General features: G+C 61.1%; 46 protein-coding genes (2 of these 46 cut by a window edge). 16 read left to right on the top strand and 30 right to left on the bottom strand.

Annotated features, from left to right (window positions below; genetic code table 11):
* The 5 genes from ACR0EZ_RS10325 to ACR0EZ_RS10305 form a co-directional block, all read left to right on the top strand.
* Window positions 1-1,226, top strand: partial view of a class I adenylate-forming enzyme family protein gene (locus ACR0EZ_RS10325; protein ID WP_480612693.1) — the 3' portion only. 280 nt of this gene lie to the left of the window's left edge; the window shows 1,226 of its 1,506 coding nt (coding positions 281-1,506); its start codon lies off the left edge, out of view; the stop codon is at window positions 1,224-1,226.
* 117 nt (window positions 1,227-1,343) lie between these two features.
* Window positions 1,344-3,404 (top strand): 3-hydroxyacyl-CoA dehydrogenase NAD-binding domain-containing protein, encoded by a 2,061-nt coding sequence (locus ACR0EZ_RS10320; RefSeq protein WP_480612691.1) that lies wholly within the window; start codon window positions 1,344-1,346, stop codon window positions 3,402-3,404.
* 2 nt (window positions 3,405-3,406) lie between these two features.
* A complete protein-coding gene (locus ACR0EZ_RS10315) occupies window positions 3,407-4,594 on the top strand; it encodes an acyl-CoA dehydrogenase family protein (RefSeq protein ID WP_480612689.1) in 1,188 nt (395 codons plus the stop codon).
* Window positions 4,595-4,597: 3 nt separating this feature from the next.
* Window positions 4,598-5,668, top strand: coding sequence for an acyl-CoA dehydrogenase family protein (locus ACR0EZ_RS10310; protein WP_480612687.1), 1,071 nt, complete (start codon window positions 4,598-4,600; stop codon window positions 5,666-5,668).
* Window positions 5,669-5,754: 86 nt separating this feature from the next.
* A complete protein-coding gene (locus tag ACR0EZ_RS10305) occupies window positions 5,755-7,365 on the top strand; it encodes a GMC family oxidoreductase (RefSeq protein ID WP_480612685.1) in 1,611 nt (536 codons plus the stop codon).
* A 364-nt stretch (window positions 7,366-7,729) separates the two neighbouring features.
* Here the strand turns inward: ACR0EZ_RS10305 and ACR0EZ_RS10300 are convergent, their stop codons facing one another.
* Both ACR0EZ_RS10300 and ACR0EZ_RS10295 read right to left on the bottom strand, forming a co-directional pair.
* Window positions 7,730-7,861 (bottom strand): hypothetical protein, encoded by a 132-nt coding sequence (locus ACR0EZ_RS10300; protein WP_480612684.1) that lies wholly within the window; start codon window positions 7,859-7,861, stop codon window positions 7,730-7,732.
* A 515-nt stretch (window positions 7,862-8,376) separates the two neighbouring features.
* Window positions 8,377-8,583: a hypothetical protein gene (locus tag ACR0EZ_RS10295; RefSeq protein ID WP_480612682.1), complete on the bottom strand. Its 207-nt coding sequence runs from the start codon at window positions 8,581-8,583 to the stop codon at window positions 8,377-8,379.
* A gap of 197 nt (window positions 8,584-8,780) precedes the next feature.
* On the opposite strand from ACR0EZ_RS10295, the gene ACR0EZ_RS10290 reads away from it, so the two are divergent.
* Both ACR0EZ_RS10290 and lptF read left to right on the top strand, forming a co-directional pair.
* Entirely contained in the window at window positions 8,781-9,224 is a 444-nt protein-coding gene (locus ACR0EZ_RS10290; RefSeq protein ID WP_480612680.1) for a hypothetical protein, read from the top strand.
* Window positions 9,225-9,336: 112 nt separating this feature from the next.
* Complete coding sequence (gene lptF / locus ACR0EZ_RS10285; RefSeq protein ID WP_480612678.1) at window positions 9,337-10,470, top strand: LPS export ABC transporter permease LptF; 1,134 nt, start codon at window positions 9,337-9,339, stop codon at window positions 10,468-10,470.
* 1 nt (window position 10,471) lies between these two features.
* Here the strand turns inward: lptF and ACR0EZ_RS10280 are convergent, their stop codons facing one another.
* Entirely contained in the window at window positions 10,472-11,305 is an 834-nt protein-coding gene (locus tag ACR0EZ_RS10280) for a LysR family transcriptional regulator (RefSeq protein WP_480612676.1), read from the bottom strand.
* A 101-nt stretch (window positions 11,306-11,406) separates the two neighbouring features.
* Between ACR0EZ_RS10280 and ACR0EZ_RS10275 the strand changes: the two genes are divergently transcribed.
* On the top strand, window positions 11,407-11,997 hold the full coding sequence (locus tag ACR0EZ_RS10275) for an HD domain-containing protein (protein WP_480612674.1): 591 nt from the start codon (window positions 11,407-11,409) through the stop codon (window positions 11,995-11,997).
* Here the strand turns inward: ACR0EZ_RS10275 and speB are convergent.
* The 10 genes from speB to ACR0EZ_RS10225 all read right to left on the bottom strand — a co-directional run bounded on the left by speB (window position 11,994) and on the right by ACR0EZ_RS10225 (window position 23,044).
* Entirely contained in the window at window positions 11,994-12,836 is an 843-nt protein-coding gene (speB, locus tag ACR0EZ_RS10270) for an agmatinase (RefSeq protein ID WP_480612672.1), read from the bottom strand. The two genes, ACR0EZ_RS10275 and speB, sit on opposite strands and share 4 nt — an antisense overlap.
* Window positions 12,833-14,002, bottom strand: a complete 1,170-nt coding sequence (gene nspC / locus ACR0EZ_RS10265) for a carboxynorspermidine decarboxylase (RefSeq protein WP_480612670.1) — start codon at window positions 14,000-14,002, stop codon at window positions 12,833-12,835. Before nspC ends, speB begins: the two co-directional genes overlap by 4 nt.
* Window positions 14,003-14,083: 81 nt before the next feature.
* The gene (locus tag ACR0EZ_RS10260) at window positions 14,084-15,295 is read right to left on the bottom strand and encodes a saccharopine dehydrogenase family protein (RefSeq protein WP_480612668.1); all 1,212 of its coding nucleotides are present in this window, start codon (window positions 15,293-15,295) and stop codon (window positions 14,084-14,086) included.
* Between the two features lie 14 nt (window positions 15,296-15,309).
* Complete coding sequence (gene speA / locus ACR0EZ_RS10255; RefSeq protein ID WP_480612666.1) at window positions 15,310-17,199, bottom strand: biosynthetic arginine decarboxylase; 1,890 nt, start codon at window positions 17,197-17,199, stop codon at window positions 15,310-15,312.
* 101 nt (window positions 17,200-17,300) lie between these two features.
* On the bottom strand, window positions 17,301-18,386 hold the full coding sequence (locus ACR0EZ_RS10250) for a DUF1513 domain-containing protein (RefSeq protein ID WP_480612664.1): 1,086 nt from the start codon (window positions 18,384-18,386) through the stop codon (window positions 17,301-17,303).
* 3 nt (window positions 18,387-18,389) lie between these two features.
* Entirely contained in the window at window positions 18,390-19,400 is a 1,011-nt protein-coding gene (locus tag ACR0EZ_RS10245) for an imelysin family protein (RefSeq protein ID WP_480612662.1), read from the bottom strand.
* A gap of 3 nt (window positions 19,401-19,403) precedes the next feature.
* Window positions 19,404-20,939 (bottom strand): di-heme oxidoreductase family protein, encoded by a 1,536-nt coding sequence (locus ACR0EZ_RS10240; RefSeq protein WP_480612660.1) that lies wholly within the window; start codon window positions 20,937-20,939, stop codon window positions 19,404-19,406.
* Complete coding sequence (gene bfr / locus ACR0EZ_RS10235; RefSeq protein WP_480612658.1) at window positions 20,911-21,396, bottom strand: bacterioferritin; 486 nt, start codon at window positions 21,394-21,396, stop codon at window positions 20,911-20,913. The genes ACR0EZ_RS10240 and bfr overlap by 29 nt, the downstream gene beginning before the upstream one ends.
* Entirely contained in the window at window positions 21,344-21,637 is a 294-nt protein-coding gene (locus ACR0EZ_RS10230) for a (2Fe-2S)-binding protein (RefSeq protein WP_480612656.1), read from the bottom strand. The genes bfr and ACR0EZ_RS10230 overlap by 53 nt, the downstream gene beginning before the upstream one ends.
* Before the next feature lie 135 nt (window positions 21,638-21,772).
* The gene (locus ACR0EZ_RS10225; protein WP_480612654.1) at window positions 21,773-23,044 is read right to left on the bottom strand and encodes an imelysin family protein; all 1,272 of its coding nucleotides are present in this window, start codon (window positions 23,042-23,044) and stop codon (window positions 21,773-21,775) included.
* A gap of 239 nt (window positions 23,045-23,283) precedes the next feature.
* Between ACR0EZ_RS10225 and ACR0EZ_RS10220 the strand changes: the two genes are divergently transcribed.
* The 3 genes from ACR0EZ_RS10220 (at window position 23,284) to ACR0EZ_RS10210 (ending at window position 26,279) form a co-directional block, all read left to right on the top strand.
* Entirely contained in the window at window positions 23,284-23,841 is a 558-nt protein-coding gene (locus ACR0EZ_RS10220) for a ZrgA family zinc uptake protein (protein ID WP_480612652.1), read from the top strand.
* Window positions 23,842-24,015: 174 nt separating this feature from the next.
* On the top strand, window positions 24,016-25,764 hold the full coding sequence (locus tag ACR0EZ_RS10215; protein ID WP_480612650.1) for a tetratricopeptide repeat protein: 1,749 nt from the start codon (window positions 24,016-24,018) through the stop codon (window positions 25,762-25,764).
* Complete coding sequence (locus tag ACR0EZ_RS10210; protein WP_480612648.1) at window positions 25,761-26,279, top strand: GNAT family N-acetyltransferase; 519 nt, start codon at window positions 25,761-25,763, stop codon at window positions 26,277-26,279. The genes ACR0EZ_RS10215 and ACR0EZ_RS10210 overlap by 4 nt, the downstream gene beginning before the upstream one ends.
* Here ACR0EZ_RS10210 and ACR0EZ_RS10205 read toward each other — a convergent pair.
* From ACR0EZ_RS10205 to ACR0EZ_RS10155, 11 genes are all read right to left on the bottom strand, one after another.
* Window positions 26,273-26,806, bottom strand: a complete 534-nt coding sequence (locus ACR0EZ_RS10205) for a hypothetical protein (protein ID WP_480612646.1) — start codon at window positions 26,804-26,806, stop codon at window positions 26,273-26,275. The two genes, ACR0EZ_RS10210 and ACR0EZ_RS10205, sit on opposite strands and share 7 nt — an antisense overlap.
* A gap of 51 nt (window positions 26,807-26,857) precedes the next feature.
* Window positions 26,858-27,517 (bottom strand): hypothetical protein, encoded by a 660-nt coding sequence (locus ACR0EZ_RS10200; protein ID WP_480612644.1) that lies wholly within the window; start codon window positions 27,515-27,517, stop codon window positions 26,858-26,860.
* Between the two features lie 109 nt (window positions 27,518-27,626).
* Window positions 27,627-28,964, bottom strand: a complete 1,338-nt coding sequence (locus tag ACR0EZ_RS10195; protein ID WP_480612642.1) for a gluzincin family metallopeptidase — start codon at window positions 28,962-28,964, stop codon at window positions 27,627-27,629.
* A 28-nt stretch (window positions 28,965-28,992) separates the two neighbouring features.
* A complete protein-coding gene (locus tag ACR0EZ_RS10190; protein WP_480612640.1) occupies window positions 28,993-30,327 on the bottom strand; it encodes a TfuA-like protein in 1,335 nt (444 codons plus the stop codon).
* Window positions 30,324-31,577, bottom strand: a complete 1,254-nt coding sequence (locus tag ACR0EZ_RS10185; RefSeq protein ID WP_480612638.1) for a YcaO-like family protein — start codon at window positions 31,575-31,577, stop codon at window positions 30,324-30,326. Before ACR0EZ_RS10185 ends, ACR0EZ_RS10190 begins: the two co-directional genes overlap by 4 nt.
* A gap of 89 nt (window positions 31,578-31,666) precedes the next feature.
* A complete protein-coding gene (locus ACR0EZ_RS10180; RefSeq protein ID WP_480612637.1) occupies window positions 31,667-32,362 on the bottom strand; it encodes a hypothetical protein in 696 nt (231 codons plus the stop codon).
* Between the two features lie 171 nt (window positions 32,363-32,533).
* A complete protein-coding gene (locus ACR0EZ_RS10175; protein WP_480612636.1) occupies window positions 32,534-33,904 on the bottom strand; it encodes an HlyD family type I secretion periplasmic adaptor subunit in 1,371 nt (456 codons plus the stop codon).
* Window positions 33,901-35,646, bottom strand: coding sequence for a type I secretion system permease/ATPase (locus tag ACR0EZ_RS10170; protein WP_480612635.1), 1,746 nt, complete (start codon window positions 35,644-35,646; stop codon window positions 33,901-33,903). The genes ACR0EZ_RS10175 and ACR0EZ_RS10170 overlap by 4 nt, the downstream gene beginning before the upstream one ends.
* Before the next feature lie 63 nt (window positions 35,647-35,709).
* Window positions 35,710-39,333 carry a beta strand repeat-containing protein gene (locus ACR0EZ_RS10165; protein WP_480612634.1) on the bottom strand — a complete coding sequence of 1,208 codons (3,624 nt, stop codon included), beginning with the start codon at window positions 39,331-39,333 and terminating at the stop codon, window positions 35,710-35,712.
* A 350-nt stretch (window positions 39,334-39,683) separates the two neighbouring features.
* The gene (locus ACR0EZ_RS10160; protein ID WP_480612633.1) at window positions 39,684-40,658 is read right to left on the bottom strand and encodes a LysR family transcriptional regulator; all 975 of its coding nucleotides are present in this window, start codon (window positions 40,656-40,658) and stop codon (window positions 39,684-39,686) included.
* Window positions 40,659-40,862: 204 nt separating this feature from the next.
* Window positions 40,863-41,846: a peptidoglycan-binding domain-containing protein gene (locus ACR0EZ_RS10155; RefSeq protein ID WP_480612632.1), complete on the bottom strand. Its 984-nt coding sequence runs from the start codon at window positions 41,844-41,846 to the stop codon at window positions 40,863-40,865.
* A 99-nt stretch (window positions 41,847-41,945) separates the two neighbouring features.
* Between ACR0EZ_RS10155 and ACR0EZ_RS10150 the strand changes: the two genes are divergently transcribed.
* Window positions 41,946-47,174 carry a peptidoglycan-binding protein gene (locus ACR0EZ_RS10150; RefSeq protein ID WP_480612631.1) on the top strand — a complete coding sequence of 1,743 codons (5,229 nt, stop codon included), beginning with the start codon at window positions 41,946-41,948 and terminating at the stop codon, window positions 47,172-47,174.
* Between the two features lie 126 nt (window positions 47,175-47,300).
* Here ACR0EZ_RS10150 and ACR0EZ_RS10145 read toward each other — a convergent pair whose 3' ends face one another.
* Genes ACR0EZ_RS10145 through ACR0EZ_RS10120 form a run of 6 tightly spaced genes read right to left on the bottom strand, consistent with a single transcriptional unit; the run spans window position 47,301 to window position 52,961 of the window.
* Window positions 47,301-48,803, bottom strand: coding sequence for an aldehyde dehydrogenase (NADP(+)) (locus ACR0EZ_RS10145; RefSeq protein ID WP_480612630.1), 1,503 nt, complete (start codon window positions 48,801-48,803; stop codon window positions 47,301-47,303).
* A gap of 12 nt (window positions 48,804-48,815) precedes the next feature.
* A complete protein-coding gene (locus ACR0EZ_RS10140) occupies window positions 48,816-49,928 on the bottom strand; it encodes a fumarylacetoacetate hydrolase family protein (RefSeq protein ID WP_480612629.1) in 1,113 nt (370 codons plus the stop codon).
* A 1-nt stretch (window position 49,929) separates the two neighbouring features.
* On the bottom strand, window positions 49,930-50,760 hold the full coding sequence (locus ACR0EZ_RS10135; RefSeq protein ID WP_480612628.1) for an amidohydrolase family protein: 831 nt from the start codon (window positions 50,758-50,760) through the stop codon (window positions 49,930-49,932).
* Window positions 50,757-51,185 carry an RbsD/FucU family protein gene (locus ACR0EZ_RS10130; protein WP_480612627.1) on the bottom strand — a complete coding sequence of 143 codons (429 nt, stop codon included), beginning with the start codon at window positions 51,183-51,185 and terminating at the stop codon, window positions 50,757-50,759. The genes ACR0EZ_RS10135 and ACR0EZ_RS10130 overlap by 4 nt, the downstream gene beginning before the upstream one ends.
* The gene (locus ACR0EZ_RS10125) at window positions 51,175-52,227 is read right to left on the bottom strand and encodes an aldo/keto reductase (protein WP_480612626.1); all 1,053 of its coding nucleotides are present in this window, start codon (window positions 52,225-52,227) and stop codon (window positions 51,175-51,177) included. Before ACR0EZ_RS10125 ends, ACR0EZ_RS10130 begins: the two co-directional genes overlap by 11 nt.
* The gene (locus tag ACR0EZ_RS10120; protein WP_480612625.1) at window positions 52,224-52,961 is read right to left on the bottom strand and encodes a GntR family transcriptional regulator; all 738 of its coding nucleotides are present in this window, start codon (window positions 52,959-52,961) and stop codon (window positions 52,224-52,226) included. Before ACR0EZ_RS10120 ends, ACR0EZ_RS10125 begins: the two co-directional genes overlap by 4 nt.
* An 84-nt stretch (window positions 52,962-53,045) precedes the next feature.
* Here ACR0EZ_RS10120 and ACR0EZ_RS10115 point away from each other — a divergent pair, with 84 nt between their 5' ends.
* The 4 genes in view from ACR0EZ_RS10115 to ACR0EZ_RS10100 are tightly spaced (at most 42 nt apart) and all read left to right on the top strand, a layout consistent with a single transcriptional unit that may run on beyond the window.
* Window positions 53,046-54,599 (top strand): UxaA family hydrolase, encoded by a 1,554-nt coding sequence (locus tag ACR0EZ_RS10115; protein WP_480612624.1) that lies wholly within the window; start codon window positions 53,046-53,048, stop codon window positions 54,597-54,599.
* 41 nt (window positions 54,600-54,640) lie between these two features.
* Window positions 54,641-56,167 (top strand): sugar ABC transporter ATP-binding protein, encoded by a 1,527-nt coding sequence (locus tag ACR0EZ_RS10110; RefSeq protein WP_480612623.1) that lies wholly within the window; start codon window positions 54,641-54,643, stop codon window positions 56,165-56,167.
* The gene (locus tag ACR0EZ_RS10105; protein ID WP_480612622.1) at window positions 56,164-57,171 is read left to right on the top strand and encodes an ABC transporter permease; all 1,008 of its coding nucleotides are present in this window, start codon (window positions 56,164-56,166) and stop codon (window positions 57,169-57,171) included. The genes ACR0EZ_RS10110 and ACR0EZ_RS10105 overlap by 4 nt, the downstream gene beginning before the upstream one ends.
* 42 nt (window positions 57,172-57,213) lie before the next feature.
* Window positions 57,214-57,671, top strand: partial view of a substrate-binding domain-containing protein gene (locus tag ACR0EZ_RS10100; RefSeq protein ID WP_480612621.1) — the 5' portion only. Its footprint extends 487 nt past the window's final position; 458 of the gene's 945 nt are visible here — the first part of the coding sequence; its start codon is at window positions 57,214-57,216; the stop codon falls past the right edge of the window.

The raw sequence follows: 57,671 nt of genomic DNA, 5'->3' as shown, positions 1-57,671 counted from the left end.
CCCATTGCAGCGCGCGCTGTGTGATCTGTACTTCGGATGTCTCGGATTCGGCAAGGGCCCATGCCGCGCGGTTGGCTGCGACCGAGATCGGGCGATTACCCTGCGGCGCACTGGTGGCCTCGCCCGTCCGCGAGGCTGAGGTTGAGCCGGTCGAACACGGGGCCGGGCAGGTGGCGGCGGTGCTTTACACCTCGGGTACAAGCGGAACACCCAAAGGGGTGATGCTGACGCATGACAACCTGTTATGTGCGGCCAATGCCTCGATGAAGCGGCGACAGGCGACGGCGGCGGATCAGGCCCTGGCTGTATTGCCCGGCACGCATGTCTTCGGGTTCTCCTCGATCATCCTCACGACCTTTCTGGCCGGGTGCAGCCTGCGCTTTCAGCCCCGGTTCGACCCGGCCCTTGTGATCGACGCGCTGCAGAACGGCGCCACGATGCTGTCCGGCGTGCCGCAGATGTTTGCGCTGATCCTGACGCATTGCAAAGACAACGGCATCGACCGGATTGAGACCCGTCTGCGCTATATGTCCTCGGGCGGGTCGCCGCTTGATCCAAGCTGGAAACGCCGGGTCGAGCAGATCTTTGGCCTGCCCATTCACAATGGCTATGGCCTGACCGAAGGATCGCCGGGGATTGCCACCACCGAGGTTGAAAACCCTCCGCAGGACGATTGTGTCGGTCCCCCACTGCCCGGGATCGAGGTTCGGCTGGACCGCCCCGGCGCGGATGGTGTCGGCGAATTGCTGGCGCGCGGTCGGAACATCATGAAGGGCTATTACCGGAACCCCGAAGCCACCGCCGAAGTTTTCACGGCGGATGGCTTCCTGCGCACCGGCGATCTGGCGCGGATCGAAGCGGACGGGCGCATCTATATCGTGGGGCGCTGCAAAGAGGTCATCATCCATTCCGGTTTCAACGTCTACCCGCCCGAAGTCGAGGCCGCGCTGAACGCCCACCCATCGGTCACGCAGGCCGCCGTGGTTGGCCGCGCCCGCGACGGGAATGAAGACGTACTGGCCTTTGTGACCCTGCGCGCCCCGGCGACGGCGACGGAGTTGAACGCGCATCTGGGTCACGCACTGGTGGGTTACAAAATCCCCCATCACATCGTGATTGCCGAGCAATTGCCCGAGGCGGCAACCGGGAAAATCCTGAAACACCAGCTGGTCGAAGCTTTCGCGGAGGAACTGGCGCAACTGGATCAAAAGGTTCAGAGTGCTTGATGCGTACATCTATGACGGGCTGCGCAGCCCCTTTGGCCGTCACGCCGGGGCTTTGGGGGCGGTGGAAACGCTCAGGCTGAGCCTTGGGCATATGTGATTGATAAACAGGAGAACTTTATGACCGCGGTTGAAATTCGCAAAGAAGGCGCGGTGGCGCTGGTCAAAATCGACAACCCGCCGGTCAACGCGGCAGGCTATGACGTGCGGATCGGGCTGGTGAACGCGGTGCGTGACTTGGCCGGGGATGATGCGGTCAAGGTCATCGCGCTTTATGCGGCGGGGCGGACCTTTGTGGCCGGGGCCGATATTCGCGAATTCGGCCAGCCGCCGAAACAACCGATCCTGCCCGAAGTGTGCGAGGTCCTTGAAGCCAGCGCCAAGCCCATCGTCTGCGTTCTGCACGGCACAACCTTGGGCGGCGGTCTGGAAATCGCCTTAAGCTGTCAGGCGCGGGTCGGGATCAAGGGGCTGAAACTGGGCCTGCCCGAAGTCAATCTGGGCCTGCTGCCCGGCGCGGGCGGCACCCAGCGTCTGCCGCGTCTGGTCGATGGGACCACCGCGTTGACCATGATCACCTCGGGCAAACCGATCCCGGCTGAGGCGGCGCTGCAGGCCGGTCTGCTGGATGACCTGCAGGATGGCGACCCCGAGGCGGTTGCTCTGGCCGCCGGTCAGCAGGTGCTGGACGGCACGCTGAAACCCCGCGTGACGGCTGAACTGAGCAACCGCATCACCGCTGACGAACTGGCCGCGTTTCGCGCCAAGGCCAGGGGTGAGGTCACCGACCGCGCGCTGAAAGCGGCAGAGGCAAGCAACCTGCCGCTGGCCGAGGGGCTAAAGGCGGAACGCGCCCTGTTCATGGAAGCCATGGGCAGCAACGCCCATAAGGGCCTGAAACACGCCTTTTTCGCCGAACGCGCCGTGGCGCATATCCCCGAGGCAGGGGCCGAGGCGCGCGATCTGACCTCGGGCGGGGTGATTGGCGGCGGCACCATGGGCTCGGGCATCGCCACCGCGATGCTGCTGGCCGGGATGCCCGTCACCCTGATCGAGATGGAAGAGGACCGCGTTGCCTTTGCCCGCGACACGATCACCAAAAACCTCGACGGTGCGGTGAAGCGCGGCAAGCTGTCCGAGGCGCAGCGCGATGCGGCGCTGGGCACGCTCACCTGCACCACCGATATGGCAGCGCTGGGGGAAGCGGATGTGGTGATCGAGGCGGTGTTCGAATCCATGGACGTCAAGCGGCAGGTCTTCGGCGCGCTGGATCAGGTCTGCAAACCGGGGGCTATTCTGGCGACCAACACCTCGTATCTGGACGTGAACGAGATCGCCGCGACCACCTCGCGCCCGCAGGATGTGATCGGGTTGCATTTCTTCTCGCCCGCCCATGTGATGCGCCTGCTCGAGGTCGTGGTGGGCAAGCAGACCGCCCCCGAAATCGTCGCTACCAGCTTCAGACTGGCAAAAAAACTGCGCAAGATCGCCGTGCGGTCCGAGGTCTGCGACGGGTTCATCGGCAACCGCATTCTGGCGCATTACCGCAAATCTTCGGCCTATATGCAGCTGGACGGCGCGCCGTTCGAACAGATCGACCAAGCGCTCGAGGCGTTTGGTTTTGCCATGGGCCCCTTCGCGGTTTCCGATCTGGCCGGGCAGGATATCGGCTGGGCCACGCGCAAGCGTCAGGCCGCGCTCCGCCCGGCCGAGGAACGCTATGTCGAGATCGCCGACCGTATCTGCGAACAGGGCTGGTTCGGGCGCAAGACCGGGAAAGGCTTCTATATATACGACGGCAAGTCCCGCAGCGTGAACCCTGCGGTGGCCGACTATGCGCAGGCGGAACGCGAGGCCAAAGGCATCACCGCCCGCAGCTTCACCGATCAGCAGATCGTCGACCGCTACATGGCCGCGATGGTGTCCGAGGCGGCGCGGGTGGTCGAAGAAAAGATCGCCCTGCGCCCGATCGATGTGGATGCGGTGTTCCTGTTCGGCTACGGCTTCCCCCGTCACTGGGGCGGCCCGCTGCAATATGCCGATATCACCGGGCTGGATGTTCTGGTCCGCCGGATCGAACAATACGCGCGGGAAGATCCCCATTACTGGCAGGTTCCCGCCCTGCTGCGCGAACTGGCCGAGGCGGGCAAGTCCTTTGACGATCTGAACAAGGGAGGCTGAGGATGGACCTGCGTTTCACTCGGGAAGAAGAGGCATTCCGCGCCGAAGTGCGCGCCTTTCTGGCCGAGAATCTGCCGGAAGACCTCGCCCGCAAAGGCCGCAATTCCGAGCCGCTGACAAAAGCCGAGATGGAGGGCTGGCACGCAAAGCTGAACGCGCGGGGCTGGCTGGCCGTGACATGGCCGGTTGAATATGGCGGCACCGGATGGGGCGCGGTCGAGCGGCACATCTTCGAAGAAGAATGTGCGCTGGCCAACGCGCCGCGCATCGTGCCCTTTGGTCTGAACATGCTGGGTCCGGTGCTGATCAAGTTCGGGTCCGACGCCCAAAAGGCCGATATTCTGCCGCGCATTCTGGATGGCTCGGACTGGTGGTGCCAAGGCTATTCGGAACCCGGCGCGGGGTCGGATCTGGCCAGCCTGAAAACCCGCGCGGTGCGGGACGGCGACGACTACGTGATCAACGGCCAGAAAACCTGGACCACATTGGGGCAATACGCCAACCGGATTTTCTGTCTGGTGCGCACCTCGACCGAGGGCAAGCCGCAGGAAGGCATCAGTTTCGTTCTGGTCGACATGGACGCGCCGGGCGTCGAGTTGCGTCCGATCAGGCTGCTGGAGGGCGGGCATGAGGTGAATGAGGTGTTTTTTACCGATGTCCGCGTCCCCGTGACCAATCTGGTGGGCGTGGAAAACAAGGGCTGGACCATCGCCAAATACCTGCTGACCCATGAACGCACCAATATCGCGGGCGTGGGCTTTTCGGCGCGCGATCTGGAAAAACTCAAAACCCTGTCGCAGCGGCTACTCCGGGGCGGCAAACCATTGGCGCAGGACCCGCTGTTTGCTGCGGAACTCGCCGAGGTTGAGATTGACCTTGAGGCGCTGCGTGTGATGAACCTGCGCATGTTGTCGGCGGCCCGCGAAGGCGCTGCCTCCGGGGTGCAAAGCTCGATGCTGAAAATCAAGGGCACGGTGATCCGGCAGCGGATTTTGGCGTTGACCCGTTCGGCTCTCGGGGCGGCGGCGACCCCGTTTCCCGCCGAAGACCTGCCCGAAAATGCGCTGACCGTACCGGAAGAGGCTGCGCGGTCCGCCGCCACCTATTTCAACCATCGCAAGCTGTCGATCTTTGGCGGATCGAATGAGATTCAGCGCAACATCATCGCCAAAGACCTGTTCGGGGGCTGACCGATGGATTTCACCCTGACCGAAGACCGCCAGATGCTGTCGGACACCCTGCGGCGCTATCTGGCGGAGCAATATGGTTTCGAGACCCGCAATGGCGTGATCGGCACCTCCCCCTATCATTCGCCTGCCAAATGGGCTGAATTGTCTGACCTCGGCCTGATCGGGGCCTTCCTGTCCGAACGGCAGGGCGGGTTCGGAGGCGCAGGTTTCGACATCACCACCGTGTTTCAGGAACTGGGCCGGGGGCTTTGCCCTGAACCGATGCTTGCGGCGCTGATGAGTGTCCGCGCCGCTGCCGATTGCGGTGCGGATGAACTGGTTGAACAGATGATTGCGGGTACAAAACGCCTGCCGCTGGCCGTGTTCGAGCCGGAGGCAGAAAGCCTGCCGCTGATCCGCGCCAGCGCCGACCGGTCCGGGGATGGCTGGGTTCTGAACGGCCGCAAATCGGTGGTCTACGGCCTGCCCGGTGCCGATGGCGCGCTGGTCGCCGCGCGTTCCGGCGCTGGCATAGGCCTGTTTCTGGTCGAAAGGCCCGAGACCATCGACTATGCCATGATCGACGGCGGAGGTGCGGGCGACTTGATCCTCGACGCCACCCCGGCGACCTGCCTGAACGAGAATGCCGGTGACATCATCGAAGCGGCGCTGGATGCGGGCCGTCTGGCGCTTTGTGCCGAGGCGGTGGGCGTGATGGAGGTATTGGTCGACATGACGGTCGATTACCTCAAACAACGCAGGCAGTTTGGCCGCCCCATCGCAAGCTTTCAGGCGCTGCAGCACCGAATGGTGGATATGGCGATCGAGCTTGAACAATGCCGGTCGATCACCATTCTGGCGGCCAGCAAACTGGACACGGATGAGGCCGGAACGTATATCGCCATGGCCAAGAACCTGATCGGGCGCGCGGGGACGCTGATCGCCGAGGAGAGCATCCAGCTTCATGGCGGAATCGGTATGACGTGGGAGTATCCCGCATCGCACTATGCCAAACGTCTGGTGATGATCGACCACCAGCTGGGCGACCGCTATGCGCAGTTGCAACGTGTGATGGCCGCCGGTCCGCACAGCTGAGACACGCAGCGGCACAGGATTGCCGCAACGGCACGATTGAAGCAGAGACAAAGCCCCGGCACGGTATCCGCTGTGGAAGGGACCAAATGATTTTCGACTATGTGATCGTTGGGGGCGGCTCGGCTGGCTGTGTGCTGGCGCGCCGTCTGACCGAAGCCCCCAATGTCAGTGTCTGCCTGCTGGAAGCGGGCGGCGGCGGCAACGGGCTGCTTGTTCGCATGATGCTGGGCGGGGCTCTTATGATCCAGAACAGGCCGGTTCAGATCAACAACTGGTGCATGGTGTCTGTGCCGCAGCCGGGCCTGAACGGGCGCACGATCTATCAGCCGCGCGGCAAGGCGCTGGGCGGGTCCAGCGCGATCAATGCCGCGCTCTATGTGCGCGGTCAGCGGCAGGATTACGACGATTGGGCCAATCTGGGCAATGAGGGCTGGGATTGGGGCAGCCTGCTGCCCTATTTCAAAAAGTCCGAAAACAACCAGCGCGGTGGCGATGCCGACCATGGCGCTGATGGCCCGCTGCAGGTGTCGGACCAGCAGGACCCGCGCGAAATATCCCATGCCTTTGTCGAGGCCGCCACCCGCCTGCAACACCGCCGCACCGACGATTTCAATCGCGGCGATCAGGAGGGCGTGGGCCTCTATCAGGTGACGCAGTTCCACGACCGGAACAAGAATGGCGAGCGCTGCTCGGCTGCTGCAGCCTATCTGTTCCCGGTGATGGCGCGTCCGAACTTGACGGTGATCACCCGCGCCTTGGTGAAACGCATACTGACCGAGGGCAAGCGGGCGACCGGCGTGCTGTACCAGCACAAGGGCAGGGATGTTCAGGTCAAGGCCCGGCGCGAGGTGCTGCTGAGCGCGGGCGCGCTGAAATCACCGCAAATCCTGCAGCTTTCGGGCATCGGCAGCGGCGAGGATCTGGCGCGACTGGGCATCGACGTGGTGCAGGACCTGCCGGGCGTGGGCCGGAACCTGCAGGACCATCTGGACTTCTCGCTGTCCTTCCGCAGTACATACCGGGACAATCTGGGCCTTAGCGCCTGGGGCGGGTTGAACCTGATGCGCCACTTCTGGCGCTGGGGCCGGGATGGCAAGTCGATGGCGGCCTCGCCCGTGGCCGAAGCCGGTGCTTTCCTGAAAACCTCCTCGGATCTGGACCGCCCGGATATTCAACTGCATTTCATGATGACCATCGTCGAGGACCATTTGCGCAAGCTCTATTGGGGGCACGGCTATAGTTGCCACATATGCAAGCTGCGCCCCGACAGCCGGGGGCGCGTGTTCCTGCACAGCGCCGATCCCTTTGCGATGCCGGGGATCGATCCCGGTTTCCTGAGCGATCCGCGCGATCTTGAGACCTTGATCAAGGGCGTGAAGATCACCCGCGAGATTATGAAGGCCCCGCCGCTGGTCGATTACGAACTGTCCGAGATGCACGGCACCGTTGCCGTCAAAACGGACGCTGACTGGGAAAAGCACATACGTGCCCGGGCAGATACGATCTATCACCCGGTGGGATCGTGTAAAATGGGCGTGGATGAGATGGCCGTGGTCGATCCGCAACTGCGTGTGCGCGGGATCGAGGGGTTGCGCGTGGTCGATGCCTCGATCATGCCGAACCTGATTTCGGGCAACACCAACGCGCCGACAATGGCGATTGCCGAAAAGGCCGCCGATCTCATCCGGTCGGCGTGATGGCATTGATCCGTTAGAAAAAATAAGGGGCTGGCCGAGGGGGGGTATGGGCGCCAGCCCCTTTCTAGTTGAACCGGTTCGCAGGATGAACCGTCTGGTTTTTATGGGAAAATCAAATCAGACACCCGGTTTCAAGTTCGGCATGCAAGCCGCGCCTACCGTAAGGCGCTGGGGCTCAGCTTGCCTGCCCAGGCGCATGCATAATCCTCGAAATGTTCTGACCTTTTTTGACACAAGGCCGCCAGGGCGCAGGCGGCCCACATGGCAGCGACATATTCGGCCTCGTTCCGCTGCAAGCGGTTTGCATTCAGAACGGCCGTGTTCGCAGTCGATGGCTCGTGCACAGGTTTCCGTGTCCTTTCCGTCAGGCGACAATAAAGGTTGCAAGGAACCCGATCAGGATTGCGGTCGATGCCACTGAGAAATTCAGAAAATAGTCCAGCATTTTATCGTCCTCTCCCGTTCGTGCAGCGATGATCGCGAGACCATCACCCATACGACTGTCTGCTAGTTTGCAACAATCCAGTTGAATGCAGGGGAAACGTTTCGTTAACCTTCTGTTAATAATTCTCTATTTGCGAAGCTATTGCGTCGTGGCCGGATACATTGCCCCAAAAGCGCCTTGGTTCATCTGATTCCGGTTTGACCCGGCCTGCGTTCAACAGGCCGCCGATCCGCACAGGATATCATCGGCCCCAGAGGCCGCACCCCCCTCAGAAATAGCGAGTGTACACCGGCCCGGAATCGCGGTGGATTGGCGCAACACAGCTGCCAGCAACGTTACCGCCTGTCGCATCGCCTCTGAATGTGATGGGTGGGGTGAGGGGCTGGGTGAGGGGGTCTCGGCCAGCCCCTCATCTTAGGGGGTTACGGATTGTGTAAAGTGGTCCGTTGCCCGATGGATAGCAGCGGATTCGCCTCTGCGATATTGGGGGTTTCCCGTACATCTTTCGGATTGCGCACGCATTGGCAGCCGGCCAGCCCCTGTGGGGCCGGCCCCGGTGCAAAATCTCAGCCCTGAAAGTAGTGCCGGTACAGAACTTCCTGCATGTCGGATCGGCTGTGGCCAAGCTTTGCCAGCACTTTGTCCGACATCATGTCTACCTCGCGCTGCTTTCTTTTGTATTCCGCCGTTTTCTCGCGCCGCGCCCTTCTTTTCGCCGTTGAGAAGAAGCGCGATAAGTAACCGTTTTCGGTATTTGTATCTGCATAGGCCATCCCGGTATCCTCCTGTTTTCGTGACTGGCTGGGTTCAAGGCAGATATCGAGATTGGTGCTGAACCCCGCATGGCCTGCGGGTTAACCTTTTTTCAGCAAGCCGCGCTGGTCCGGGCCCGCATTTCGCTTTCCCGACTTAACCGCGTATCCTGTGGTCATTGGTTTCAATGAATTTTGACAGGGGCGGAGGGCGAACAATGCGGATTTTATTCAAACAGGGGCTGGTGATCTTCTGGCTCTTCTGGTGGGTCTTTGCCTTTCTGACGGACTTCATCGGCGGGCTGGAATTGCTGGGCCTGACATCGACCCCCTGGTTTGACGGCCAAAATTACCCGTTCTTGGTCAAGACGTTGGAACAGTTCGGCTCGACCACAGCGGTCAATGTCATCCTGTTTGTCGGAATTATTCTGTGGGCCTTGTTGTCCACGCTTCTGTTCGTCTTTGCCGCCATTACGCCTTATAGGCAGAAAGACAAATGGCTTCGCCGGGTCGATATCGCCTTTATCGTTTCGCTCGGCCTGTGGCTTGCGTTCTTTCTGGCGGATCAGACGGTGATGAATTTTGACCTTGAGGAGAACCATATGGTGCAGGGCGGGTTTCAACTGTTGTGTTATCTGACCATTCATTTGCTGCCGGACTGAGCCGGGATCCCGCAATCGTCAATGGAAAACGCCTGCCGCCGACCAATCGCGGTTTCCACGGCCAGACGAATGGATTACTGTCGGCGCGAACGGATCACAGGGACGGAGCCTCATGTCGCGCTTTGATGGATATTTCCTGCGGCAATTGCTGATTCTGTTCGGCTTTTTCACCCTGGTCCTTGTCGGGGTGTTCTGGATCACCCGCTCGGTCAGCCTGTTTGATCGCGTGATCAGCGGCGGGCAGTCCGCGATGGTATTTCTGGAATTTACCGCCCTGACCCTGCCGACGCTGGTGCGCACCGTCATGCCGATGGCGGTGTTTGCAGCTGCCGTTTACGCCACCAACCGCCTGAGCCGCGAAAGCGAGTTGACCGTGATGCTGGCCACCGGGTCCAGCCCGTGGCGTCTGGCGCGGGCCATCGTGCTGTTCGGTGTGGTGACCGGTCTGATGATGGCCATCATCAGTGTGTTTCTGCGCCCGGCCTCGGTAGAACAGCTTGAGGTACGGCAGGCCGAGGTCGCAGGCGATGTGACGGCGCAGCTTTTGAACGAGGGCGAATTCCTGCATCCGGTCGAGGGCGTGACCGTCTATATCGGGCGGATCGAGCTGGATGGTACCTTGCACGAGGTCTTTGTTTCGGACCGGCGCGATACGGAAAATGCCGTCAGTTATTCCAGCGCGACGGCCTATCTGGTCAACAACGACACCGGCATCCATCTGGTGATGGTGGACGGAATTGCCCTGCGGCTGGACAAACAGGGCAGAACCCTGTCGTCGACCCTGTTTCAGGACGCCTCGTACGACATTTCGGAACTGACCAATACCACCAGCATGGGCCGCCGCAGTCTTGAGGCGATACCGACGCTGGAATTGCTTCAGGACCGCGCCGCCGTCGCCGCGGCGGACGGGCATAGCGAGGGGCAGCTGGTCGAAGAACTGCATCAAAGGTTTTCCTGGATCGCCATCTGCATCGCCGTCGCTTTGGCAGGGTACTCGACCCTGATGCTGGGCAGCTTTTCGCGGTTCGGGCTGTGGCCGCAGATATTGGCGGCGTTCACAATTCTTGTGCTGCTGGAAGGTGTGCGGGGGTTTGTGTCGCCTGTCGTGATTGGCGATCCCAGGCTGTGGGGGCTTTTGTATCTTCCGGCGGTCATGGGCGTTCTGATATCCTGCTTGTTTCTGGTGGTCGCCGGGCGCCCGCTGTTGCCAGCAAGGCGGCGGGCCGAGGCCGTATCGTCGGCCTGACTCACCCGCGCAACTGGGTCAGGCAGGTCAGGATGTTGGCAAACTCCTCGCTGTCCTTTCGCACCACCAGATACAGCGGCAGCATCAGATCCCGCGCGCCGTCCAGACGCATCAGACTGCCCTCAGCCAGATGGCTGGCGATGACGTAATCCGGAAAATACCCGCATCCGCCACGTTTCAGCACATAGCGCAACGCCATCATGCAATTGCCCAGAAAGATCGTCTGTCCTGCCGCCCGCCGCGCCGTCGAGCGCACGTGATCCTGATAGACGTCGCCAAGCTCCAGATTGACAAACAGCGGGGCGTCTTCTGCGGTGCCGCCATCGGGCGTTCCGACAAGCGACAGGCGTTCCGGGGCAAGCTCATGACAGATCACCCGGCGGTCGGACGGTTTTTCGTGGGTCAGGGCGGCGTCCAGAACATGGGTCGCCACGGCCTCGGTCATGTTCAGGTCGTGGTCATAGTTCAGCGTCAGCAGCAGCTTGCCGAATTGCTGCTCGAAGCGCACCGCAAGATCGACCAGCAGCGGGTCCCAGATGCTAAGCTGCGCGCCCAGCCGCAGGGCGAGGCGGTCTTGCGTCTGCGCAGGCAGGTCGGTCGAGGCAAAGGACCACAGCGACAGCATCTGTTCCGCATAGGGTTTGAACTGCCGCCCGAACTCGGTCAGCGCCGTTCCGCCGGCCCCGCGGGTGAACAATTGCTTGCCGGTCTCGTCCTCGATCAGCCGAATGCGGGCGCTGACGGCGGTTTGGGTGACGTTGAGCTTCCGCGCGGCGGCGTGGAACCCGCCCGTATCAGCAACGCAGAGAAAGGTTTCAAGGGCTTTGATTTGCATGTCGAAAGTATTTTTTGATCGACCTGATAAAATCAATTCATTTTTTTGATTTAGCTATTTGCGGTATCCTGATTGCGGGAACCAGACCAAAGGACGCAGCCATGCTGGACAAAAGCCACAAGCCGACCTGGACCAGTTTTGAAGAGGCCACCAAAGCTGACTGGGACGCGGTGATGGAGTATGAAGAGGCGTACAATGCCGCCCTGCCAGACCGGATTCTGGACGCGATCCGCTCGCTGGATGAGGACTGGACGCCCTATCCGGTGAACCGCTACCAGCACAGCCTGCAGGCCGCGACCCGCGCCTATGAGGATGGTGCGGATGAGGAACTGGTCGTCGCAGCGCTGATCCACGACACCGGCGATATCCTGTCGCCCTACAATCACGGCGAGTTGTCAGCGGCGATGATGAAGCCCTATGTCAGCGAGAAAACCCATTGGATTCTCAAGCACCACTGCGTGTTCCAGGGCTACTACTACAACCACCACCTTGGCGGCGACCGCAACGCCCGCGACAAGTACCGCGACAGCCCCTATTGGGAGGACTGCCGCTATTTCTGCCATGAATACGATCAAAAGGCGTTCGACCCGGACTATCCGACCAAGCCGTTGGAGTTCTTCGAGCCCATGCTGCGCCGCGTCCTGAACAAGGGCGAGGGGCATATGGAGTTGAACGAAACAGCCGAGGGTTAACAGGCCGCCATTAGGCGATAGACGATCTGGGCGGCGGTGAAATCCCACGCTGCATTGCCGTCCGGGGCCAGTTCCACCACGTCAAAGCCCACGCACTTGCGGTGTTTCAGCGCGTGTTCCACCAGCCTCAAAGCCTGATAATAGCCAAGCCCGCCGGGGACCGGTGTGCCGGTGGCGGGCATCTGTGACGGGTCTAGCCCGTCCACATCGAAGCTGACATAGACCAGTTCCGGAAAATCCTCGGGCAGGTCGACGGCGTGAATATTGCCTGTGACCAGTTCCTCGGCATCCACGTGGAAGACGTGGTTTTTCAGGCGGCTCTTGGCCTCTTCGGTGGAAAAGGCACGGACGCCGAATTGGGCCAGACGGATGCCCTCTTCGGCCAGCAGATGCATGACCGAGGCGTGGGAGTGTTTTTCGCCCTGATAGGCGTTGCGCAGGTCGGCGTGGGCGTCGATCTGCACGATGCCGACGGGCTGGTTCAGTGCGCGGGCCACGCCCATCACCGCGCCGTAGCTGAGCGAGTGTTCGCCGCCCAGCGTCACCGGCACCTTGCCCGCCTTCACGGCTGCCTCGGTGCGTTGGGCGAGACGTTCCATGATCTCGGGCAGCGCGGCGTCGCAGTCCAAAGGAGGTTCCGTGTGGATGCCTTCAACGCAGGGTTCGGCATGGCCGATGATCCGTTCCAACTCGTTGCTGGCTTCGATAATGGCCTCGGGGCCTTTGGCGGTGCCAGAGCCGTAAGACACGGTGCGCTCCAGCGGCACCGGGATCACGCGGAACCGGGCGTTTTCGGTGCGTTCAAACGCGGTCAGTTCGCTGTTGAGGAAAATGCTCATGAGAGGCGGTCCTTGAAGTCGTCGTAGCCGAACTGTCTGATGATCTTCAGTTCGTCCGTTTCGCTGTTCCACAGGGCGATGGCGGGCAGGGGCACGCCGTTGAACGTGTTGGTCTTGACCATCGAATAATGCGCCTGATCGAGGAAGGCAAAGCGCTGCCCGATTTCCAGCGGTTTGTCCCACGTGTAATCGCCGATCACGTCACCGGCCAGACAGGAGGGGCCGCCCAGACGGTAGGTATGGCCCGCCTCGGCCTCGTCCATCAGGGCGGGGCGGTAGGGGGCTTCGATCACGTCGGGCATGTGGCAGGTGGCCGAGATATCGGTGATCGCAAGGTTCATGTCATTGGTCGGCAGGTCGAGGATTTCTCCGACCAGAATCCCTGCGTCCAGCGCCACGGCCTCGCCGGGTTCGAGATAGATATCGACATTGTGTTCGGCGCGGATGGATTTGATGAAGGCGACCAGCCCCTCGCGGTCATAGTCATCGCGGGTGATATGGTGCCCGCCGCCGAAGTTGAGCCATTTGAGTTTGTTCAGGAACGGCTTGAGCTTCGGTTCGACGGCGGCCCACGTGCGTTGCAAGGGCTCGAACCCCTGTTCGCAGAGCGTATGCATATGTAGTCCGTCCACGCCGTGTAGCGTGTCTTCCGTCAGTTGGCTTACAGGTGTGCCCAGCCGCGAGCAAGGGGCGCAGGGGTCGTATTTGGGGATCTCGCCCTCGGAATGTTCCGGGTTGATGCGCAGGCCGACCTGCACTTTGGCGGCCTGGGCCTTGGCCAGAAACCGGTCCTTTTGCGCGGGCGAGTTGAAGATGATGTGGTCGGACAGGGACAGGATTTCGTCGATATCGGCGTCTTTGTATCCGGCGCAGAAGGTCGCGACCTCACCGCCATATTCCTCGCGGCCCAGACGCGCCTCATAGATGCCGGATGCGCAGGTGCCGCCGAGGTGTTGGCGCACCAGAGGGGCCAGCGAGAACATCGAAAACGCCTTGAGCGCGCTGAGCACATGGGCACCGGACCGGGTGCCGATGTCAGTGAGGATGGACAGGTTGCGTTCGACGGCCTTCTCGTCGACCACGAAGCAGGGGGTGGGAACGCGGCTGAAGTCGAACTTGCGGAAGGCTCCGGCATCTCCGGCCTGTGTGGTCATCATGTCGGACATAACCGGCGTCTCCTTAAGTGGAGAGGCCGGGGGCGCTGCCCCCGGACCCCCGGGATATTTATAGCCAGATGAAGCTGCGGATCAGAATTCGACGGAGCCGTCGAGTTCGTGGACCTGCCATGGCAGGCCATGGGTGTTCAGCATGTCCATGAAGTCGTCCGGGTCGAGCTGTTCCATGTTCCACACACCGGGCTCGGTCCAGTTGCCTTTCAGCACCTGCGCCGCGCCGATCATCGCGGGGACGCCGGTTGTGTAGCTGACGGCCTGGCTGCCGACCTCGGCATAGCATTCCTCGTGGTCGCAGATGTTGTAGATGTAATAGGTCTTCTCGCCAGAACCGTCCTTGGCTTGACCCGTGGCGATATCGCCGATGCAAGCTTTGCCCTTGGTTTCCGCGCCCAGATCGCCGGGATCGGGCAGCAGGGTTTTCAGGAACTGGATCGGGATGATTTCCTTGCCGTCATGCATCACCGGGTCGATGCGGGTCATGCCGACATTTTCCAGCACTTTGGCGTGGGTGATGTAGGCATCGCCGAAGGTCATCCAGAAGCGGGCGCGCTCGATCTCGGGGAAATGGGTTGAGAGCGATTCCAGTTCCTCATGATACATCAGGTACATGTTCTTGGGGCCGATGGCGGGGAAGTCGAACTCGACCTTGTGGGTCATAGCGGGGGAGTGTTTCCATTCGCCGCCTTCCCAATGGCGCACCTCGGCCAGTACTTCGCGCAGGTTGATCTCGGGGTTGAAGTTGGTGGCGAATTCCTGATCGTTGCTGCCGCCATTGGCGTCCAGCACGTCGATCTGGCGGATCGTGTCCAGCTTGTGTTTCTTCAGCCATTTGGCAAAGACGGATGTCACACCCGGATCGAAGCCCGAGCCGAGGATGGCAGTAAGGCCAGCCTCTTTGAACCGTTCCTGATAGGCCCATTGCCAGTGGTATTCGAACTTGGCCTCATCCTCGGGCTCATAGTTCGCGGTGTCGAGGTAGTGGATACCGGCCTCAAGACACGCATCCATCAGCACCAGATCCTGATAGGGCAGGGCGAGGTTCACGAGGATTTCGGCCCCGGTTTCCTTGATCAGCTTGACCGTGTCTTCGACCTTGTAGGCGTCGAGTTCGGCGGTTTTGATATCGACGCCCACACGCTCTTTCACCGCTTTGGCGATGGCGTCGCATTTCGATTTCGTACGGCTGGCCAGAGTGATTTCGGTGAAGATTTCCGAATTCATCGCCATCTTGTGCACGGCGGCGTGGGATACGCCGCCTGCGCCGACAACCAGTGTTTTGCTCATGGTGTGTCTCCTTTTTATTCGTAATAGGTGTAGCCGTTGATCGAGTCGCGATAGGCGCCCATCAGGGTTTTGCGGTCCTTGGCTTGCAGAGTACCGGTCGAGATCGCCTCGTCCACCATTTTGCGGAAGGCGGCGACGCAGTCTTGCGGGTCAAACTCGACATAAGACAGAACCTGGCTGATCGTGTCGCCCTCTTGCTCGTGCAGCAGGTCAAAGCCGCCATCGGCGCGCAGGTCGATAGTGACGACATTTGTATCGCCGAACAGGTTGTGCAGGTCGCCCAGTGTTTCCTGATAGGCGCCGACGAAGAAGACGCCCATGAAATATTCGGTGTCCTCGGGCAGCGAATGCACCGGCAGGCTGGGCGAGACGCCATCGGCCAGAATGAAGCGGTCGATCTTGCCGTCGCTGTCGCAGGTGATGTCGGACAGAACGGCGCGGCGGTCAGGCGCCGTGTTCAGGCCCTGCAAGGGTACGATCGGGTGTAACTGGTCGATGGCCCAGACATCCGGCAGGGATTGGAACAGCGAGAAGTTACAGTGGTAGATATCGGCCACTTTCTCAAGCTGCTCGTCCACATCCGTTTCCAGATCATCGCTGGCAGCAAGTGCCTTGAGGCGGGCGATCAGCGACAGGTAGATGCGTTCGGCGCGGGCCATCTGGCGCAGGTCGACATAGCCGCGTCTGAACAGCGCGCGCAATTCGTTGCGGTAGAAGGTGGCGTCGTTCCAGCATTCCTGCAGTCGGTCGCTGGATAGGTATCCGTTGATCGCCGCGAGGTCCGAGACAAGATGGTGGTCATCCGCTTCGACCTCGGGACCGGTGGGCGCATCGTAGAGCGTGCTTTCCAGCACGTTGAACACCAGCATCGAGGATGTCGCCACCACCGCGCGGCCGCTTTCGGTGACCAGCGTGGGATGGGCGATCTCGGCCTCGTCCATGGCATAGGCGACGGTCTCGACGACGTTGGCGCAGTATTCCTCGACCGTGTAGTTGATCGAGTTCTCGGCGGCCTTTTTCTCGCCGGTATAGTCCACGCCCATGCCGCCGCCGAGGTCCAGATGGGTCAGCGGCACGCCTTCGCGGGTCAGTTCGGTGAAGTACCGGCAAGCCTCACCCACCGCGCGGCGCACATCGTTGACGTCCTGCACCTGAGAACCCAGATGCGAGTGCTGCAGCCTCAGGCAATGCAGCAGACCCGCCGCCTTCAGCTTGTCCACCGTGGCCACCAGCTGATCGGTGTTCATGCCAAAGGCCGAGCGGTCGCCCGAGCTTTCTTCCCATTTGCCGCTGATTTGGTTGGTCAGTTTGACCCGCACACCGATCAGGGGCTCGATGCCCAGTTCTTTGTAGACCTCGATCACCGTGTCGGCCTCTTTCGGGCTTTCCAGAACGATGACCGTGTTGAACCCGATCTTGCGGGACAGGATCGCAAGTTGGATGAACTCGGCATCCTTGACGCCGTTGCAGACGATCAGTGCTTCGGGGGCCAGACGATGGGCCAGCGCCACGACCAGTTCGGGCTTGGACCCGGCCTCGAGCCCATAGTTGTATTTCTTGCCGAACTCGACGATCCGGTCCACGACCTGCGCCTGCTGGTTCACCTTGATCGGGAAGACGCCGCGATAACGGCCTTTGTAGCCGGTGCGCGCGATGGCATCGAGGAAGCTTTCGTTCAGATGCGCGATCTCGTGTTCCAGATAAGACGTCACGCGCAGCACCATCGGCGATTTGATGCCGCGTTCGTCCAGATCGCTGAGAATGCCGGGCAGGCTGATCGCCGCCGTATCCGGCGCCATCGGGTTACGCAGACCGATCTCGCCCGCCTCTGTCACCTCGATGAGGCCTTTGCCCCATTTCTCAACCCCGTAGATGGAATGCGGTGCGTCGGGCGTCTGTTTCAATCAAGTCTGTCCTTAACTCTGGGGTGCCGGTTTCGCGCCCGCCAATACGGCAGCAGTTTGATTCTTCCAAGTGTAAACTATGTGACAGTGAAATCCGAATTTTACACCGGACGCCGGATCGGGATCAGGTGGTTGTCCCATTGGCACTCGGCGCGGGTTCGGATTTCGGTACGCGCATGGTCCAACCTGCCAAAAACGCCGGTTCCCGTGGTAAAGACCAGCCCGTTTGTGCCCGAGCCGAGGCCGCAGACATCTTCCAAATCGTGGGCGGACAGGAACGCGCGGCTGGCCACATCGAACCGGTGCAGCGCATTGCCGCGCGGGCAGGTGATGGCGATTGTCTCGCCATCGGCAGAAAACGCGATACTGCCAGCATAGCCCTGAAGCACGTTCTGTTCTGCCTCGGGTGCGGCCAGCAAGGTCGGGGCTTCACCACGACAATGCAATCCCAAAAGCGGAGGGTGCTCTGCCGTGCTGCCCTGCCATTGCATTGCAAAGCCCACCAACCCGTCACCGCGTACCGCCAGATGGCGGATCGAATTCTTGTGCATCGCGTGAGGCAGTTCCACCTGCTCGAGCACGGTGCCGGACAGATCGACATAGCTCAGGTTCGGGCGCATCGTTGGCAGGTTCAGCTTGGTGCGGCCACTGTCGGGGTGGGTCTCGATGCCGCCATTGGCGATCACCAGCGTCTGACCATCGGGCATCAGGCCGACGTCATGGGGACCGATGCCGCCGGATGCAAACTCGCCCAAACGCTCAAAACTCTCCGCGTCCCAGATGCTGATCAGGCCTAGTCCAGCCTCATAATTGTTTTCGGTTGCATAGAACCGGGAGCCGTCCGCCGAGAATGTACCGTGGCCGTAGAAATGCCGCCCGGAAGGGGCCTGAAGCCGTGCCTGTTCTGTGCCGCTGCCACAGTCGATCACGAGGGCATAGGTGCCTGGGCGGCGGGCAAAGGCGACGGCTTGCGCCCGGAACGGATGGGCAGCGGCGGCATGTCCGCGCGAGGGTAACGGCAGGGCGAACAGGATATCCCCCTGCGCGTCCAGCCCGGCCAGCCGGTATGTCCCGTCGGGGAACAGGGCTGCGGCCAGAAACGCAGGCCCACCCACGGATGCCCAGCCCCGTAAGGGTGCCAGCGATGAGGCGGCAAGACCCGCCAGAAAACTGCGGCGGCTGGTCATGGGTCAGTCCCCATCCAGCGAGTTGAAGCCCGCGCTGATCCCCAAGGTCGGGCCAAGTTCGGTTGCGGTGATCGCGCGGATATCGTTGATCTGCTGCTGAAGCGCCTCGATGCGAATGCGACTTTGCGGGGAGGCGACCCCGGCCAAAGCCGGATCATCGATGGACCGGGCGCTGTCGATTGCACGCCCGAAACCCGCATCCAGATCGGCCGCGATATCCGGGTGATCTGCGGATAGCCGCGCGGCCAGATCGCGCAGCGCGATCAGCGACAATTCCACATGGCGCAGCGCGCGTTCGGACCGCCGCGCCTCGGCCCGGTTCGGGCGGGGGCGGTCGAAGGTTCCCAACGGGCGGCCCAGACGTGTATCGGCGGTAAATTCAAGACCGGTGGACAGGGCCCTGAACAGTTCCTGCATGGCCTCGTCCTGTGTGCGATAGGGGCTGTCTGCGCCCGGTTGCACAAGGGCAGGGGCGTAGATGTGCCAATCAGAGAGCATGTCATCTGCATTGTGGTCGACATCGGTGGCAATCGCCCCGATCAGCGCGCAGCGATACGCGGCGCTGCCGAGATCCGCAAAGGCCGGGTCGAACAGCATCCGTTCCAGCGCAAAAAACCCGCGCCCCGCGATTGAGGTCTGCGCAAAGGCCTGTGGGTCTTCGACCGCCCGATCCTCGGCGGCGATAAGCTGTGACAGGGCTTTCGGCGTGAACCCCTTGGTGTCGGGCCAGAAAGCCAGGGCAAAGGCGCGGTCCTCGGCCTCGGTCGGGCCAAACCTGAGGTGGCTGGCGGCAATCCACGCGTCAAAGGCGGTGCCATAGGCAGCGCGGAGTGTATCTGACCCTGCCGTGCAATCGGTTTCAGCCGCAGTCATCAGGCTTTCGGTCGCCTGCGCCAGGTTTTCGAAACGGGGCAGGATATGGGCCTGGGTCACGTCCGTCAGAATTGCGGTGCGATCCTGCGCCTGTGCGGCGAGTGGCAGGAAAAGAGCGGTGAGAAAGGCAAAAGGGCGCATCGGCTACAGGCTTTCCAGAAATCGGATCAGGGCATCACGGTCGGTTTTGGGCATGGAAACGACCGTATCGCGCGCGGGCTGGGCCTCGCCCCCGTGCCACAGGATCGCCTCGAGCAGGTTGCGCGCGCGTCCGTCATGCAGAAACTGGGTGTGGCCCGAGACACGCTCGGTCAGGCCAACGCCCCACAGCGGCGGCGTGCGCCATTCCCGACCGGTTGCGCGGGCCTCGGGGCGGTTGTCGGCCAGACCCTCGCCCATGTCATGCAGCAGCAGGTCGGTATAAGGCCAGATCAGTTGGAAACTGTGCTCGGGCCGATCCTCCATGCGGTGGGTGACATGGGAAGGTGTGTGGCACGCGGCGCAGCCGGTGGTGTGAAAGACCTCTTTGCCGCGCAGCACCTGTGGGTCACCCACATCCCGACGACCGGGCACGCCCAGATTGCGGCTGTAAAAGGCCACAAGGTCCATGCCGATCTGGTCGATCTCGAATGCGCGCACATCGTTGTCGCCATGGGGGGCCTTCACGCAATTGACCTGATTGTCGGTGCAATCCCCATGCGGTGCCGGATACAGCGGGCTGGAGATGCCGATGTCGCCGGCAAAGGCCGCCGCAGACTGTTCCATGATCGTCGGCATGCCGGCCTTATGGCCGAAGCGACCCATCATCGGTTCGCCATATTCAATCGACCATACAATGTTGGGCCGCCCGGAAATGCCATCACCATCCGCATCATCGGGGTCGGCACGTGCCAGCAAATCCTCGACCGGAATCGCCTCAAGCAGGCCAAGTCCGATCATCTGCGGCGCGACCCGGGGGCTGAGCATGGCGTCCGGGTGCAGTGGCCCATAGCCCAGATCGGCAGCCTCATAGGTCGGGCGGCGCAGGGATGCGGTTTCGCCCTCTGACAGGTGAATGGTCAGTTCTTCGTATGTGATGCCCAGCCGGTATTCCGCCGGATGTCCGGCCAGCGCGAAATCCTGCATCTGGCCGCCGTAGTTGGGCTCGGGCAGGGTGGCGATGTAATCGGCGATTTCTGCGGGCCCGTCCTCGGGCCGACCGGGGATGGACACCCGCAGGAACATGGAAATGGCGTTGTCATCCGGCCCGTTCGGCGTGTGGCCGCGTCCGTCCTTGATATGGCACCGCTGGCAGGACCGCGCATTGTACAACGGGCCCAAACCGTCCGACGCCAATGTCGAAGACGGGGACGATACCCAGATTTTCTTGAACAATCCGTTGCCGACCTTGAAATCCAGCTCCTGCTCGAAGCTCAGATTGCCGGACGGTTGCGAAAACGCATCCGCGTCATTGCGCGCGCGGACGGTGGCGGCCCCGGCGGTCAGTTCCTCAAAGGGTTGCGGTGCGGCGAAATCCTGCGGCGGGGCGGTAACTGCTGCAATACGGGCGCGTTCGTCATCGGTGCGGGGAGGGTAGTTCAGGTGCAGATCCTGCAGCTCGGCTGACGGGGACGGGGTGGCCGCAAAAGCGGCCACCGTGAGGGCGAAGAACCTAGTCGTCTTCGTCCATTTTCGATGCATTGAGTTGCACATAATTGGCTTCGCCGATCCTTTCATACAGGTCGAGCTGCGTTTCGAGGAAGTCGATATGATCCTCTTCATCGGACATCAACTTCTCAAACAAACCCATCGAGACAAAGTCGCCCGCCTCGCGGCAATATTCGCGGGCTTCCTTGTACAGCGCCCGGGCGTCGATCTCGGCCGCTAGGTCACATTCCAGCGTTTCCTTGGGCGTCTGGCCAATGCGCAGCGGGTCCAGTTTCTGCAGATTGGGATGGCCTTCCAGAAAGATGATCCGTTCGATCAGCTTATCCGCGTGCTCCATCTCTTCGATGGATTCCTCGCGGCTTTTCTTGGCCATGTGACCAAGGCCCCAATCCTCTTGCAACCGATAGTGCAGCCAGTACTGGCTGACCGCTGTCAGTTCATGCCGCAGGGATTTGTTGAGATATTCGATGACCTTCGGGTCGCCCTTCATCTGACTTCTCCTGTGTTACTCCGCCGCGTAATGCACGGAGTTGCATTGGGACTTCCAGATTATCGGAACCCCGCATCGTGTCTAGGAAAAGAGGCATGCACCCGCCGCAATCCGCCGATTTTCCAAGGGCATGATAGATTTTGCCGGGGGTGATGACGGCATAAGGATCAGATGCCCGCATCCAGTCAATCGCGGCGCGAATTTCGTGGTCCGAGATGTTTGTGCAGTGGCAGACGATCATGGTTGTTTGACCATATTTCGGATTTCTTACTTATTTAGTATGATATTTGCCGCAGAACCGGTTCCGGATGCAACCGTTTCCGACCAAAAAGGCCAGAGGCATGTTGTCGCGCATGCCTCTGGCCGGGGTCAGATGTTACTGAAACACCGCATTCGGGTTGTCCAGGCTGTCAGAGCCTTCGAATTCGATCTGGTCCAGTTCCAGCGCTGTCACGATGCGCTCGATGGTCTTGGTCTGGTCGATCAGGCCATTGACGCCGCCCATGATCAGCAACTCGCCGCCTTCGTTGCCGCGTTCCAGCATCTGGTCATAGGCAAACCCGGCTTCGGCGGTCGATTTCAGACGGCCCAGAGCCTGCATGGTGTTGGCCAGCTTCACCTTCATTTCGGCATCCAGCGCGGGGTCGGTTGCAATGACCAGATCCGCCAACGATGCGCCCGAAACCGGGGTGCCGTCGATGCGGGTATAGCTGCCCAGATACACGTTCTGGATGCCCAGCCCGTCGTAGTAATGCGAGTTGTGGGTGTTGTCCGAGAAGCAATCATGCTCTTCTTCAGGGTCGTTCAGCATCAGGCCAAGACGCATCCGCTCGCCGGCCTGTTCGCCATAAGACAACGAGCCCATGCCGGTCAGGATGGCGCTGACGCCCGCATCCTCGTTTTCGGTCAGCGCGGCGCGCGCGGCACCCCCTTGTTTCCACTGCCCGGCCATCCATTCAAGGTCGCTGACCAGCAGGTCGGTTGCGGCGCTCAGATACTGCGCGCGACGGTCGCATTGGCCGCCGGTGCAGGCGTCGCCCGACGCATAGTCGGTCGCAGGGCGGTTGCCCGCGCCCGCGCCGTGGCCGTTCATGTCCTGACCCCACAGCAGGAATTCGATGGCGTGATAGCCGGTTGCCACATTGGCCTCGATCCCGTCCGCTTCGTGCAGGGTTTCGCTGAGCAGTTCAGGGGTGATTTCGCTGGCGTCGATGGTTTCGCCCGACAGATCGAAGCTGGGGTTGGCAATGACGTTCAGGACGGCGAACTCGTTTTCATCGGTCGCACCGCCATAGGCGGCATCGACATAGTCGATCAGGCCTTCGTCCAGCGGCCATGCGTTCACCTTGCCTTCCCAGTCATCGACGATGGCGTTGCCGAAACGGTAAACCTCGGTCTGCTGATAGGGCACGCGCGCGGCAATCCAGGCGGCGCGGGCGGCGTTGAGGGTGGCATCGGACGGGTCCGCAATCAGAGCGTTGACGGCGGCCTGCAGGGATTGCGCGGCAATCAGACTGTCTTCGAACTTGGCTTCGGCGATATTGGCGTAGGTCTCAAGCACATCGGACTTTGCGGGCGCATCGGCAGCCAGGGCAGTGGTGGCAATGCACAGGGTCAATGTGCTGGCGGCGGTAAATAGCTTGGTCATGGAACGCAAATCTCTCTTGTCTGGATGGGGGTCTGAGCCCCGGTGTTCATGCACGCCATTAGCTGAGCGAATTACTCAACAATGTCAACCTGAGTTTTATTGTCAGAAATTACGATTTCCCGCCCCCGCTGAATCTGGCTAGGCATATTCCGCCGGTGCCGCAGAACTGGGCAAAGTTGCACGACTATCGAATCGGTCTAGACTGATATCGGTGATTCGATTTGGGTGGTAACGCGTTAATGAGGACAGTTTTTCTTGCTTTGGCCCTGTGTGCTTCGGCCTTTGCCGTTCAGGCCACGCAAGCGGAATCGCAGCATCAGCACGGAACCGGCACGCTTGATGTCACCTTTTCCGGGGCTGAATACGCATTGTCCCTGGTTGTTCCGGGGTTTGATGTCGTCGGGTTCGAGCACGCTGCCGCCAATGACGACGACCGGGCATCGGTCGCGGTTGCCATCTCGGACCTTTCGAAACCGCTGGAGTTGTTTCTGGTGCCTGAGCAGGCCGGATGTTTTACCAAGTCCGCGAATGTGACCTTGGTCGCTGACAACTCTGCCGGTGATACTGTATCAACCACGCAACAGAGTGATCCGGAGACTTCGGCGCATTCGGAATTTCAGGCAGAATACGTGATCCAATGTCAGGATATCGGCGCGCTGGACACAATTGAATTTGCTTATTTCGATCGATTTGAACGTGCGAAAAAATTGGATGTAAAGGTGGAACGGGCTGGCGATGAACAAAGGTTCGAAATGACACGGGAACAGCGGTTACTGGACGTATCGGCACTGCGCTGAACGAACGAATGCCGTAGACCTTTTGGGGTTGTTAACTAAGCATAAAACCCTGTTTCGATCCGAAACGCGACGTCGGTTCCGTCTGCTCAAGTAAACAGTTCGCAAGCCCGGGCAGACATGGTAGCGTCTGTGCCGACGGAAAAACCCGTTCTTAATTCAGGACGAGACGGTGAAATGGTTGGTGAAGGTACAAAAACAGTAACGGCGTTGTTCGCGGATATCTGTGGTTACACGACCATCATCGAACGCGACGAAGCCAGGGCCGTACAGCGCACCCAGCGCGCGATCGAACTGATCTCTTCCCTGATTGTGGATTACGGAGGGTCGGTCGAGCATATCGCCGGCGACGGCGTGCTGGCCTTTTTTGAAAGCGCAGATGACGCGCTGAATCTGGCCGTGTCGGTGCAGCGGGAAATGAGCAATGACAGCGTCTGGAACTCGGGCGAGTCGCCGATTGCCTTCCGGATCGGGCTGAGCTTTGGCGATCTGCTGCAAACGCGCAACGGCTTGCTGGGCCATCAACTGAACATCGCCGCGCGGCTGCAAAGCCTGGCACCGCCGGGTGGCATTCTGATCAGCGAAGATGTGAAGGCGCAGATCACGGACAGCACGGATGTCCGTCTGCAGCCGCTTGGGAAAAAGAAACTCAAGAACCTCAGGCAATTCGTGAATGTCTTCGAGGTCATGCTGGACGCGCCTGCCGCGTCATCCGGCATTCGCCTGCGCGAGTTGCAGAGAAATTCGCCGCCGCCCTCGCCAAACTCGGTTGCCGTACTGGATCTCGAAAACACCTCGGGTGATACGGCGAATATCCATCTCTGTTCGGGGATCACGGCGGACATCATCTCGAACCTGACCCGGTTTCATGACCTGCACGTCATTGCGCACCGGTCGTCTTCGATGTTCGACCAGTCGATGCAGACCACGTCTGAGATCGCCGACAGCCTGGGCGTCACCTATCTGATCGCGGGCAACCTGCTGCGCAGCGACCGGCGCATCATGGTCCATGTCGAGCTTTTGGATGCCACCACTGGCCAGTCGCTGTGGGGCGAGCGGTTTGACGGCGTGATCGAGGACGTGTTCTCGATCCGCACGGAACTGACCTCGCTTATTGCCGCGCGCCTGTCTCAGGAGGTTACAAGCGCCGAGATACGCCGCTCGGTCAGCGCGGGCGAGGATCAGTTGCAGGCCTATGGCCTGTTGTTGCGCGGGCGATCGGTTTATGGCAGGCCGTCGCGTCTTAACAATGTCCATGCGCGCGGGCTGTTCGAACAGGCGCGCAAGGCCGATCCGACCTTTTCCCGCAGCTATGTCGGCATTTCACGGACATTGAACGACGCCTGGCGTTTTCACTGGGTCGATCCGCCGGACGCGGCATTGCGGGATGCGCTGGCAGAGGCCGAACGTGCCGTGAAACTGGACCAGACCGACGCAAGGGGGCACGCCGCTGTGGGCAGCGCGCTAATTTACCTGCGCGAATACGACCAGTCGCTTGGTGCCTACGAGCGCGCCATCAAACTGAACCCCAACGATGCCGATGTGCTGGCCGAGATGGGGCATTCGGTCAGCGTCTGCGGCAACCCGGATCGTGCCATTGAACTGATCAAAAAGGCGATGTCGCTGAACCCGCATTATCCGGACTGGTATCTGTGGCATCTGGGTGAGGCGCATTTCGACAAATCCGACTATGCCGAGGCGATCCGCATTCTTAGCCAGATGAGCGACCGGACCGAGGCGCACCGGATGCTGACCGCAAGCTACGCGCTGATGGGTGAGAACCAGCTTGCGATGCGCTCGGCGCGCGAATTGCTGGCCAGCCACCCCGAATTTTCAATAGAACACTGGAGCAAGGTCCCGCCGGACAAAAACCCCGAACCCAGAGAGCGCCTTATGGCCGGGCTGAAACTGGCGGGGCTGAAATGAAGATACCCATTCACGCCCAGCCGTTTTCGCTGGCGGTCAACAGCCGCCCGTCCCGCGTTGATCTGCGCCCGGGCGTCCCGGCTGACCGCGCGTTTTGTCACCAGTTGTATCTGGCCTGCATGAAGCCGCTGCTGACCACGCTGGGCGTATGGGATGCCGATCGGGTCGATGCGACATTCGACAGGTATTTCGACGCCGAGGAAATCTGCGTCACGCGGCTGGATTGCACCGATATCGGGTATCTGCAGGTCACGATTTCGGATGGCGCGATGAATCTGGATCAGTTCCACATTCTTGCGCAGTACCAGCGCCGGGGCATTGGCACACGCCTGCTGCGCAACGTAATCGCCGAAGCCCGAGCGCGCGGGCTTCCGTTACGGCTGGACCTGATCAAGGGAAACCCGGCGCGGAGCCTGTATACCCGCGAGGGATTTGAGATCACCCATTCGGATGAGACGAAGCATTATATGACTTTAGGCGTCAAAAAAACCGGCGAACAAGGGGCTGGTCAGTAGTTGCCAGATGAATCGGTGACTACGAAATGAAGCGCCTCAGCTCTGGGGTGTGTGGAATCGTCCTGATCGACCCGGAGTATTATCTGTTGGCCGACCGTTATGAAATTCCGCGCGTCGTCAGGGTCATCGGGCACTACTTCCAACTTGTTGTTCACCCGAATTTCGAGGTCCAACCTGCTGCCCTCGACTTCAACACCTACGACTTCTAGAAAGGGGTAGACGGCACTATCTTCCTTTGTGAGAAGATGCACGGTTGTTGTCACATCCTGAGATGCATTGAATATTCCATGGACAGGGACATTTTCATATCGTGGCCTGCTATCGCTAACCGACTTCCGCAGAATTTCCAGATTGTCCTCGGCCCGCTTGGGTTTGATTTGTACTGGGTCATCATTTTCAGTTGCGCTAATGGCAACCTGCACCAATTGGCGCAACACAGGCAAAGCTTCTTTGCCCAAGGCGTTTGCCTCAGAAACTTTTTCGCATAGGTTTTTCATTTCGCGAATAACTTCGTCGTAGTCACTCATTTCACATCCAACCTGTTTTCGAAGTTGAAGAAAATTTGACAGTCTCAGGTGCTAATCGTTGTTTCCACCGTATGCTTTCCCGCCGCTATAAGCCTTGCCACCGCTATAGGCTTTCCCGCCGCTATAGGCCTTGCCGCCGCTGTAAGCTTTGCCGCCACTATAGGCCTTGCCGCCGCTGTAAGCCTTGCCACCGCTATAGGCCGGGTCACTCACTTCTGTTGCGAGCAGAATATCTTCCAGCGGGCCGGTACTCGGGTCAAATCGGATCGAGTAGTCGCCTTTGTCAAAGGCCCACGCCCTCATGTCATCGGCGAACGACCAACCGCGCGCTTCAAGGCCGGTTCGGTCAAGGTTGCCCGGAGTGCGTGCAAATCGGGTCTCAAGATCCCCTTTAGGTCCCTCGACGAGCGTTCCGTCACCGTGCACCAAAAAGATCTGAGGCCGCGCAAGTTCATAGATATGGGATTCATAGCTATAGCAATAAATTCTCGCGAATTGTGCGATGCGCTCGTCATTCTCTGCATACCGGAACAATTGTCGTAGCAGGAAACTATTGCCGCCCAGAGTGGGTGGTTCACCAAAGGCATCGCTGTCGCCCGGGTGTTGTTCCTTGTCTTCTACGGGTCTGTCTCTGGTGATCTCAAACTTGAGGTCCGAAACAACCCGGCCAAACAGGACGACTTTGGAAAGACTAAGTAAGCTCTCGGTCATTGTGATAACCCCCCATTATCAATTTGAAATAATTGTAACCTTGCGAACAGTGGCGACAGCCTGAGGCAGTTTTGATTCATAAACAAGGTTTTCCTTCATTTTCGCCCCTTTAGCCGCCGCGTGCGAGCATATAGCGGGTTCGGTAGGGTGTGCATTTGTGCGGCCGAAACGATGTATTTTCAGGCACATAGGTTCGGTCGGAAAACGCGTGGCTTTCTTCGTCCGGCGGGGTCTGCCTTGGGCCGGCGGATACGATGCCGATTCCGCGCCGGGCCATGTTAACTTCGATGATTCGGCCAAAACGGCCACCGGTCAGCGTTTCATCCGCACCCGTCATAACGTGCCGGAAGTCCGCGTAAGTCGGAACTGCCGGCAGGCGCACCCATGTCAGGGCCAGGACGTGCCCCAGATAATCCCGGGCGCGGTCCAGAGCATCGGCAAAACCCTCGGGCGATTGGGCGTAGCTGGCATCGAACATGGGCTGCAGGATCTCGTGGTAACCGGGATCGTCCTCAAGCCGGTCGGACAGATCCTCGAGCTCGTCGCTCATCAGACCCGCGGCAAGCAGTTCCTCGTGAAACACATCGACGAGAATGTCGAAAAACGCCGCTGTCAGGGGTTGCGAGAGGTCATGTTCGCTGGTCCAGCCCTGCTCGAACTGCCACATGTTTGAATCGTTCGACACCAGACGCAGCTGTTCGAAATCCGAAACCTCGGCAAAGCGGTTGAGCTGGTTGAAGGAATAGAGGTTGCCTTTGCTCTTTTCCAACAGGTCGTCGCGCGCGGATTCGAAATGCATCAGCGCAATCAGCGACACCATGTCCGCCGCGGATTCGTGGAACCCGAACTGTTCGCCATCCATATCCGCCGTGTCAGGCATGCCGACGGCGCTGTAGACGATCAGGTGCCCAAGCTCATGCGCGATCACATCGAAGCTGAGCGCGAAATCCATCAGGTCGCCGTTCTTGCGCTTGTAGGACCCCAGTTCGATCGAGCCGAACCCGGCATAGGCATTGTCGAAGTTCTCCAGCAGAATGATCTCCAACTGGTCGTAATCCGCGCGGAAATGAAACGGAATCTGTCCGCCGAAATAGTCCTCCCAGATGTCCAGCGTGAAGCGGACGCAGCCAAAGGCGTGGGCCTGTTCGAATTCGCGGGTGTGAAAGTCGATATGATCGAAATGCCCCTGTTCGTCCGGCAGGGCGGGTGGATGTCTTTGGCCGTCCCAGGGGGGCTTGAAATGATCCGGCATCCCGTTCGGGCCAGGATAGAAGCCATAAGGAAGTTCCTTGCCGATGGGATCCACCACATAGAGCCGGTCATCCGCTGGACCCGGCCCGACCGAGCCTGCGGGCGAAGACACCCAGACCGTTTCGGCGAACCGCCCCTCTTGCGTGGTGGGCAGTTGCGGAAACAGCAGGAAACGCGTGCCGGGATGGTGATCCATTCAATTCAGCCCCTCAATAGACCGAGTGCTAAAATTCACTTGGCGCAGAAGTCCTGCCGTCAGTATCCCCGCTTTTGCGCAATTTACGAAACAGAAATTCATCGGCGACAAGACGACAAAGCGTTTCGGCATCCGGCAGGGCTAGTGCATCTGCCAGAATGTCAGGCTGTTCCGGGTCGAACGCGGTGCCTGTGTCGCGGATGAACCAGTCCAGCAGCAGCGCGCGGCCCGGCGGTCCCGTGCTTGTCGATTGATCGGTTGCTAAAGCTTCGCGCTTTGCCTGCGCGCGTTTGGACACGGCCGCAAACCGGCCAGCGCGTTTCAATTCGTCAATCATCGCGTCGTCCAGCGCGGTGCCCGCAGCCTCTTCTGCCGCATCCAGCGCGCCGTCGGTGGCAAGCAGCCGTTCCAGCCCGTCCGGTGTCAAAGCGTTGTCCGCCATCCAACTTTCCAGCGCGGAGAGCGAGTATAACCCCTGTTCCCGGCGCAGTCTGCTGAGCATGGCGGACATATCGTTGCCCGAGGCGGTTCCGACCGCGAAACCGTCCGAGGCCAGAACCCGCGCAAGCGCCCGACGCCGCATATTCGCGAATTGGTCCGGCGACAGGCGTAGTTCATCCAATACGCCGCTGTGATCCGTGTGGGTTTCGTCCCGCCATTGCAGCGCTTTGTCCCACATGACCGTCCATTGCATGTGGCAATTGGCCTCGCTGACCGCATCCGCCTGCGACATCGCCCGCAGCATCTCATGCGCGTCGCGTTTCTTTTGGTCGATCTTGTTGTCGGCCAGCCACCCGGACAGGCGATCAAACTGGTCCTTCCCGGGCAGGCGTTGCGATGCGCTTTCCAGCAGGTTTGCCCAGGTTCGGTTCGGAAAATGCAGGTCCTTGCAGTCATCGGTCAGCATCCTGCCGACCTCTGGCGACAGAACGCCGTCTTCCACCGCCTTGGCTAGGGTCAGCCGGATATTCACCATGGGCTCAGACAAAGGCTGATAGCCAAGCTCTGCCGGGCCGTGAACAAGGGCGACCTCGTCATCATCTTCCAACTCACCCTCGGCGTAAGCCGAGAATATCTCGCCCACGCCGATCATGCCGAACTGATAGAGCTCGGCCGCGCGCAGCGCACCGATACTGGCCGCGCCGAACACGGTGACGCCCTGATCAATCGCCCACAGGACTTCCTTGTGCCAGACCGAAGGCTGGCCCTCGAAATAGCCGTCGATGATGCCGATCCGGGTGAAGCCGCGCTTGACCGCGGCGATCACGTCGCCCATCGCGGCGGGGGGCAGCACCTCGGCTTCGGAAACTGCCCTGATCTCGTCGGCGGACAGGGTGGGGCCGGAGAATACACATGCGGTCATGCCGGTTGCCCCCGCTGGGCCAGCGACCGTTGGCCCGGCGTGTAATCGGGGTGGTCATCCGGGCCCTCAAGCCCCGGTATGACGATGCGCACCACACCGAGGTTAAACTCGGGCTTGCCCAGGTCCACACAGGCGACGCGATCCAGACCGGCACCAGAGAGTTGCGCCAGCATAGTTTCAAGGTCCGCGTCCAGCGTGCCGTTCTGCCAGCTTGCAATCGAGCTGAGCGCGCGCGGGCTTCTGGTCGGCAGGCTCATCAGCCATTCGGCCCTGTCCCGCTTGGCCTGCTGACTGTCCTGACCGTATTCGTCCGGCAGCAAGTCGTCGCGCGCCCCGGCGATGTAGTTGCAGCGCACCTGAACCGCCTCGGTGATCGCGCGGGCCATGGCGACATCGGCGGAGGTATGGCACCCGGCCCCCGCGCCCGAATGCCCGTTGCGGCGCTCGGCGTCCACGATCAGGCAGTAGAAGACCGGCAGCCCCACATCGCTGGTGATGTCCCAGACCGCTACTTTGAAATTGGCGTCATCCAGCTTGGCAAGCAGCGCCCGGCAGGCCTCGTTCGCGACGCTGTTCAGATCCACCCGCGTTGAGGCAATGGCGCTTTCGGGCAGTTGGTTCCACAGCGTCATCGCATCCCGTTCGACCACTTCGGCGATGCCGTGAATGATGGCCTCGGCGGTGCTGTTGCCCGAGGCGAGGCCGTTTGACGAGGCCACAAGGCACCCGGTGGCCGCCTTGGTCGGCACGGTGTAATTGGTATGCACAACCTCGAACGGCATCCAGATCGGGGATTGGCGGAACAGGTCTGTGCCTTCAATCCACAATACCTGTTTTTCCGGGTCGTGCCGCGTGTCGCGCAGTTGCGGCAGGGTCGAGGGCGAAACGACCGGAAACTGCGCCTGCATCTCTCGCTCGGACGCAAGGCGCAGGGGGTGGTCGATGTTTTCGGCATGGTGGCTTTCGATGGCCTCCATGATCCCCGACGCTTTGGCGGCATCAAGGTCAAGGCCCTTTCCCTGGGACACCGAAAGCGAGCGGGCATTGGGGCGGCTGACGGACACGACCGGAATACCAATGCGATCAAGGCCGGTGATATTGGCAACCCGCGTGATCCCGGCCTGCGCCAGCAGCGGCATCAGATCGGCCACCGTCTGGGCCGGGGGGCGAATTCTGTGCGTCCCGACAGCATAGCCCTTGCGTTGCTCCGGATCGCGGGTCGTACGGCCGTCAGTCTTTGCGTGGTCCATTCTGTGCCCTGAAATGACTTTGGTAAATTGTGCCTTGTCCGAAAGCGTATTTGGATCACATGACTGAATTTCCGCGATAAAATCAAAGGTTATTTAGTGAATTCTATCGGCTCGAAACATGGGCTTGGGGCCGGTTCATCCGGTGAGCGCATGTCTTCGTGTCGCGCGCTCCACAATGGGAAATCGCCGTATTTGGTCATGGTCCATTGGCACATATTGGCCAGAAAGGTGTAGTCCGTCGATCCGATGGACCACCCTTCGTCCACGTCCCCTTCGTCGTCTTCGAAGTCGGGCCAGATGAATTCCCGCATGAAATAGATCGCCTGAAGGGTGATTTCCGGAAACCGGTTGTACACCTCTTCGGGATAGCACTGGTCGCGCTCAACGCAGTTTGCGATCGTGGTAATTCTGGGCAGCACAACCAGCATTTCGCGGTCGACATCGGCCTCGCGCCAGAATGTGACGTAGCGCTCGCTTGCGCTGAGGTTCTGGTTCTCGGGGTCCTCGTAGAACTTGTAAACCGCCTCGAGCACGGTCGTCAGCGCGTCCGAGAATTTCGGATCGTAGACCCGGTCCACCTCGCTGACACTGCGTTCGAATTTCTCGTCCCATTCCTCGACGATGTAAATGAATACGCCAAGGCCGAAGGACAGCGTGACGGACACCGCCGACAGGATCATCGAATACATCGACATCCTGCGTTCTCCCCGTTGCCACTCGGCGTCTGCCATGTTTTCGTCGGGACGGTTGCCCGGGACATAGTCACCGTTTTCAGTCACGCTCATCCTTCAACCCCCATAGATGCTGCAAATAAGGGTCGATCATACACGCAGAACCGGGTTTTCGTCGCGGTCTGTGTCGAATCTCTCGGGCAACGGCGACCGGACCGAGGCCTGATGAACCGAGAATGTGGCCGGAGAGCGGGTGAAAAAGCCCGCCGCTCCGACAACGCAGCGCTATTCAATGAACGTGCGGGCAATCCGGTCCCGTAAGGGCTGGGCCAGATAGCTCAGCGCGGTGCGCTCGCCGGTGTTGACGAAAAGATCCGCTGGCATGCCTGGCACCAGTTCCAGCGTCTCGATACGGTCTGACTGGCTTTGATCCAGCTTGACCTGTGCCAGATAATAGGGTTGCCCGGTGCGGTCGTCCTTTAGACTGTCGGCTGAGATATCGGTGATCCTGCCGGTGGCCTCGGGCACCTCGCCCTGATCGAAGGCCGAGAGGCGCACGCGGGTGGATTGGCCGACGAACAGCTTTTCAATGTCCGCCGTGTTCACCCGCGCTTCGACGATCAATGGCTGATCTGCGGGCACGATGTCCAGAATGGGCTCGCCGGGGCGGACGACGCCGCCCGAGGTAAAGACCGTCAGGCCGACAACCCGCCCGCTGACCGGGGCGGTGATCGCGACGCGTTTGCGCCGCTCGGCAGCGCCGACATATTGCGGTTCAAGCGTGGCCAGCAACGCTTCGACCTGCGCCAGTTCGGTCGAGATCGCCTCGGCCCGCTGGGTCTGCTGGCCGATGCTGGCCAGTTGCAACTCGCTGATCTGGTTGCGGGCCTGCGCCTCTTGCGTGGTCAGTGAGGCCGCGACGCCGGTCAGACGTTCGATCTCGACCCGGCGGCTGTTCACGCGGTTGGCGGCGACCAGCCCCTTGGCCTGCAGGGTTTCCAGATTGCCCAGTTCTTCGCGCGTGATGTCCATCTGGCGGGTATTGGCCTGCCGCTGGGCCTGCAGCCCTGCGATCTGGTCCCGCAGGTTGGCGATCTGCTGGTCGAGCAGGTTTTGTTCCGCTGTCCGCGTCCGGATTTCAGCGTCGAATAACAGCTTCTGCGTCAGGAACGCACCGTGCCAGTCGCCGCTGTCCATCTCGACGCGCATCATCCGGGTGACGTCCGCGCGGTCGAAACGCTCTTCATCGCGGATTTGTGCCACCAGACGGGCGCGGCGGACGGTCAGTTCTGCCAACTGGCTGATGATCACGTCCAGATTGACGTCCAGATCGGTGCTGTCGAGTTCGACCAGAACCTGCCCGGCCTCGACCAGATCGCCGTCAGCGACCAGAATGCGCCGCGCGATACCGCCATCCAGATGCTCGACCGTCTTGCGATTGCCCTCGACCACGAACGAGGCGGGGGCGACCACGGCGCCGTCCAGTTTCGAGGTTGCGGCCCAATACACCGAGCCGCCGACAAAACCGGCCACGATCAGCAGGCCGAGGATCACGAAGCCCTTGATGCCCGAACCCGGGGGTTTTTGCCCGGCCCGGCTGTAATCTTCCAGATGCAGAACACTTTGATCGCGGCTGTTGTAAACTGCGAGCGTCATTGGGCGGCTCCTTTCCGGGCGGGCGGCTGCGGATTGCGCGCCGCGATCTGCGTGTGTTGCTGCGGCGGCAGGCCGGTCTGGCGCGGGCGCAGCATGGCTTCCTTGTTGCCAAAGCCGGTCTGCATGCCCTTGTTCAGCGTCAGGATCTTGTTGACGGCCTCCAGCGTGCTGGGGCGGTGGGTCATGACAAAGGTGATAGCCCCGCGGGCGCTGGCGGCGCGGATGGCGTTGCGCAGCGCCAGTTCGCCTTGCGCGTCGAGGTCCGAGTTCGGCTCGTCCAGCACCAGAATGAACGGATCATTGTAGAGCGCGCGCGCCAGAGCGATGCGTTGCCGTTGGCCGCCCGACAGGTGGAATCCATCGCCAAGCTGCGTGTCATAGCCATCGGGCAGGTTGCTGATCAGACCGTGCACATCGGCGGCAACGGCGGCCTCGAACACTTTGGCGTCATCGACCGAGGTTGCGAACCGCGCGATGTTTTCTCGGATGGTGCCGTCGAACAATTGAACGTCCTGCGGCAGATAGCCGATCATCTGGCCCAGATCCTGCGGCTCCCATTTCGCCATAGGGGTTCCATCCAGCCGGATTGCGCCGCGCTGGGGCATCCAGATGCCGGCCAGCATCCGCGCCAATGTGCTCTTGCCCGAGCCGCTGTGGCCGATCACGGCCATCACGTCCCCTGCGGACAGAGCGAACTCGATGTCTCCGATGGTGGCATTGCGTGCCAGCGGCGGGCCAGCCTGCGCAATCACGGTGTTGATCGAGAATTGCGGACGCGGCAGGGCCAGGCGCTTGGGGTGTTCCGGGAAGGCTTCATCCAACGTCCGCAGGGTCTTGTAAGACCCGCGCGCAGCCAGAAAGCCGCGCCACTGGCCGATCAACTGGTCGATCGGGGCCAGCGCCCGGGCCAGCACGATGGTGGCGGCGATCATCACCCCCGCTGTGGCCTGCCCGGTAATGGCCAGTGCCGCACCCAGACCCAGCATGCCCGATTGCAGCGCCATGCGGATCGTCTTGGACAGAACCGAGAAACTGGCGATGCGGTCGGCCACGTGGGTCTTCAGCGTATGGGCCTCCAGTTGCAGAGCTGTCCAACGCCGGGCGAGATCACCATTCATCCCCATTGCCTGGACAAGCTCTGCATTTTGCTCACTTGCGGTGAACAAAGCGTCGGACCTGCTGCGCGCGCGGGATGCGTCCTGCATGACGCCAGCGGCGCGCGCGTTGTTGATCAGGGCCAGAATTGTAAGGGTCAGCGCTCCGGCAAGGCCAAGCGCGCCCAGATAGGGGTGCAGCATGTAAAGTACCGCCAGATAGATCGGAATCCACGGCGCGTCGAAAAACGCGATCAGCGTGGGGCCCGAGATGAAATCGCGCAGACCGGTGATATCTGCGGCCGGGTTGTCCGTGGCCGTCGATTTGCCCTGCAGGCGGCGACGGATCGAGGCCCGCAGCAGCGGCGCGCCGATCTTCAACTCGAACCGCGCACCCAGCCGGTTCAGGATACGCACCCGCATCAGGTCCAGCAGGCCGGTGACGATGAACACGCCACCCAGCAGCAGGGTCAGGGCGATCAGGGTATCCATGTTCTGGCTGGTCAGTACGCGGTCATAGACCTGCAGCATGTAAAGCGGACCGGCGAGCATCAGGAGGTTAAGAACAAGGCTGAAAAAGCCGATTGCGAAAAAGCCGCCCCGTAACGAGGCCCAGGCTGTTTTGACGGATGATTTTTTCTGAAACATGACGGTGATCTCTTTTCAGGGTGAAAGGGTGGCGACCTGCGCCGCCACCCCGTTGGTCTGGGATCAGGCGACGAAGTCGTCGTCGGTCAGGTCGCTGGTATTGACGCCTTCCAGCCGGACCGAGTTGTCCGAGGCGAAGGACAGGACCACATCAGCGCCGTCCTGCGCGACGTTCAGCGGACCATCGAAGTCGCCAAAGTCCAACTGGTCGAAGCCAGCCTGGAAGTCCTGAATGGTGTCGTTGCCGAAATCGCCCTCGAAGACGAAGGTGTCGTTGCCTGCGCCGCCGATCAGGATGTCATCGCCACCCTCACCGTTCAGCACATCGTCACCGGCCTGACCGTTCAGGGTGTTGGACCCCGAGTTGCCCGATAGGATGTCGTTGCCGCCATTCGGGCTGCCCGCGTTGTTCGAACCGTTGATGTTTTCGAACCCGAAGACCTGATCCAGCGTGGCCCCATCCGGCGCGTTGACCTGTGCAACCCCGTTGCCCTCTTCATCGAGGTCCAGAACAACGCCCGGCCCTGCGGTGAACAGTGCGGTGTCTATTCCTTCGCCGCCGATGATGATGTCGGCCCCACCGAAAGAATGGATCGCATCGTTCCCGGCACCGCCGTCAAGGATGTTGAACTCGTTGTTACCCAGCAGCAGGTCATCGCCACTGGTGCCGACGACGTTCTCGAAGTCATCGATTTCGGCAACGATCACACCGTTCTGGATGATGGCACCGTCCTGCGGACCTTCATCCCCATTGCCCGCCGGGTTCGGAGCCGGACCGCTTAGGTCCAGATCAACGGTGACACCGTTGAAACCCGACAGGTCGATCGTGTCGCTGTCGCCCGAGCCCACAACCCGCTCGATCGAGCTGAGGATGTCGGTCTCGATCTGGTTGTCGATGACATCCGAACCGACAACACCGGTGCCGCCTGTGGCGCTGGTGTCCAGTGTCGCACCGGCATCGACCAGCGTGTCCTGAACCACCGGGCCGTTCTGACCGGCAGGGGCGTTGTGCAGGTGGATGGCCGAGACAGTACCCGGGATCGGGGTCAGCAGATCGGCTTCGTTCAGGCCGGTGACGCTGAGCTCGCTGGAATAGGTGACCTCACCGGTTTCCAGGTTCTGAACAACAACCGCCGTGGCGAAGCCGGTGGCGTTGCTGTCGGACAGAGGCCCGGGTTCCTGCGCCGCATCCAGCGGGCCGCTCAGGGTGATGGTGCGAATGCCGTCCACGGTTTCGTCGCTGTCGACCAGCAACTGACCGCGAATTTCACCACCCGGGAAGTCGGCTGTGTGGATGTTGTAGTACAGGTTCTCGGCAGCAGCCTGTTTGACAAAGGCAGCACCGTCCGCAATGGCCGACCCGAACTGACCGGGTGCGGTCACGGCCTGATTGACAACACTCACGTTGAAGCCGGTGTCTCGGGTTGCGGTGCCGTTGCCGTTGGCGTCCAGATTGACGGTGACAGCCACATCCAGATCCGAGAAATCGGCTGTGTCGAACCCTTCGCCACCTTCGATGAAGTCGTTTCCAAGCCCACCGACGATCACGTTGTCACCATCACCGGTGATCAGAACGTCATCTCCGGCTCCGCCGTTGACGACACCGTTGATCTGACCGAGGTCTACAACGATGTCGTCTCCGGCACCCAGCAACACGTTACCATTTACCAAACCTTCGTCATCGTTAACGAATGTCACTGAGCCTGCCTCGGTTGCGTCAATCGCGTTGACCTGACCCGAGATTTCACCTTCGTTGATGATGGCACCCAGCAGGTTCACACCACCATCGATGCGGATACCTGCCGCCGCGTCGCTGTCTTCCGACCCTGCGATCACACCGCTGTTCTGCACCAGACCGGAAAAGCTGGCGTCCTCGACACTGCTGAACAGGCGCAGGCCGTCGCCGACCTGATTGCCTTCGGTTGCGTCGCCGCGACCCTGAAAGGTGCCTTCGTTGAAGATCGCGGCCGAAACCACATCTCCGTCCACGTCACCGGTTTGCAGCGACACGGCCGAGCCGTTGAAACCTTCGCCTGCATCCACCAGACCGGTGTTGGTGAAGCTATAGTTGTCGGCAGTGCCATCGGCATAAACCGTGCCGTTGCGCTGGTTGCCGGTGCCCAGAATGTCGCCTTCGTTGCGCACCTCCAGACCGCCACCGTCGATATTCAGCGCGCGGCTGTCCGAGGTCACGGTGCCGGTGTTCAGGAACATCCCGCCCGCGTGGTCGCCGGTTCCGAAATAGACACCGTTCTGAATACCCTCGATCAGGCCCGCATTGGTCAGCGTCCCCTGGAAATTCACGCCATTTACGACCCGCAGACCGGCGACCGTGCCATTGGCGCCTTCGGACGAAATCGTGCCGGTGTTGGTGATCGTTGCATCGGTTGTGCCCGCGTTACCCACGTTGCCGATCCGCACGCCGTCACCGGCCAGACCCAGCGCAGCGCCCGCGTTGCCGCGACCCTGAATGACTCCGTCATTGTCCAGCGTGAAGGTGTTCGCGCCATCCTCGGCACCACCGATTTCAACGCCGAAACCCGAGCCCTGATTGTGCTCGCCCGCGTCGATCAGGCCATTGGCCAGATTGCTGACCGAGAAGTCATCTGCCGTGCCGTCGGCATAAACCGTACCGTTGCGCTGATCGCCGGTGCCCAGAATATCGCCCCCGTTGACGAGATTCACACCGGTTCCGTCGATATTCACCGCGCGGCTGTCGGATTGGATGGTGCCAAAATTCAGCACGTCCAGATCATGCTCGGCCTCACCAATGTACAGGCCGTTGCGCACCCCCTCGATCACACCGGTCGAGGTGTTGAGGATACGCCCTTCAGCCGCAGCACCATCGGCAATGCGGATGCCGCCTGCAGTGCCCTGATTGCTTTCGGACGAGATCAGGCCGCTGTTGACGATATCGGTTTCCGAGATCGTACCCTCGGCCCCGTTGTTGATGCGGATGCCGTCACCCGCGCCCGGCGAGATCGAGGCCTCTTGCCCGCGGCCCTGAATGGTCGCGCCGAAGCCGTTGAACAGGGTGTTGGACACGCGGTCGCCAACCTCATTGCCGACCTGAAGCGAGATACCGGCCCCGTTGTTGCCCTCGCCCGCATCGATGGTGCCGCCCGAGAAGTTCGAGATGCTGACATCTTCGGCGGTAGAGTTGGTGTAGATCGTACCATTGCGCTGATCGCCGGTGCCGACAATATCACCAAAGTTGCGAACGCTGACGCCTTCGCCCTGAATATCGACCGCCCGGCTGTCCGATGAAATCACGCCGCCCCGGAAGTTGTCGAGCGTGCCCGAGCTGCCTACACCTGCGAACTGAACGCCGTTAAATTCGCCTGCGATCTCACCAAAGTTGCGGATATCGGCGCTGCCCGAGACCTGAATGCCGGTGGCCAGCGCGTCGGGGCCCGAGTTCGCCTGAATGCTGCTCGAGCGGAAATTGAACACCTGCGCGTTCTCACCTTCGACCGACACGGCAGCGGCGGCGTTGTTGGTGGTGATCTGACCAAAGTTCAGAAGACGCGCGAAGTCATTGTCCAGCACAAAGGCCGGTGTGTTGTCGACCACGGTGTTTTGAAAAAAACCGTTGGACAGCGTTTGCCCGTCGCGGACGGTTTCCTGCGCCAGTGACGAGGTCGTCAGCAATCTGGAGCGCAAACTTGCAAGAAATTCGGATAGCATCGGGTGTCTCCCTGCATGAGTTGAATTCAGGCGGAGGTCCAACCGGCTGGCCGTCTTTCCGCTGTCTCAACAGGTGCAGAGGGCGCGCGTTATTGGAAATTTTTCCTTTGAATGGGGGGCATAACCAACGCAAATACTCACGCAGTTCGCGAGGTTATGAGGGATAATATTATCGCGATTATAATGGTTTAGAATCTTGGACTTGCGACGCTGACTCTATTCACTGACGCGTCTTCACAAAAAAGTACGGATTTTCGACCGTATTCAGCCCCTCGGGGGTCGGTCAAATTCAGGTTGCTGTCGGTGAAGGAACAATGTTGCGCGGGCAGGGATCGCCCGGGGTCTGTTTCTCAGCCATCCGTCGAAACGGGTGTCTTCACAAGCCGCGTGTTGCGCGATGCGACGGTGCCGCGTGGGGGTGTTGCGCAGACATGGTTGTTCATCACTTCGATGATCTCGGGATTGGGATATTGCGGTCGGGTGATCGCCCCAAGTTCCCGCATGTTGCCCTTGTCATCGAAGGGGATAAAGCACAGCCCGAACCCGTCGCGCTTGAACTGTTCTGCCGCGATGGCATTCACCATGGTACAGGCATCGCTTTCCGCCACATATCGGCAGACCGTTTCGAACCGTGCGGTCGTCACGTCGATGCCGGTTTCCTCAGCCCCCGCGCTGGATGGCTCGGGCAGGTCGCGCTCCAGATCGTAGCCGAAGGAAATCGGGAACCGGATCAACTGCGATGCCGGAACCTCATGCGCCCAGATGCTGGTTTTTCGGCTCAGCGGATGGTCCGTGCGCACACCCAGAAACAGCGGCTCGAGCCATAAAGAGGTAAAATCCAGCGGCTGTTTGGACCCGCCATAGATGCTGTCGAAGCTCTTGCGCGCGATGAAGGCCATGTCGACCGCGCGATCCTCGACCATCTTGGCCAGCGCTATCGGGTATTCCTCGACGATGATGATCTTGCGGTCGGCGACCGCCGTCGCGAACAACTCGCGAAAGTATGAGGACAGATACGCGGCCAGGGTCGGGGTCATGCCCAGCCGGATCGGCGGCAACTCGGTCGTCTGGTGACGTTGCGCGAGATCGCCGATCGTATCGACAATCTCAACGATCTGCGCGGCATGGGTGATCAACTCCTCACCGAAGGCCGTCAGGGAAACCCCGTCTTTGCCGCGTTCGAAAATCGGAACACCCAGTTCGGCCTCAAGCTTCTTGATCTGGTTCGAGAGGGCCGGTTGGCTGACAGCAACATCCTGAGATGCGCGCGTGAAGTTCCGGTGGGCAGCAACAGCAAGGACGTATTGAAGGTCTCGTAGGTTCATTTTCAAGGCTATGATCGAATGGTGACGCGGCAAAGGTGCGCCCATCGCAGGCATTAGGCAATGCGTGGCCGCCCATGTCTCGCGTTCGTGAAAAGCCGTGTGTTTGAGGGGCGCGCTCAGAGGTCTGGTTCGGGCTGCGGATTTCCGGTTTGCCCCATGTTGCGCTCGGCAGGCGGCCCTAAAATGCCGCCGGATCGGTCGCGGTCAGGACTTGGCCGCATAAAACGTGCATCGATTGGAATCCCGGCCGCTCATGGTAAGTTTCTGGTCCGCAATGTACCCGACGACCTGAACCCGCCCAAGAAGCAGGCCCCAATTGATCTCGCCCGACATTTTGCGCCCGTTCAAACGCCCCGAAAACTGCCCGCGAAACCCCTGCGATTGCTGAACGGGCCCGCTGTATCTGTTTCCCCCGGCGTGACCGACATTCAGGACCCCGGTGATCGTGGTCCGCCCCAACGCGCTGTTGGCCCCGCATCTCGTGGTAAAGCGCCACGTTCCGGACAGGTTACGGGGACCCAGCGCGATGGGTGGCGGCGGTGTGTACAGACGTTCATTGTCCGGGTCTGCGCGCCACGCGCCCAGCGCCACCTCGGACGCGGCGCGAAGACGTTGGCGTTGATCTCCGCTCAGGTATCCGGTCGCCTCGATGCCCTGGCTTTGTTGCCAGGCCCTTAGGGCTGCACGTGTGCCGCGTCCGGCGACACCGTCGATCCCGTTTGGATCGTATCCCAGCACCAAAAGGCGGGCCTGCAAATCGCGAATGGCTTGTTTATCAAGCCCCAGTGCCGCTTCGGTCGCCTCTGTCCCGCGTGTTATTGGCACAGGCGCAGCTGCAGTTTGCCCCGAATGCAATGGCGGCAGCGCTTTCTTGGCCGGTTCCTCTGCGACCGTCTCTGGCACAGTTCCGCTGCCGTCCAGACGGGCATTCAGCGCCGCCACGTCAATCGCGCCGACGGGTTCCGCCAGCAGCACACTGACGGCAAGGTCCGATGCGGGGTATTCGTTTACGATCCGGTCCAGAAGCTCTTTCACAGGGGCCAGAGAGGAGGGCGAACCATCTGCTTGCTGATAAAGGCGCTCGGCCTCGGCCAGCAGCGCCTCGGGGCTTTGTTGTGCTGCGGGACTGGACGCAAAAGCGAGTAAGAACGCCATTATCAGCCCAAAACGACCCAGCCAGCCAACCATGCCAGTACCTCTTAAAACAATCACATTACGATAATTGGAAAGCTTGCCATCGGAGTCAATGCTCGCCTACCGTTCCAATATGAGACCCGAGAGGTGCCTATGTACGAGTTCAGAGCCACGGTTATGGCCGCCGCTGCGCTGGCCATTTTGGCCACAGACACACTTGCCCAGACCGACACGGAAACCACCAACCGCCTGCTTGTTGACGCGATAACAGGCAGCAATGGGGCGTCAGATCCACTGTATCGCCGACGGTTGTTGTCGGCCATCGCCGAAGAATTCCCCGGCAGTGCGGCGGCAGGGTCTATCGCTGCTGGTGTGGTGAGCGTCCCGGGTCTTCCCGATGGGCCGGACTGGCACCAATTGCTGATACCGGACAGCGAAGTGACCGGTTTCAGGCATGGCGCGTTCCCGTCTCTGGGTCGGCAGATCACCCACCCGGGCATTGATATCGGCTTTCCCGGTCAGTCTGATTGCGGCGTGCCGGTCCTGGCACCGCTAACCGGCGAAGTGGTGCGGGTCGTCTCGGCGGATGTCTCGGATGAGGATCTGGCCCGCACCGGGATCGACAGGGCGCGCAACACCCGCGATCTGGACGACGAATCCGGGATCGGAAACGCAGTGGTCCTGCGGCACGAAACCAACGAAGGGGCGGTGTTCACCCTTTATCTGCACCTGCAACAGGCCCCAACTGATGCGAGCGGTACGCCATGGCGCGTCGGGATGACGGTCGGGGCAGGACAGCAGATCGGGCTGGTCGGTGAAACCGGCGCCGCAAAAGGGTGCCATCTGCATTTCGAGGCCCGCCGGTTCGAGGGGCGGTACAAGTACCTGCATCCCGAGTTCAACAACATTTATCCGGACGGAGATGTCTCTCGAAGCGCTGTCTTCGTCCGGGATTGGATCGAGCCTGACACTTTCCTGCGCCGCGCCTTCATCGCGCGTCATTTAGGGGCTGGGGGAAGTGTTCCGAATGCAGATAAGCCTGAGACGGCCATTGCAGATACCTCATCCGCGACGGAGGGGGCGCAATCGGGTTCCGAGTCTGAAAGCTGGATCGTCAGTTATCAGGCGCGCAGAACGGTGCAGCGTGGCGAAACCGCCGGGGATATCGCGCTCTTGGCTGACGGTTCGGCCCGCTACCGGGATCAACCTTTGTTTCCTGCAACCCGGAACCCGGCAGACACGGAGCTACGCCTGTTTTTGTCCCCCAAGGCGCAGCATGGTTTCATAGTGCAGTGGGACCATGATGGCGGAGGGCTGCGTGCCGGGCTGATTGACCTGAAGGCGCGGCAGATCGTCCGCAATGACTTCATTCCTGAAACCTCGATCCGTGGGCTTGCCGCGCCTCAGAATGTCAGGATCTTTATGATGCCGGTGGCGTGGTCGCCTGACGGGCGGTATCTGGCTTTCCCGCTTTCAGCGTCGGACTGGCAGGCTGATCCTGTCTTTGCAGACACGGCAACCGGCCAGTCGCATACGGTTCTGACCGATGATCTTAAGCCGGGTCAGTGGGCCGTTCCCAAACTCGATACTCTGGCCTGGGACGGCGAAGACCGGGTCGCGCTGAGCTACGACATCCTGAAATGCGCGGATGCCGGTTGCACGTCGCCCGAGGTGGCAGGCTCGATTGACGGCACGCACCGCATCAGTTCATTCGGGTTTGACACCGGGCAGTCCAAGCCGGAACGAAGCCCGCAAGAGACAGCTTCGGCACCAAACGATTGGGGGCCGGGTCTTGTTGCGGGTGTCGAGGTTGGTTTTGCCCCCTGCCGCGACGCGGCCAAGCAAGATGAGGCCTGCCTGAAGGCGCTGGGTCTGTCGCCCGAGGCGATTGCGTTCTCGTTCGCATCTGACAAGGATTATTCGGGATCGAGTGTCGGCAATCAGTTTCGAGAACTCGGGGCCGTTGATCTGGCAATATCGCAGTTCATTGGCAACACGGTCTACCACACGCCGGTTCTGGTGAACGGTGCCGTCGGGTTTCAGATTGTGCAGTATTCCAGCGATTTGCAGCAAACGTTTCGGGATCAGACCAGCCAAACGATGCTGCGCCGTTTTCCAAAAGCCGGCAATCTGGGCGGGATGGCGATACAATCCCATCGCCAACTTGAGGACGGAACGCAGCGATTCACCCTGATTGAATACGTGATTGACGGGTGCCGCGCCTGCGCCTTCCTTGGAAGCGCCGTTTCCTTTTTGGATATCGGCCCGGCAACCGGCAACCGGCTTGTGCGCCGTCCCATCGGGTTACTTCTGACGGACCCGAGCGATCCGCAGGAGAAAACGGCGGACGTTCTCAGCAAGCTGCCCGACCGGTTGCAATTCTCGCTGAACGCTTTGGGATATGACGCGGGCGAGATGGATGGATTTCCCGGTCCGCAGACCCGGCAGGCACTGATGCAGTTTCAGGCGGAACACTGCCTGCCGCCCACCGGGCAACCGGACCGGGCCACCGCCCAGGCGCTTGCGAAAGCAGACGGGTTCAGTGCGCCATGCGCAGGCACGCCGGTCCCCGATCAGATAGATGCCAACACACCTTTGCTCAACGGCGTTTATGTCGATGACCCGGCGCTTTGCGATACAGACAGCGTTCCGTACGAAACCGCCCATCTGCAGCAGCGGATTATCCGCGAAAACAACACTACGTGGGGGGTCGAAGGCCTTTGCACGACGCAACGGACTGACATTCGCGATGGAGTGACCCTGTTTCGCGGCACTTGTTCCGAAGGAGCGACCTCCAGCGAAGGCCGTTGGCGGTTCGACGTGCAATCGAACGAAAGTTTCGTCGATCTGGATATGCTGGCCGCCCTGCCACAGGATGCCGCGCCGCGCCGTTTCACTCGGTGTCCCGAGCAAAGCGCCTTGTACGCGGCCCATGGTTTTGACAGCGCCGCCGCATCTGGTAGCCAGCCCCGGTCAGAAGAACAGGCATCGAAGCTCGATGCTGAAAACCCGGATTTTGGCGCAATCGTCGCAGGTCTCGACTATCTGGGCGCAGCTGAAAAAGCCGCAACCACCGACGCGCTGCAAACGGCATTTATCCTCTTGCGGGGAATGGAGCCCGATGGAACCGCAGCGCGGCTTGGTCTAAGCGCGCAGGACTTTGCGACCCAACTTGCTCGCGACCCGCAAGGCATGCTGGCTGTCATCGGATCTGACGTCGTGATCAGCGCGGGCGAGGCGGTTCTGGCCGAAGCCGCGGGTGATCTGGTCTCGGGTTACATGTTCGGATCGGGTCCGTTGTCCGAGTTGCCAGATGAGTGGCGGGTTCCTCTGCAAGCTTTTGTCGATGCCACAATTGTCGAGGGCGCGGGGCTTGTCAGGGCTGGGACCGATCCCAGCGGCGCGTCCGTTGTGGGGCCTGTTGTCGACCGGCTTCACGACGTCCACGACATCTATCAGGCGACAAACGCGCTGTCGCGCACGCAGGCGACCGGTTTGTTTGCGGTTGCCAATGGGGCCGAGATATTAAGTCAGCTTGTCGAGGCGCATCCCGGTGATCGGACCGAGGCGCTGCGCGTGGACTGGTTCGCCTCGACCCGGGCAAACCTTGCCGACATTGTTGGCAAAGACGATGCCGTGGCGGCGTATCAGATAACCGTTCTGGGGTATCGCGCCCTGGAAGCCCTGGCCAGGGGGGATCAGGACACCGCACGTGTAGATATCGCACGGATGCGCGCGGCGGGGGATGCAGAACAGGGGCTGACCCCGCTATCTGCCGAAGGGCCGATCGACTTGTTGGTGAAGCTTGCCAGCGGAGGCAACGATGCGCCGAAAGTTCTGGTTGAAACATTCCTCAGATCGACCGCGCTGAGCACATTGGATGCGTCTGCCGACAGTGAACCCCAACAGGACACCGCCGAAGTTCCTGAAAGCTGGCAGACCGGGGCTGCGGTTGCGGCTGTTCTGCGCGATATCGCCCGGGCGTATCCGGCCCAAACGCTTGAAGGCTGTACACAGGCCCACGGCCCGATATCGGTCGATTTCCGCCGCAAGCTGTTCGGTGACGTTTCGATGGAGGTTGTCGATCCGCAGGGTCGCAGGTCTATGAAACCCGTAACGCAGCAAATGGTTGAGGGGGACCGCTTTTGTCTGAACCCGCGTGTGGCCTACTGCGCGATGCATGACTATCAGCTCTACTACTGCGGGTCGGGTGAGACGTTGTTCCTGAACCATGGCGGTGCGTTCTCTGGTTCATTTCAGGTGGCCAGTGTCGTGGAAAAGCCCCGGAACCCGATTGTGAGCGAGACTGTCACAGCCGAGATTTATGGCCGGAACATGCCCGATATCTTCTCGGAAAAGGGGCGCTGTGCGCTGTCGAACGGTTGGGCTGATGCGACCGGATTCCGCTGGAATGGGGCCTGCAACAACAACCGGGCGTCCGGGCCGGGAATGATCGAGTGGACGCGGGGCCCGGAAGTGATCTGGCGCACGCGTGTCGGTCCGAACTGGGGAATGGCGCTGTCGGACGGGGTATTGCGGTACGATGTTGACCTGAATGACTTCAAGTTCAGCCTTGTCAGCTGTGATCAGGCGTCATCGGGATACCGGGCCGTCAGCGTCGACACGCCGCGCGGAACGCCGGAGGTTTATTTTGAAAACAGTTGGGTGGTGCAGGAACTGATGGGACGGGGGGCCTTGTTCGCTCAGGCCGAATGCCCTGTGCCCGCGAAGGGGTTTGAGAACATTGTCGTCACTATCCAGCGGGACGGCGCGCAAGTTGTGCGGGGCCGAAATTATGACCGGGATACGCTGACCTGGCGCGAGTTTTACAACCCGGTTCAAACCGCGATGCAGAACACGTTGCGACAGCAGGAACAGACGCGTGTCGCAAACGAAAGGCAAGCGGCGGCGCAGGCCAAGGCGGACGCGCTCGCTGCCGAACTGCAGCGCCGCCGCGCGGCAATCGTCGCCCGGGCCGAGGGGTTTATCGCAACCGGGCGGGGCAGTCTGGACGACCTCGCCGCCGCGCTCGAGGTGGATCATATCGGGACATTGGATCGCCTCGAACGCGGTGCCAGGCTGTTGCTCGGGCCTGTCAACGGTTTGGCAACGGTCACGCATGACGGAGAGCGGCGCTATCAGGTGAAGCACGTCGCAGTGTCCCCGTTTGCGAGGCTGGAGCAGGAGTTCAGGTCGCAACAGGACTTCTCGTGGCAGAATTGGATGGAGACGACACAGGCTGCCGTACCAGCACGAACCGAAGTCGCCTGTCTGTTCAAGAACGTGGGCGATGTGCCGAGAGAGGTACGCGAGGTGAGAACCGCCCTGATATCCTTTTCCCGCGGCAGCAATGCGACCCTGATTTCCCTGTCCTGCGAATAGCAGCCGGGGTTCAGCCCAGCAGTTTGGCTGCTTGAGGCGGCGCTGCCGCTACAGGCGCGGCTGAGGGATCGTCGTTCTCTGGGCCGTTTTGCTCAACCGAAGCAGGACGGGCAGCGACCGCGCCTCTCACACCTGCTCAGGCAGCAATCCTGCGGGGATGTCCTGATAGCAGACCGGGCGCAGGAAGCGGCGGATTGACAGGGTTCCGACGGATGTTGCGCCGAAATTGGTCGATGCCGGATAGGGGCCGCCATGGACCATGCTGTCGCAGACCTCAACGCCCGTTGGGAAGCTGTTGGCCAGCAACCTGCCTGCCTTGCGTTCCAGCAATGGCAGCAGAGCCTGCGCGTCGGCGGTGTCGCCGTCGTCCAGATGCAGGGTGCAGGTAAGTTGCCCTTCGATGGCGCGGGCGATTTGCTGCATTTGGGCAGCATCGCGCACGCGCACTACGATACCCAGCGGGCCAAACACCTCTGCCTGCAGCTTGTGATCGGCCAGCCAGTCATCGCCGGAGACCGTGAACAGGTACGGCGCGGCCTCACGGGCCGCGCAGCTTGTGCCCATCACCTGCGTCACGCCGGTGCCAGCGGCCACGCGGGCGACGCCGTCGCGATAGGCGTCGGCAATGCCGTCGGTCAGCATCGTTTGGTTGGCGGTGGCGGACAGGCCTGCCTCGGCGGCGGTCTGGAAGGCATCGGCCTCGGGGCCGCCGATGATCACCGCGATGCCGGGGTTGGTGCAGAACTGACCTGCGCCCATGGTCAGCGAAGCCGCCCAACCGGTGCCGATCTCGGCCCCACGCTCGGCAGCGGCTTGCGGCAGGATGAACATCGGATTGACCGAGCCCAGTTCGCCAAAGAACGGGATGGGCTCATCGCGCTGGGCGCACAGGTCGAACAGCGCGCGGCCACCGCTCAGACTGCCGGTAAAGCCCACGGCCCGGATCAGCGGGTGCTGCACCAGACGGGTGCCCACATCGCGCTTGCCGCCCTGCACCAACGAGAACACGCCGGGGTGAACCCCTGTCGCCTTGATCGCGGCGTCGATGGCCTGCGCGACGATCTCGCCCGTGCCGGGATGGGCCGAATGGCCTTTGACGACAACGGGGCATCCTGCAGCCAGTGCCGCGGCGGTATCGCCCCCCGCAACCGAGAAGGCCAGCGGGAAGTTCGATGCACCAAACACCGCCAAGGGACCCAGAGGGCGCTGGATCATGCGCAAGTCGGGCCGGGGCAGGGGCGCGCGGTCGGGCATGGCCGGGTCGTGGCGCATGTCGAGATAATCGCCCTGTTCAACGTGGTCCGCGAACAGGCGCAGCTGGCCCACGGTGCGGCCACGTTCACCCTGCAGGCGCGCTTCGGGCAGGCCGGTTTCCTGCGTTCCGATCTCGGTGATGGTATCGCCGCGTGCGTCGATCTCATCCGCGATCTTGCGTAGAAGAGCGGCGCGCTCAGCGCGCGAGGACCACCCGAAAGTGGCAAACGCAGACTCGGCCGCTTCCACTGCGGTATCGACCAATGCCGCTGTTCCGACAGAAAAATCATGGCTTGGTCCATGCGCGGGTTCGGAAGCAAAAGTCGCATCTGCGCCGACCCATTCTCCAGCGATCAGGTGTTTTCCAGTCAACATATTCGTTCTCTCTTACAGCAGGCCGCGATGGGCGAGGTTTCGCATCAGATGTGACGCCCCGAAGATCCATTCGGCGCATTCGGTCGACAGGCGCACTGTGTTTGTCAGTGCCCCAAGTTGTGTATTGGCAATGGTGACGACGTCGCCGAGTTTGTGCGTGAACCCGCCGCCGGGGGTATCCCGGTCCTGGGTCGGGGCGAAAAGCGTGCCGAGAAACAGCATCAGTCCGTCAGGATATTGGTGGTGACGCCCGATTGTCTGCTTCACAAGATCCGCAGGATCGCGGCTGATCTGGGACATCGACGAGCTGCCGTTCAGAACAAATCCATCCGGTCCGGTGACGGTTAGCGTCAGTTCAGCCTGACGTACATCGTCCAGAGTGAACCCATCATCGAACAGCCGGATCATCGGTCCGATCGCGCAGGATGCGTTGTTGTCCTTGGCCTTGCTCAGCAACAGGGCCGAGCGTCCTTCGACATCGCGCAAGTTCACGTCATTGCCCAGCGTAGCGCCTTTGATGTCGCCTTTCGAGGTGACGGCCAGAACCACCTCGGGTTCGGGGTTGTTCCAGGTCGAGATCGGGTGCAGTCCGATTTCCGCCCCGAACCCGACCGAAGACAGAACCTGCGCTTTGGAAAACACTTCGGCATCGGGGCCGATGCCGACCTCAAGGTACTGGCTCCATAACCCTTCTTCGATCAGCGCCTGTTTCACATCCGCCGCCGCGTCCGAGCCGGGCACAATATTGGACAGGCTGTCGCCGATGCGCGCGCCGATGCGGGACCGGATGGCGTCGGCCTTTGCCGGATCGCCGGCGGCCTGTTCCTCGATCACGCGTTCGACCATCGAACCAGCGAAGGTCACGCCGCAGGCTTTGACCGGTTGCAGGTCGCAGGGGGCGAGCCAATGATGATCCGCACCCAACGGGCCCAGAATCTCACCCGGTGCGGAGCGCGTATAGGCGGCGGCATCGTCGCGTTCCAGAACATCCCGCACCGTCGGCGCTTGTTTCGAGGTGATGTCGAACACTTGCCCGTCGCGCACAGTCACCACGCAGGGGCCAACCCCCGGCCGCTCAACACGCCCAAGCCACAGCCCGGATGAGTCCAGTTTCGGAAAAGTCATCTTAATCCCTGAGATTGTAGGCTCGGGCGGCGTTGCCGCCCAGAACCGCATTGCGGTCGGCTTCGGTCAGCTCCTGCAACAGCAAGTTGGTCGTATTCAGCCAACGCTCATAACTGCTGGCCAGAGTGCTGACCGGCCAGTCACTGCCCCAGATCAGGCGCGACGGGCCAAAAGTATCCAGCAGATGCTCGACGTAAGGTTTAAGGCTGTCGACCGTCCAATCCGGCCCGGCTTCGGTGACCAGACCGGACAGCTTGCACCAGGCGTCCGTGTCGCGGGCGAGGGCGGCCATGTCTTCGGCCCAGCCTTCGATCACCCCATCGCGGATCAGCGGTTTGGACCCGTGATCAATCACCACACGCATCTTCGGAAAACGCTCCAGAAGCTGCCGCAAAGGGGGAAGGTGACGGGGCAGGGTCAGCGCATCGAAGGTCAGGTCGTGCTGTTGCAGGGCTTCGAAGGCCGGGGTCAAAGCGTCGTCAAGCATCCAGTACGGGTTCCCGATGTCCTGAATCATCGGTCGCAGCCCGACAAGGGCCGGATGGGCAGCCAGCGCGGCAATTCTTGCCGGGGCATCAGCCGCTTCGAAGTCGACCCAGCCGACAACGCCTTTGATAAATGGCGTGTCGTCGGCCAGGGACAGCATGTATTCCGTTTCGGCCACCGTTGGGGCGGCCTGCACCAGTACGGTGCCGGCGATGTCTGCCTTTACAAGCAAGGGCGCAAGATCATCCGGTGTGAAATCGCGGTAGATTGCGGCAAGGTCCGGTGTCAGCCAGCCATAATCGCCCCGCGCCAACACCCAGAAATGCTGGTGCGCGTCAATCCTCATCCGATCACGCCCTTTTTCAGGATGATATTGCCATAGAGCCTGCGCTCACCCGTCTGCACAATCGCAAAACCGCGGGCGGCGCGGTCGTAGAAGGCGAACCGCTCCAGTCCCTGAATCCGGACCGGGTTGTCGGCGACGGCGTTGATAATGGCCTGAAAATCGGTCACGGCGTCGGACACCGCGTCCGGGTCCCCGACCACCTGCATGGTCAGCGCCGGATCGGGGACGAAACTGTCCAGTGGCATGACAGAGAGCACCGCCTGAAGAATGTCACTGGCCGAGGACCCATCTGCCCGTATGCAGGCCGGGCCGATGCTGGAGCCCGGAAAGTTTGCATCCGCGATAACGATTTCGTCGCCATGCCCCATCGCGCGCAAGGCGTGCAGCAGGTCGGGTGACAAAAGTGGATCGATGTTACGCAGCATCGGCGGCCTCGCTCGGTAACGGTGCGTCCGGGCGGATCAGCGCCTCGGACCTCAGATCGGACCAGAGGCCCGGCGGAATCTCGTGGGCCATCAATGCGACGTTCGATTGCACTTCGGCGGCGTTAACAGCGCCGGGGATCACCGTTTTGACGCAGGGATGACCCAGAACAAATTGCAGCGCAGCCGCTATCAGCGGCGTGTTGTGCGCCGCGCAGACAGCTTCGATCTTGCGAACCCGGTCCAGAATGCCCTGCGGCGCGTCCGCGTAATTGTACTTTGCGCCGGGCACTGCACCAGTGGCGAGAATGCCCGAATTATACGGCCCGCCCAGAATGATCCCGACATCGCGCTCTTCACAAAGCGGCAGAAAGCTGTCGAGCGCCTCTTGCTCGAGCAACGTATAGCGTCCGGCCAGCAGGAAGCCGTCAAAATCGCCCAGCCCCAGCAGTTTTTCGCAGACCTGCCATTCGTTTACGCCCGCGCCGATTGCGGCGACCTCACCAGCGTCGCGCAGTTCGGTCAGCGCCTTGTAGCCGCCGCCATCGAACAGTTCGCGCACTTTGGCGTCCGACATTTCCTGGCTGCCCTGGCTGAAGACGCAGACATCGTGCACCAGCAGGATATCGGCGTTGGACACACCAATCCGCGCGCGGCTGGCCTCGTACGAGCGCATGACGCCGTCATAGGTATAGTCAAACACGATCCGTTTCTGGGGAACATCAACAAAGGCCTCGGGCGTCACCTCATGCGGTTCGCAATCCAGCAGCAAGCGCCCGATCTTGGTCGACAGCTGCATGTTTTCGCGGCCAAAACGGGCAATCGCTTCGCCAAAGCGATGTTCGGACCGGCCGAGCCCATATTGCGGCGCAGTATCGAAAAACCGGATGCCTGCATCATAGGCAGCCTGCAATGCTGCCTGGGCATCTTCGTCCGAAACCTTGCGGTACAGGTTCCCCAGCGGGGCGCCGCCAAACCCCATGCGGGTCAGGGGAACGGGTCGCGCCGTGCGGGTATTGAGCAATTCTGTCTGAGAAACGGTCATCCTGCCTCGCTATTGGTATGTGGGCTAAGGTTGAACAAATAGGGCTGCTGAACCTGCAGCTGTTCGATACGAGGCAACAACTGGCCAAGATGGGCGCGCATTGCGTCCTGCGCCGCCTGTTCGTCGCGGTTGCTGATGGCGTCGAAGATTGCCCGGTGTTCGGCCAGTGTTTCGGCAATCCGGCCGGCTGTCGGCAATAGCAGCATCCGGGCGCGGCTGACTTGCAGCGAAACGGTCTGAGCCACATCGGCGAGGCGGCGGAAGCCGGTGAATTCCATCAGCAGGCTGTGGAACTCTTCGTCTGCCTGGTAAAAACCGGCGATGTCCTCGTCTTCAATCAGCAACTCCTGCAGGCGCATGTTGCGGCTCAGCCGTTTGCGTTGATCATCGGTCAGGTCGCGGGCCACCTTGGCGACGGTGGCCAGTTCAAGCGCTTCGCGCAGAAAGACGCCCTCGCGGATTTCGTCCATCGAAAAATAAGATACGCGGGTGCCCGATTGCGGCACAACGTCCACCAACCCCTCTGATGACAACCGGGCAATCGCATCCGCAACAGGGGCGCGCGATACGCCCAGGCGTTCGCAAACGGGGGCCTTTCGCAGGATCGCGCCGGGCGGAAAATCCAACGCCAGAATCGCTTGTTTCAGCGAGTGGTGAACCCGTTGGGTCAGGGACCCTTCGGTCGTCGTGATCTCGGGCAACAGTGCGGCGTCAATGTCTTGGAACTTGTTCATTCTTGAGTAATTAGCATTCTAACATGTTAGTTGACAAGAGGGTATATTCAACGTAGCACTGCTGGCCAGACAAGCGAGAACCCAATGCAAGCACGTGATGACATCAACGCCACTAAGGACACCCGGCACGACGCGGTCATGCTGAACCCGAAAGACAATGTTATCATCGCGCTGCGTGATATGGTTCAGGGCGACCAGCCGGTCGGCTTGCAGGCCCCCCTGAAAAGTCAGATTTCGCGCGGTCACAAGATCGCCACCACTGCTATCGCAGCAGGCGGGAACGTGATTCGCTATGGCCAGATCATCGGTCAGGCAAAGACCGATATCGCCCCGGGTGAGCATGTGCATGTCCACAATCTTGGGATGGGCGATCACCAGCAGGACTATGCCCATGCCAGCGCCAACACGCCGCTGCCGGCGATTGCCGAAAACCGCACATTTCAGGGCTTTCACCGTGCCGACGGGAAGGTGGGAACGCGCAACTACATCGGTATCCTGACCACGGTGAACTGCTCGGGGTCGGTGGCGCGGTTCATTGCCGAGGCTGCGGAAAAGTCCGGATTGTTGGACGCGTATCCGAACGTGGACGGGATCGTCCCGATTGTGCACGGCACCGGTTGCGGCATGTCGGCAACGGACGATGGGTATGCGACCCTGTTTCGGACCCTGGCAGGCTATGCACAGCATCCGAATTTTGCCGGTATTCTGCTGATCGGCCTGGGCTGCGAGGTGATGCAGGTTGCCGATCTGGTGGGCGGGCGTCCGATCCGCCCGGACGGCGCGCTGCGTTACATGACGATCCAGAACGAAGGCGGCACCCGCCGCACGATCGAACGGGGGTTGGCAGAATTGCGCGGCATCGCGGAACTGGCCAATCAGGCCACGCGCGCAACCGCGCCAGTCAGTGCCATCACGGTGGGCATGCAATGCGGCGGATCGGATGGCTACTCCGGCATCACGGCCAACCCTGCGCTTGGCTATGCCTCCGATCTTCTGGTGCGCCATGGCGGCACGACAATTCTGTCGGAAACCTCCGAGGTCTATGGGGCAGAACACCTGCTGACCCGCCGGGCCGAGACGGTGGAGGTGGGTGAAAAACTCATCGAACGCATCCACTGGTGGGAGGATTACACGGCGCGCAACGGTGGCGAGATGGACAACAACCCCAGCCCCGGGAACAAGCGTGGCGGGTTGACGACCATTCTGGAAAAATCACTGGGCGCCGTAGCCAAGGGCGGCACCGCACCGCTGCGCGAAGTCTACAAGTTTGGCGAAATCGTCGACAAGAACGGCTTCGTCTTCATGGACAGCCCGGGGTTCGATCCATGCTCGGTCACCGGGCAGGTGGCGTCGGGGTCCAACCTGATCGTGTTCACCACCGGGCGCGGCTCGGTGTCAGGCTATCAGCCGACGCCCTGCATCAAGCTGGCCACGAATTCCGAGATGTATGCCCGGATGGGTGACGACATGGACCTGAACTGCGGGGACATCGTCACCGACGGGGTCAGTATCGAGGCGAAGGGCGAAGAACTCTTTGAAATTCTGATCCGCGTCGCATCCGGCGAGAAAACCAAAAGCGAGGAACTGGGCTTTGGGGGCGTTGAATTCGTCCCCTGGCAAATCGGCGCGGTGATGTAACCCGCGCGGCCCTTGGGGAGAGGGGCAAAATGGGAGGAGAAATGACAAAACTGGTCGACATGACGGGGATCGACAAACATTTCCCCGGTGTGCACGCGCTGAAAACCGTGCAGTTCGATCTGTTTCCGGGCGAGGTTCACGCGCTGATGGGCGAGAACGGCGCCGGGAAAAGCACGCTGATGAAAATCCTGTCTGGAATCTACCAGCGCGACGGCGGTGATCTGGTGATCGAAGGCAAATCGGTCAGCCCCACAACCCCGCGCGAGGCGCAGGATCTGGGCATCGGCATCATCCATCAGGAACTGAGCCTGATGAACGACCTGACCGTGGCGCAAAATATCTTTATCGGGCGCGAACCGCGCAAGAGCTTTGGCCGCCTGGACGAGGCCGCGCTGAACGCGCAGACGGCCGAGATTTTCGCCTCGATGAACCTGAACCTGGACCCCAAAACGCTGGTCGGCACGCTGACCATCGCAAGGCAGCAGATGGTCGAGATTGCCAAGGCGCTGTCCTACCGTTCGAAGGTTCTGATCATGGATGAACCGACAGCGGCGCTGAACGATGCCGAGATTGCCGAACTGTTCGTGATCATCCGCCGCCTCAAGGCCGAAGGGGTGGGGATCGTCTACATCAGCCACAAGATGGACGAGTTGAAACAGATCGCCGACCGGGTGACCGTGATGCGCGATGGCGAATACGTGGGCACGGTAGGTGCGGCGGAAACGCCGATCAGCCAGATCATCGCGATGATGGTGGGCCGCGAAGTGAACGAGGAACCTCTGGATGTGCCCGATCTGGGCGGTGCTGAAATCTCGCTGCAAATCTCGGGGCTGAGCCGGGGCAAGGACATTCAGGATGTCAGCTTCTCGGTCCAGAAGGGTGAGATTCTGGGTTTTGCCGGTCTGATGGGGGCAGGGCGAACGGAAGTGGCCCGCGCGATCTTCGGCGCCGATCCGAAGGACAGCGGCGAAATCCGCGTGCATGGCAAGCCGGTGTCGATCAAATCCCCGAAAGACGCGGTGAAAGCCGGGATCGGGTACCTGTCCGAGGACCGCAAGCATTTCGGCCTCGCCACCGGCATGAACGTGCGCGACAATATCGCACTGGCCTCGATGGACCTGTTTACTGCCACCGGCGGGGTGCTGAATGACAGCGAAATCAGCACCACGGCCAAGGGCTTTATCGCCCAGTTGGGTATCCGCACGCCCTCGGACGTGCAGGAAGTGCGGCTGCTGTCGGGGGGAAATCAGCAGAAGGTGGTCATCGCCAAATGGCTGCTGCGCGATTGCGACATTCTGATCTTTGACGAACCCACCCGCGGCATCGACGTGGGCGCAAAGTCGGAAATCTACAAACTGCTCGAAGAGCTGGCCGGGCAGGGCAAGACAATCATCGTGATCTCATCCGAACTGCCGGAAATAATGCGCCTCAGCCATCGCATCGCGGTGATGTGCGAAGGCCGCCTGACCGGCATTCTGCCCGGCGGGAAAGACACCACTCAGGAAGACATCATGCATCTGGCCACGCAACGCGCGGCGGCCATGCAGGTAACAGGGACAATGAAATGACCAGTGCGACGGATATCGACAAGAAGAAGCCCCTTGCGGGCCTGTCCGAAAGCGGCGCGTATCAAAAACTGCTGGCCTTCGCCAGCTTGATCGCCCTGCTGATCGGGTTCTCGATCGCCTCACCGAATTTCATGCAGACCTCGAACATGATCGCAATTCTGCAGGCGACCTCGGTCAATGGCGTTCTGGCCGTGGCGGCGACGCTAATCATAATCACCGGCGGGATTGACCTGTCATTGGGTACGCTGATGACCTTCTGCGCGGTGATCGCGGGCGTTGCGCTGACCTATCTCGGCCTGCCGCTGCTGGTCGGTGTTGCGGCTGCTATTGCGGCGGGGGCGCTCTGCGGCCTGTGCTCGGGCACGTTTGTGGCCAAGATGAAAATTCCGCCATTCATCGCGACGCTGGGCATGATGCTGATCCTGAAAGGACTGTCGCTGGTCATTTCCGGAACCCGTCCGATCTATTTCAACGACACGCCCGGCTTTGACCAGATCTCGCGCGGGTCGCTGATCGGAGAGGTTTTTCCAGCGCTGCCCATCCCCAACGGCGTGCTGATCCTGTTCCTAGTCGCCATCGCGGCCTCGTACATTCTGGGGCGTACGGTTCTGGGGCGGTACACCTTTGCGCTGGGATCGAATGAAGAGGCGGTGCGCCTGTCGGGTGTCAACACCGACATGTGGAAGATGCGCATCTATGCGCTGGCCGGGGCGATCTGCGGCATCGCCGGTATCCTGATTGCCTCGCGCCTGAATTCGGCCCAGCCCGCGCTGGGGCTTGGCTATGAACTGGAAGCCATCGCAGCCGTTGTCATCGGCGGCACGTCGCTGTCCGGCGGGCGGGGCACGATCCTTGGCACCCTGATCGGCGCGCTGATCATGGCGGTGCTGACAAACGGGCTGCGCGTGCTGTCCGTCGCGCAGGAATGGCAGACCGTCGTCACCGGCGCAATCATCATTCTGGCTGTCTATGCCGACATGGCGCGGCGCAAAAAGACAGGCTGAGCAATCCAACGACAATAACGACCAACTTTGGAGGAGAAGAACATGTTTACACGTCGTTTCATTCTGGGGGCGCTGAGTGCCGCGACCCTGGCCGCCCCGGCCTCGATGGCTGCAGCGGAAGAGATTTACATCCCGCTGGTGTCCAAGGGCTTCCAGCATCAGTTCTGGCAGGCCGTCAAGTCGGGCGCGGAACAGGCCGCGGACGAGTTCAACGTCATCATCACCTTTGAAGGACCGGACAATGAAACCATGGTCGACCGCCAGATCGACATGCTGGCCGCCGCCCTGGCCAATAACCCCAAGGCCATCGGCTTTGCCGCGCTGGACAGCCAGGCCGCGATCCCGTTGCTGAAACAAGCCGACGAAAAGGGGATACCGGTCATTGCCTTCGACAGCGGTGTGGACAGCGACATCCCGGTCTCGACAGCTACGACTGACAATCTTGCCGCAGCCGGATTGGCCGCCGACAAGATGGCAGAAAAGATCGGTGGCAAAGGCAA

The sequence above is a fragment of the Ruegeria sp. AK4 genome, assembly GCF_056541025.1.
The sequence above is the reverse complement of the archived record's forward strand: the minus strand, read 5'-3'. Positions and strand labels throughout refer to the sequence as shown.

Excerpts from the sequence above, each read along its gene's own strand:
- ACR0EZ_RS10230 (WP_480612656.1), bottom strand. The coding sequence starts at position 21,637 with ATGATCGTCTGCCACTGCACAAACATCTCGGACCACGAAATTCGCGCC.
- bfr (WP_480612658.1), bottom strand. The coding sequence starts at position 21,396 with ATGAAGGGCGACCCGAAGGTCATCGAATATCTCAACAAATCCCTGCGG.
- ACR0EZ_RS10130 (WP_480612627.1), bottom strand. The coding sequence starts at position 51,185 with ATGCTGCGTAACATCGATCCACTTTTGTCACCCGACCTGCTGCACGCC.
- ACR0EZ_RS10200 (WP_480612644.1), bottom strand. The coding sequence starts at position 27,517 with ATGACCGAGAGCTTACTTAGTCTTTCCAAAGTCGTCCTGTTTGGCCGG.
- speB (WP_480612672.1), bottom strand. The coding sequence starts at position 12,836 with ATGAGCATTTTCCTCAACAGCGAACTGACCGCGTTTGAACGCACCGAA.
- ACR0EZ_RS10160 (WP_480612633.1), bottom strand. The coding sequence starts at position 40,658 with ATGAACCTACGAGACCTTCAATACGTCCTTGCTGTTGCTGCCCACCGG.
- ACR0EZ_RS10220 (WP_480612652.1), top strand. The coding sequence starts at position 23,284 with ATGAGGACAGTTTTTCTTGCTTTGGCCCTGTGTGCTTCGGCCTTTGCC.
- ACR0EZ_RS10225 (WP_480612654.1), bottom strand. The coding sequence starts at position 23,044 with ATGACCAAGCTATTTACCGCCGCCAGCACATTGACCCTGTGCATTGCC.
- ACR0EZ_RS10260 (WP_480612668.1), bottom strand. The coding sequence starts at position 15,295 with ATGAGCAAAACACTGGTTGTCGGCGCAGGCGGCGTATCCCACGCCGCC.
- ACR0EZ_RS10305 (WP_480612685.1), top strand. The coding sequence starts at position 5,755 with ATGATTTTCGACTATGTGATCGTTGGGGGCGGCTCGGCTGGCTGTGTG.
- ACR0EZ_RS10295 (WP_480612682.1), bottom strand. The coding sequence starts at position 8,583 with ATGGCCTATGCAGATACAAATACCGAAAACGGTTACTTATCGCGCTTC.
- ACR0EZ_RS10140 (WP_480612629.1), bottom strand. The coding sequence starts at position 49,928 with ATGACTTTTCCGAAACTGGACTCATCCGGGCTGTGGCTTGGGCGTGTT.
- ACR0EZ_RS10280 (WP_480612676.1), bottom strand. The coding sequence starts at position 11,305 with ATGCAAATCAAAGCCCTTGAAACCTTTCTCTGCGTTGCTGATACGGGC.
- ACR0EZ_RS10245 (WP_480612662.1), bottom strand. The coding sequence starts at position 19,400 with ATGCGCCCTTTTGCCTTTCTCACCGCTCTTTTCCTGCCACTCGCCGCA.
- ACR0EZ_RS10300 (WP_480612684.1), bottom strand. The coding sequence starts at position 7,861 with ATGGGTGATGGTCTCGCGATCATCGCTGCACGAACGGGAGAGGACGAT.
- ACR0EZ_RS10155 (WP_480612632.1), bottom strand. The coding sequence starts at position 41,846 with ATGGTTGGCTGGCTGGGTCGTTTTGGGCTGATAATGGCGTTCTTACTC.
- nspC (WP_480612670.1), bottom strand. The coding sequence starts at position 14,002 with ATGTCCGACATGATGACCACACAGGCCGGAGATGCCGGAGCCTTCCGC.
- ACR0EZ_RS10190 (WP_480612640.1), bottom strand. The coding sequence starts at position 30,327 with ATGACCGCATGTGTATTCTCCGGCCCCACCCTGTCCGCCGACGAGATC.
- ACR0EZ_RS10105 (WP_480612622.1), top strand. The coding sequence starts at position 56,164 with ATGACCAGTGCGACGGATATCGACAAGAAGAAGCCCCTTGCGGGCCTG.
- ACR0EZ_RS10150 (WP_480612631.1), top strand. The coding sequence starts at position 41,946 with ATGTACGAGTTCAGAGCCACGGTTATGGCCGCCGCTGCGCTGGCCATT.
- ACR0EZ_RS10120 (WP_480612625.1), bottom strand. The coding sequence starts at position 52,961 with ATGAACAAGTTCCAAGACATTGACGCCGCACTGTTGCCCGAGATCACG.
- ACR0EZ_RS10215 (WP_480612650.1), top strand. The coding sequence starts at position 24,016 with ATGGTTGGTGAAGGTACAAAAACAGTAACGGCGTTGTTCGCGGATATC.
- ACR0EZ_RS10125 (WP_480612626.1), bottom strand. The coding sequence starts at position 52,227 with ATGACCGTTTCTCAGACAGAATTGCTCAATACCCGCACGGCGCGACCC.
- ACR0EZ_RS10205 (WP_480612646.1), bottom strand. The coding sequence starts at position 26,806 with ATGAGTGACTACGACGAAGTTATTCGCGAAATGAAAAACCTATGCGAA.
- ACR0EZ_RS10135 (WP_480612628.1), bottom strand. The coding sequence starts at position 50,760 with ATGAGGATTGACGCGCACCAGCATTTCTGGGTGTTGGCGCGGGGCGAT.
- ACR0EZ_RS10175 (WP_480612636.1), bottom strand. The coding sequence starts at position 33,904 with ATGACGCTCGCAGTTTACAACAGCCGCGATCAAAGTGTTCTGCATCTG.
- ACR0EZ_RS10185 (WP_480612638.1), bottom strand. The coding sequence starts at position 31,577 with ATGGACCACGCAAAGACTGACGGCCGTACGACCCGCGATCCGGAGCAA.
- ACR0EZ_RS10320 (WP_480612691.1), top strand. The coding sequence starts at position 1,344 with ATGACCGCGGTTGAAATTCGCAAAGAAGGCGCGGTGGCGCTGGTCAAA.
- ACR0EZ_RS10115 (WP_480612624.1), top strand. The coding sequence starts at position 53,046 with ATGCAAGCACGTGATGACATCAACGCCACTAAGGACACCCGGCACGAC.
- ACR0EZ_RS10195 (WP_480612642.1), bottom strand. The coding sequence starts at position 28,964 with ATGGATCACCATCCCGGCACGCGTTTCCTGCTGTTTCCGCAACTGCCC.
- ACR0EZ_RS10165 (WP_480612634.1), bottom strand. The coding sequence starts at position 39,333 with ATGCTATCCGAATTTCTTGCAAGTTTGCGCTCCAGATTGCTGACGACC.
- ACR0EZ_RS10240 (WP_480612660.1), bottom strand. The coding sequence starts at position 20,939 with ATGCATCGAAAATGGACGAAGACGACTAGGTTCTTCGCCCTCACGGTG.
- ACR0EZ_RS10315 (WP_480612689.1), top strand. The coding sequence starts at position 3,407 with ATGGACCTGCGTTTCACTCGGGAAGAAGAGGCATTCCGCGCCGAAGTG.
- ACR0EZ_RS10210 (WP_480612648.1), top strand. The coding sequence starts at position 25,761 with ATGAAGATACCCATTCACGCCCAGCCGTTTTCGCTGGCGGTCAACAGC.
- ACR0EZ_RS10290 (WP_480612680.1), top strand. The coding sequence starts at position 8,781 with ATGCGGATTTTATTCAAACAGGGGCTGGTGATCTTCTGGCTCTTCTGG.
- ACR0EZ_RS10110 (WP_480612623.1), top strand. The coding sequence starts at position 54,641 with ATGACAAAACTGGTCGACATGACGGGGATCGACAAACATTTCCCCGGT.
- lptF (WP_480612678.1), top strand. The coding sequence starts at position 9,337 with ATGTCGCGCTTTGATGGATATTTCCTGCGGCAATTGCTGATTCTGTTC.
- ACR0EZ_RS10310 (WP_480612687.1), top strand. The coding sequence starts at position 4,598 with ATGGATTTCACCCTGACCGAAGACCGCCAGATGCTGTCGGACACCCTG.
- ACR0EZ_RS10250 (WP_480612664.1), bottom strand. The coding sequence starts at position 18,386 with ATGACCAGCCGCCGCAGTTTTCTGGCGGGTCTTGCCGCCTCATCGCTG.
- ACR0EZ_RS10180 (WP_480612637.1), bottom strand. The coding sequence starts at position 32,362 with ATGAGCGTGACTGAAAACGGTGACTATGTCCCGGGCAACCGTCCCGAC.
- ACR0EZ_RS10145 (WP_480612630.1), bottom strand. The coding sequence starts at position 48,803 with ATGTTGACTGGAAAACACCTGATCGCTGGAGAATGGGTCGGCGCAGAT.
- ACR0EZ_RS10275 (WP_480612674.1), top strand. The coding sequence starts at position 11,407 with ATGCTGGACAAAAGCCACAAGCCGACCTGGACCAGTTTTGAAGAGGCC.
- ACR0EZ_RS10170 (WP_480612635.1), bottom strand. The coding sequence starts at position 35,646 with ATGTTTCAGAAAAAATCATCCGTCAAAACAGCCTGGGCCTCGTTACGG.